Origin of the sequence: Rhodococcus sp. IEGM 1379 (genome assembly GCF_030056815.1) — a bacterium.
Classification (GTDB): Bacteria; Actinomycetota; Actinomycetes; order Mycobacteriales; family Mycobacteriaceae; genus Rhodococcus_F.
Genome location: NZ_JASHKR010000024.1, coordinates 1 through 56052, shown reverse-complemented (window position 1 = coordinate 56052; position 56052 = coordinate 1). Strand labels below are relative to the sequence as shown.

Annotated in this window: 59 protein-coding genes and 2 pseudogenes (1 of these 61 only partly in view); 35 read left to right on the top strand and 26 right to left on the bottom strand. The window is 60.3% G+C overall.

The features are described 5' to 3' along the window. The 4 genes in view from QM600_RS15365 to QM600_RS15350 are tightly spaced (at most 11 nt apart) and all read right to left on the bottom strand, a layout consistent with a single transcriptional unit that may run on beyond the window. Positions 1-642, bottom strand: partial view of an ABC transporter ATP-binding protein gene (locus QM600_RS15365; protein ID WP_283262343.1) — the 5' portion only. It extends 153 nt beyond the left edge of the window; 642 of the gene's 795 nt are visible here — the first part of the coding sequence; the start codon lies at positions 640-642; its stop codon lies beyond the left edge, outside the window. Continuing rightward, positions 639-1433 carry an ABC transporter permease gene (locus QM600_RS15360; RefSeq protein ID WP_283262342.1) on the bottom strand — a complete coding sequence of 265 codons (795 nt, stop codon included), beginning with the start codon at positions 1431-1433 and terminating at the stop codon, positions 639-641. The genes QM600_RS15365 and QM600_RS15360 overlap by 4 nt, the downstream gene beginning before the upstream one ends. Then, positions 1430-2206, bottom strand: a complete 777-nt coding sequence (locus QM600_RS15355; RefSeq protein ID WP_283262341.1) for an ABC transporter permease — start codon at positions 2204-2206, stop codon at positions 1430-1432. Before QM600_RS15355 ends, QM600_RS15360 begins: the two co-directional genes overlap by 4 nt. 11 nt (positions 2207-2217) lie before the next feature. After that, on the bottom strand, positions 2218-3219 hold the full coding sequence (locus tag QM600_RS15350; protein WP_283262340.1) for an ABC transporter substrate-binding protein: 1002 nt from the start codon (positions 3217-3219) through the stop codon (positions 2218-2220). Positions 3220-3382: 163 nt separating this feature from the next. On the opposite strand from QM600_RS15350, the gene QM600_RS15345 reads away from it, so the two are divergent. Genes QM600_RS15345 through QM600_RS15330 form a run of 4 tightly spaced genes read left to right on the top strand, consistent with a single transcriptional unit; the run spans position 3383 to position 6056 of the window. Continuing rightward, entirely contained in the window at positions 3383-4165 is a 783-nt protein-coding gene (locus QM600_RS15345; protein ID WP_283262339.1) for an IclR family transcriptional regulator, read from the top strand. Beyond that, positions 4162-4974 carry an alpha/beta fold hydrolase gene (locus tag QM600_RS15340; protein WP_283262338.1) on the top strand — a complete coding sequence of 271 codons (813 nt, stop codon included), beginning with the start codon at positions 4162-4164 and terminating at the stop codon, positions 4972-4974. The genes QM600_RS15345 and QM600_RS15340 overlap by 4 nt, the downstream gene beginning before the upstream one ends. A 35-nt stretch (positions 4975-5009) precedes the next feature. Next, positions 5010-5375 carry a RidA family protein gene (locus QM600_RS15335; protein WP_283262337.1) on the top strand — a complete coding sequence of 122 codons (366 nt, stop codon included), beginning with the start codon at positions 5010-5012 and terminating at the stop codon, positions 5373-5375. 18 nt (positions 5376-5393) lie between these two features. Continuing rightward, positions 5394-6056 carry a YoaK family protein gene (locus QM600_RS15330; RefSeq protein WP_283262336.1) on the top strand — a complete coding sequence of 221 codons (663 nt, stop codon included), beginning with the start codon at positions 5394-5396 and terminating at the stop codon, positions 6054-6056. Between the two features lie 219 nt (positions 6057-6275). Here QM600_RS15330 and QM600_RS29650 read toward each other — a convergent pair whose 3' ends face one another. Together QM600_RS29650 and QM600_RS29645 are read right to left on the bottom strand one after the other, a co-directional pair. After that, positions 6276-6785 carry an O-acetyl-ADP-ribose deacetylase gene (locus tag QM600_RS29650; protein WP_349307262.1) on the bottom strand — a complete coding sequence of 170 codons (510 nt, stop codon included), beginning with the start codon at positions 6783-6785 and terminating at the stop codon, positions 6276-6278. A gap of 510 nt (positions 6786-7295) precedes the next feature. Next, positions 7296-8183 (bottom strand): annotated as a pseudogene (locus QM600_RS29645) (ADP-ribosylglycohydrolase family protein); the annotation flags it as partial. A 60-nt stretch (positions 8184-8243) separates the two neighbouring features. Here QM600_RS29645 and QM600_RS15320 point away from each other — a divergent pair. From QM600_RS15320 to QM600_RS15310, 3 genes are read left to right on the top strand one after another with little or no spacing between them, the layout of a single operon-like run. Beyond that, the gene (locus QM600_RS15320; protein ID WP_283262334.1) at positions 8244-8915 is read left to right on the top strand and encodes an NUDIX hydrolase; all 672 of its coding nucleotides are present in this window, start codon (positions 8244-8246) and stop codon (positions 8913-8915) included. Between the two features lie 50 nt (positions 8916-8965). Further along, a complete protein-coding gene (locus QM600_RS15315; RefSeq protein ID WP_283262333.1) occupies positions 8966-10111 on the top strand; it encodes an NAD(P)H-dependent amine dehydrogenase family protein in 1146 nt (381 codons plus the stop codon). Next, positions 10092-10577: a carboxymuconolactone decarboxylase family protein gene (locus QM600_RS15310; RefSeq protein WP_283262332.1), complete on the top strand. Its 486-nt coding sequence runs from the start codon at positions 10092-10094 to the stop codon at positions 10575-10577. Before QM600_RS15315 ends, QM600_RS15310 begins: the two co-directional genes overlap by 20 nt. Here the strand turns inward: QM600_RS15310 and QM600_RS15305 are convergent. The 5 genes from QM600_RS15305 to QM600_RS15285 are packed head-to-tail and all read right to left on the bottom strand — an operon-like array spanning position 10574 to position 16700. Beyond that, positions 10574-11362 (bottom strand): SDR family NAD(P)-dependent oxidoreductase, encoded by a 789-nt coding sequence (locus QM600_RS15305; protein WP_283262331.1) that lies wholly within the window; start codon positions 11360-11362, stop codon positions 10574-10576. The two genes, QM600_RS15310 and QM600_RS15305, sit on opposite strands and share 4 nt — an antisense overlap. A 50-nt stretch (positions 11363-11412) precedes the next feature. Beyond that, positions 11413-13071, bottom strand: a complete 1659-nt coding sequence (gene casG, locus QM600_RS15300; protein ID WP_283262330.1) for a steroid-24-oyl-CoA synthetase — start codon at positions 13069-13071, stop codon at positions 11413-11415. Positions 13072-13123: 52 nt separating this feature from the next. Further along, entirely contained in the window at positions 13124-14164 is a 1041-nt protein-coding gene (locus tag QM600_RS15295; protein ID WP_283262329.1) for an NAD(P)-dependent alcohol dehydrogenase, read from the bottom strand. After that, complete coding sequence (locus tag QM600_RS15290) at positions 14161-15315, bottom strand: serine hydrolase domain-containing protein (RefSeq protein ID WP_283262328.1); 1155 nt, start codon at positions 15313-15315, stop codon at positions 14161-14163. Before QM600_RS15290 ends, QM600_RS15295 begins: the two co-directional genes overlap by 4 nt. Then, positions 15312-16700: a flavin-containing monooxygenase gene (locus QM600_RS15285; RefSeq protein ID WP_283262327.1), complete on the bottom strand. Its 1389-nt coding sequence runs from the start codon at positions 16698-16700 to the stop codon at positions 15312-15314. Before QM600_RS15285 ends, QM600_RS15290 begins: the two co-directional genes overlap by 4 nt. Positions 16701-16864: 164 nt before the next feature. Between QM600_RS15285 and QM600_RS15280 the strand changes: the two genes are divergently transcribed. After that, positions 16865-17515 carry a TetR/AcrR family transcriptional regulator gene (locus tag QM600_RS15280; RefSeq protein ID WP_283262326.1) on the top strand — a complete coding sequence of 217 codons (651 nt, stop codon included), beginning with the start codon at positions 16865-16867 and terminating at the stop codon, positions 17513-17515. Between the two features lie 40 nt (positions 17516-17555). Here the strand turns inward: QM600_RS15280 and QM600_RS15275 are convergent, their stop codons facing one another. The 5 genes from QM600_RS15275 to QM600_RS15255 all read right to left on the bottom strand — a co-directional run bounded on the left by QM600_RS15275 (position 17556) and on the right by QM600_RS15255 (position 21406). Further along, positions 17556-18602, bottom strand: a complete 1047-nt coding sequence (locus tag QM600_RS15275; protein WP_283262325.1) for a ParB/Srx family N-terminal domain-containing protein — start codon at positions 18600-18602, stop codon at positions 17556-17558. Positions 18603-18751: 149 nt separating this feature from the next. Next, positions 18752-19612 carry a 3-hydroxyacyl-CoA dehydrogenase gene (locus QM600_RS15270; RefSeq protein ID WP_283262324.1) on the bottom strand — a complete coding sequence of 287 codons (861 nt, stop codon included), beginning with the start codon at positions 19610-19612 and terminating at the stop codon, positions 18752-18754. Next, complete coding sequence (locus tag QM600_RS15265) at positions 19609-20247, bottom strand: TetR/AcrR family transcriptional regulator (RefSeq protein ID WP_283262323.1); 639 nt, start codon at positions 20245-20247, stop codon at positions 19609-19611. The genes QM600_RS15270 and QM600_RS15265 overlap by 4 nt, the downstream gene beginning before the upstream one ends. A gap of 101 nt (positions 20248-20348) precedes the next feature. Then, complete coding sequence (locus QM600_RS15260) at positions 20349-20945, bottom strand: hypothetical protein (protein WP_283262322.1); 597 nt, start codon at positions 20943-20945, stop codon at positions 20349-20351. Between the two features lie 2 nt (positions 20946-20947). Further along, positions 20948-21406, bottom strand: coding sequence for a hypothetical protein (locus tag QM600_RS15255; RefSeq protein WP_283262321.1), 459 nt, complete (start codon positions 21404-21406; stop codon positions 20948-20950). A gap of 166 nt (positions 21407-21572) precedes the next feature. Here QM600_RS15255 and QM600_RS15250 point away from each other — a divergent pair, with 166 nt between their 5' ends. After that, a complete protein-coding gene (locus QM600_RS15250) occupies positions 21573-21977 on the top strand; it encodes a DUF222 domain-containing protein (RefSeq protein WP_283262320.1) in 405 nt (134 codons plus the stop codon). A gap of 141 nt (positions 21978-22118) precedes the next feature. Then, positions 22119-22727, top strand: coding sequence for a CHAP domain-containing protein (locus QM600_RS15245; protein WP_502942988.1), 609 nt, complete (start codon positions 22119-22121; stop codon positions 22725-22727). Between the two features lie 133 nt (positions 22728-22860). Here the strand turns inward: QM600_RS15245 and QM600_RS15240 are convergent, their stop codons facing one another. Then, positions 22861-23241 carry an acyl-ACP thioesterase domain-containing protein gene (locus QM600_RS15240; RefSeq protein ID WP_283262360.1) on the bottom strand — a complete coding sequence of 127 codons (381 nt, stop codon included), beginning with the start codon at positions 23239-23241 and terminating at the stop codon, positions 22861-22863. A 401-nt stretch (positions 23242-23642) separates the two neighbouring features. On the opposite strand from QM600_RS15240, the gene QM600_RS15235 reads away from it, so the two are divergent. Continuing rightward, entirely contained in the window at positions 23643-24053 is a 411-nt protein-coding gene (locus QM600_RS15235) for a DUF7144 family membrane protein (protein ID WP_283262319.1), read from the top strand. 80 nt (positions 24054-24133) lie between these two features. Here QM600_RS15235 and QM600_RS15230 read toward each other — a convergent pair whose 3' ends face one another. Then, the gene (locus QM600_RS15230; RefSeq protein WP_283262318.1) at positions 24134-24346 is read right to left on the bottom strand and encodes a DUF8691 family protein; all 213 of its coding nucleotides are present in this window, start codon (positions 24344-24346) and stop codon (positions 24134-24136) included. 187 nt (positions 24347-24533) lie between these two features. On the opposite strand from QM600_RS15230, the gene QM600_RS15225 reads away from it, so the two are divergent. From QM600_RS15225 to QM600_RS15210, 4 genes and pseudogenes are all read left to right on the top strand, one after another. Beyond that, the gene (locus tag QM600_RS15225; RefSeq protein ID WP_283262317.1) at positions 24534-25193 is read left to right on the top strand and encodes a GAP family protein; all 660 of its coding nucleotides are present in this window, start codon (positions 24534-24536) and stop codon (positions 25191-25193) included. 16 nt (positions 25194-25209) lie between these two features. Continuing rightward, entirely contained in the window at positions 25210-25659 is a 450-nt protein-coding gene (locus tag QM600_RS29905) for a GAP family protein (RefSeq protein ID WP_502942987.1), read from the top strand. Next, a pseudogene (locus QM600_RS15215) lies at positions 25572-26900 on the top strand (SulP family inorganic anion transporter); the annotation flags it as partial. The gene QM600_RS29905 and the pseudogene QM600_RS15215, both read left to right, overlap by 88 nt. Before the next feature lie 487 nt (positions 26901-27387). After that, complete coding sequence (locus QM600_RS15210) at positions 27388-27696, top strand: hypothetical protein (RefSeq protein ID WP_283262316.1); 309 nt, start codon at positions 27388-27390, stop codon at positions 27694-27696. Between the two features lie 39 nt (positions 27697-27735). Here QM600_RS15210 and QM600_RS15205 read toward each other — a convergent pair whose 3' ends face one another. Continuing rightward, positions 27736-30366 (bottom strand): winged helix-turn-helix domain-containing protein, encoded by a 2631-nt coding sequence (locus QM600_RS15205; protein WP_283262315.1) that lies wholly within the window; start codon positions 30364-30366, stop codon positions 27736-27738. A gap of 146 nt (positions 30367-30512) precedes the next feature. Here QM600_RS15205 and QM600_RS15200 point away from each other — a divergent pair, with 146 nt between their 5' ends. Next, complete coding sequence (locus QM600_RS15200; RefSeq protein ID WP_283262314.1) at positions 30513-31334, top strand: alpha/beta fold hydrolase; 822 nt, start codon at positions 30513-30515, stop codon at positions 31332-31334. Positions 31335-31386: 52 nt separating this feature from the next. Here QM600_RS15200 and QM600_RS15195 read toward each other — a convergent pair whose 3' ends face one another. After that, on the bottom strand, positions 31387-32217 hold the full coding sequence (locus QM600_RS15195) for an alpha/beta fold hydrolase (protein ID WP_283262313.1): 831 nt from the start codon (positions 32215-32217) through the stop codon (positions 31387-31389). Positions 32218-32339: 122 nt separating this feature from the next. Here QM600_RS15195 and QM600_RS15190 point away from each other — a divergent pair, with 122 nt between their 5' ends. The 18 genes from QM600_RS15190 to QM600_RS15105 all read left to right on the top strand — a co-directional run bounded on the left by QM600_RS15190 (position 32340) and on the right by QM600_RS15105 (position 49456). Then, on the top strand, positions 32340-32786 hold the full coding sequence (locus tag QM600_RS15190; RefSeq protein WP_283262312.1) for a hypothetical protein: 447 nt from the start codon (positions 32340-32342) through the stop codon (positions 32784-32786). A 153-nt stretch (positions 32787-32939) separates the two neighbouring features. Beyond that, entirely contained in the window at positions 32940-33122 is a 183-nt protein-coding gene (locus QM600_RS29900) for an NIPSNAP family protein (protein WP_502942985.1), read from the top strand. Between the two features lie 116 nt (positions 33123-33238). Then, complete coding sequence (locus QM600_RS15180) at positions 33239-33868, top strand: TetR/AcrR family transcriptional regulator (RefSeq protein WP_283262311.1); 630 nt, start codon at positions 33239-33241, stop codon at positions 33866-33868. Positions 33869-34045: 177 nt separating this feature from the next. Then, positions 34046-34882, top strand: coding sequence for a CoA transferase (locus QM600_RS15175; RefSeq protein WP_283262310.1), 837 nt, complete (start codon positions 34046-34048; stop codon positions 34880-34882). Then, positions 34879-36054: a thiolase family protein gene (locus QM600_RS15170; RefSeq protein ID WP_283262309.1), complete on the top strand. Its 1176-nt coding sequence runs from the start codon at positions 34879-34881 to the stop codon at positions 36052-36054. Before QM600_RS15175 ends, QM600_RS15170 begins: the two co-directional genes overlap by 4 nt. Positions 36055-36063: 9 nt before the next feature. Then, positions 36064-37734, top strand: a complete 1671-nt coding sequence (locus tag QM600_RS15165; RefSeq protein WP_283262308.1) for a long-chain-fatty-acid--CoA ligase — start codon at positions 36064-36066, stop codon at positions 37732-37734. Further along, positions 37731-38510, top strand: a complete 780-nt coding sequence (locus QM600_RS15160; RefSeq protein ID WP_283262307.1) for an enoyl-CoA hydratase-related protein — start codon at positions 37731-37733, stop codon at positions 38508-38510. Before QM600_RS15165 ends, QM600_RS15160 begins: the two co-directional genes overlap by 4 nt. 8 nt (positions 38511-38518) lie before the next feature. Further along, positions 38519-39664: an acyl-CoA dehydrogenase family protein gene (locus QM600_RS15155; protein WP_283262306.1), complete on the top strand. Its 1146-nt coding sequence runs from the start codon at positions 38519-38521 to the stop codon at positions 39662-39664. Between the two features lie 42 nt (positions 39665-39706). Continuing rightward, on the top strand, positions 39707-40465 hold the full coding sequence (locus QM600_RS15150; RefSeq protein ID WP_283262304.1) for an SDR family NAD(P)-dependent oxidoreductase: 759 nt from the start codon (positions 39707-39709) through the stop codon (positions 40463-40465). Further along, the gene (locus tag QM600_RS15145) at positions 40465-40923 is read left to right on the top strand and encodes a MaoC/PaaZ C-terminal domain-containing protein (RefSeq protein ID WP_283262302.1); all 459 of its coding nucleotides are present in this window, start codon (positions 40465-40467) and stop codon (positions 40921-40923) included. Before QM600_RS15150 ends, QM600_RS15145 begins: the two co-directional genes overlap by 1 nt. 67 nt (positions 40924-40990) lie before the next feature. After that, the gene (locus QM600_RS15140) at positions 40991-41875 is read left to right on the top strand and encodes an alpha/beta fold hydrolase (protein WP_283262301.1); all 885 of its coding nucleotides are present in this window, start codon (positions 40991-40993) and stop codon (positions 41873-41875) included. A 17-nt stretch (positions 41876-41892) separates the two neighbouring features. Next, positions 41893-43131 (top strand): PucR family transcriptional regulator, encoded by a 1239-nt coding sequence (locus tag QM600_RS15135; protein WP_283262300.1) that lies wholly within the window; start codon positions 41893-41895, stop codon positions 43129-43131. A gap of 132 nt (positions 43132-43263) precedes the next feature. Then, on the top strand, positions 43264-43674 hold the full coding sequence (locus QM600_RS15130) for an SCP2 sterol-binding domain-containing protein (RefSeq protein ID WP_283262299.1): 411 nt from the start codon (positions 43264-43266) through the stop codon (positions 43672-43674). Between the two features lie 37 nt (positions 43675-43711). After that, on the top strand, positions 43712-44818 hold the full coding sequence (locus tag QM600_RS15125) for an NDMA-dependent alcohol dehydrogenase (protein ID WP_283262298.1): 1107 nt from the start codon (positions 43712-43714) through the stop codon (positions 44816-44818). Positions 44819-44944: 126 nt separating this feature from the next. Next, a complete protein-coding gene (locus tag QM600_RS15120) occupies positions 44945-45895 on the top strand; it encodes a TauD/TfdA dioxygenase family protein (protein WP_283262297.1) in 951 nt (316 codons plus the stop codon). A gap of 25 nt (positions 45896-45920) precedes the next feature. Beyond that, on the top strand, positions 45921-47291 hold the full coding sequence (locus tag QM600_RS15115; protein WP_283262296.1) for an MFS transporter: 1371 nt from the start codon (positions 45921-45923) through the stop codon (positions 47289-47291). A gap of 25 nt (positions 47292-47316) precedes the next feature. Further along, a complete protein-coding gene (locus tag QM600_RS15110) occupies positions 47317-48828 on the top strand; it encodes an aldehyde dehydrogenase family protein (RefSeq protein ID WP_283262295.1) in 1512 nt (503 codons plus the stop codon). Positions 48829-48847: 19 nt separating this feature from the next. Further along, positions 48848-49456 (top strand): TetR/AcrR family transcriptional regulator, encoded by a 609-nt coding sequence (locus QM600_RS15105; protein ID WP_283262359.1) that lies wholly within the window; start codon positions 48848-48850, stop codon positions 49454-49456. A 131-nt stretch (positions 49457-49587) separates the two neighbouring features. Here the strand turns inward: QM600_RS15105 and QM600_RS15100 are convergent, their stop codons facing one another. From QM600_RS15100 to QM600_RS15085, 4 genes are all read right to left on the bottom strand, one after another. Beyond that, a complete protein-coding gene (locus tag QM600_RS15100; protein ID WP_094270446.1) occupies positions 49588-50778 on the bottom strand; it encodes a lipid-transfer protein in 1191 nt (396 codons plus the stop codon). Continuing rightward, positions 50775-51260, bottom strand: coding sequence for a Zn-ribbon domain-containing OB-fold protein (locus QM600_RS15095; protein ID WP_283262294.1), 486 nt, complete (start codon positions 51258-51260; stop codon positions 50775-50777). Before QM600_RS15095 ends, QM600_RS15100 begins: the two co-directional genes overlap by 4 nt. Positions 51261-51373: 113 nt before the next feature. Continuing rightward, the gene (locus QM600_RS15090) at positions 51374-53071 is read right to left on the bottom strand and encodes an FAD-dependent oxidoreductase (protein WP_283262293.1); all 1698 of its coding nucleotides are present in this window, start codon (positions 53069-53071) and stop codon (positions 51374-51376) included. Positions 53072-53088: 17 nt separating this feature from the next. After that, positions 53089-54096 carry an AurF N-oxygenase family protein gene (locus QM600_RS15085; RefSeq protein WP_283262292.1) on the bottom strand — a complete coding sequence of 336 codons (1008 nt, stop codon included), beginning with the start codon at positions 54094-54096 and terminating at the stop codon, positions 53089-53091. Between the two features lie 177 nt (positions 54097-54273). On the opposite strand from QM600_RS15085, the gene QM600_RS15080 reads away from it, so the two are divergent. Further along, entirely contained in the window at positions 54274-55116 is an 843-nt protein-coding gene (locus QM600_RS15080) for an SDR family oxidoreductase (RefSeq protein WP_283262291.1), read from the top strand. Between the two features lie 49 nt (positions 55117-55165). Here QM600_RS15080 and QM600_RS29895 read toward each other — a convergent pair whose 3' ends face one another. Together QM600_RS29895 and QM600_RS29890 are read right to left on the bottom strand one after the other, a co-directional pair. After that, complete coding sequence (locus QM600_RS29895; protein ID WP_502942984.1) at positions 55166-55555, bottom strand: class III lanthionine synthetase LanKC N-terminal domain-containing protein; 390 nt, start codon at positions 55553-55555, stop codon at positions 55166-55168. Positions 55556-55960: 405 nt separating this feature from the next. Further along, positions 55961-56052: cholesterol oxidase substrate-binding domain-containing protein (locus QM600_RS29890; protein ID WP_502942990.1), on the bottom strand; the 92-nt coding region annotated here is incomplete at its 5' end.

The window sequence follows — 56052 nt, the reverse complement described above, 5'->3', positions numbered from 1 at the left end:
ACCGAGAACGACTACGCGATCGGAGAGGTACACCGACTCGTCGACGTCATGGGTTACCAGCAGAACCGTGATGCCGAGATCACGTTGGAGTGTGAGGAGTAGGTCCTCCAGCTCGGCGCGGGTTTGGGCGTCGACGGACGCAAATGGTTCGTCCATCAGAAGAACCTGAGGGCGGTAGGCGAGTGCTCGGGCAATGGCGACGCGCTGCTGCATTCCGCCGGACAGTTGCCACGGGTACGAACGCTCGGCGCCGTCGAGGCCGACGGCGGCGAGTGCTTGGGCTACATGCTTGTTCTGTGTCTTGCGAGGCAAACCGATGCCTCGCAGTGGAAGTCGAACATTTTCACCAACTTTGAGCCATGGCATGAGCGTTCGGCCGTAATCCTGGGAGACCAACGCAAGGGTGGCGGGAGGTTCGGTGATGACCTTTCCGGTGATGCGTACCTCGCCGGTGGTCGGCTTCTGCAATCCGGCGATGCAGCGGATCAATGTGCTCTTGCCGATGCCAGAATGCCCCACGATGCAGACGATCTCGTTGTCACGGACTTCGAGGTCGATTCCGCGGAGCACTTCGCGTCCGGTCGGGCCGCCGTAGGTGACTCCGAGGTTGCGCAATTCGACGGCAACTTCGTTGGTGCTCATGATTGTGCGCCTTTCGCGACGAGGGCTCCGTGGGTACGTGGTTGCCATCGCAGCAGCCACCGTTCGATGACGCCGTATCCGACATTGAGGATGTAGCCGATGATGCCGAGCAGGAGAATGCCGGACCACATGTCCGCGATCGCAAAGGTTTGCTGGGACACGATCACGAAGTGACCGATTCCTGCTGTGGAGACATACATTTCGCTGCCGACCATGATGACAACACCGATTGCCAGGCTCGTTCGGATGCCGACGGTGATCTGTGGCATCGCTCCCGGGAGTAGTACTCGACTGATCAGGAGCGGAGTATGGATGCGGTAACTGCGGGCCACAAGTCTGATGCTGGGATCGATGGAGCGGATGCCGTCCAGGGTGTTGAGAAGGATCGGCCAGACGGCGCCGAAGGCGATGGCAGCAATATTGCCCGAAGGTCCCGTGCCGAAGACGATGAACAGTGCGGGCAGTACCGCGAGCGCGGGGATCGCGCGGAAGAACTGAAGAAACGGATCGGCGATCTCCGCAGCGAGCGGAAACAGCGCCAGAGCAAGCCCGGCGGCAATTCCGATGATCAGTGCGATGATCAGGCCTGCCGCAAGATTGGTGAGACTGGGAATCGCGTCTTGCGTGAATCCTGGCCCGAACCAGTTGTCCACAAAGGCTTTCCAGATGCGCGACACCGGCGGAAAGTACGGTGACTTGCTGGAAGCGGAACCGAAGTACCACACCGTGACAAGCAGAATTGGCAGCCACAGTTCCCAGGCGAGGAGTCGGAATCCTGACAGTATCCTCACGCGTTCATTCTCCTCGGGACGTAATGCCAGGCGAGCAGCCGTGTTTCGATCGCAGTCACCGCGAAGGCGAGGAGCATTCCCAACAATCCGGCCACAACGATCAACGCAAACATTCGGCCGGGTACGGATTGGCTGAGCAGAATTTCCTTGCCCAATCCGGGAACACCGGCGATCAATTCGGCGCCGATGGCGAGAAGAAGGCTGAGAGTTGCCGAGATTCGAATTCCGGTGAACACGTACGGCATCGAGGCAGGCGCGACGACCAGAAGGAGTCGGCGCCAGAGCGGTAATCGGAAAGACCGTGCAGTGGAAAGTAGTTCAGGGTCGACGTTCTTCACCCCGTGAACGGTTTGCAGCAGGATCGGCCAGATGCTCACGGCGATGATGAGTGCAACCGCCATGCGCTGGGTCGGACCCATGATCAGCAGAAATAACGGGATGACCGCCAACGGGGGAACCGTACGGCAGAAGTCGATGACAAATCGTGAGGATACGGTCAGGAACGGATGGGCTGCCAGGATCAGTCCGGCAGGGATACCGATGAGCAGGCACAGTGCCAGACCGATGGCCGTCGTAGAGAGAGTGCGGCCGATCGCGTCCCAGAGCGCCGATGTCCCGAGTTCGTCGATGAAGGCTCCGGCTACCGCACTGAACGTTGGGATCGCCTTGACGTCAGCGGAACTCAGCATCCCGAAGATCTGCCAACCGGCTGCCAACGCGAAGAGCGTCAGCAGCCGGCCGAGCAGCACGTGCGTCCTGCGCTTAGTGGACACTGTGAGAATGCCTAGTTGGCCAGAAGGATCGAGTTGACGTCAACCGTGTCGGTCAAGACTCCGTACCTGACCAGCAGGTTGATCTCCTCGGTGAGCGACGCCGGATCGACGATGGCGCTGAACTGCGGATTCTTGCTGCTTGCCAGCATCTCGGCGGGAATCTTGGCCTGCGCGGACAGCGCTGCCTTGACCTTGTCGGGGTTCTGATTGGCAAAATCGACCGACTGTGCGAGTGCCGTACGGAATTTCGTGATCGTATCCGGGTTGGCTTCGGCAAATGCCGTCGACGCTACGAGGGAGGTGCCGGGAACGCCGGGTGCCGCCAACGGGAAGGGGTGGCCGAGGATCTTCAGACCCGCCGCGGTGGCCTTGCTCAGGAACGGGTCGATCAGGAATGCGGCGTCCGCACCACCGCTGGCGACCAGATCTCCGAGGTTGGGCATCGGGGCCTGGATGAAGGAAACCTTGCTCGGTGTGCCGCCGGACTTCTCGACAGCTGCGGAAATGACTGCCTCACTTACTGATTTGAGGCCGCTGATCGCGACTGTCTTGCCTTCGAGTTCGCGGAAACCGGTGATAGGGCTGTTGCCTGCGACTACCAGTCCGGACTGGTCAACCGCATCGGACTGGGCAAAGTCGGTGAGTCCGCCGACGATGGTGACGTCCATGTTCTGGCTACGTGCCTGGATCGCTGCTGTCGCTGTAGTGGCTGCGACATCGGCATTTCCGCTCAGTAGCAACGGAATCTGAGCGGCGGAGCTGGCTCCACCCTCGACGAGTTTGATGTCGAGGCCCTGCTCTGTGAAGTAGCCCTGATCCATTCCCAGCCAGATCGGCGCGAAGTCGGCAATGGCTTGCGGTGCAATACGGATCGTCGTGGTTTGCGCTGCATTGTCCTGCGTCGCTGCGGCGTCGTCCGAGCATCCCGTCAGTACCAGGCCGGCTGCGGCGATGGTCGCGATCGCGGCGGTTTTGAGTTGTCGCGCAGACCGGAGGGTGTGTCCAACCGTCATGTCCGAAAGCCTCTCGCGTAGGAGAATCGATTCCTTGCCGGTAGTCCGGAGGGAAGGGTGAAAATACTCGTAGAATTCCGTAGTACGGAATGATTATTGTGACTATAGTAATTTCCAAGGCGAATGCCAAGGCTTTTCAAAAACCGGCACCAGGAGGAAACGGATGACGAAGGGTTCGGCGTCCGCCGTCGACAAGGCTCTCGATCTGCTGGAGGCGATTGCCCGGTCGACGACACCGATGACGCTCAGTGAACTCGCCGAAGAGGTGGGCATGCTCAGGCCGACGGCCCATCGGGTTCTCGGTGAGTTGGCCAGTCGCGGTTGGGTGTTCCGCTACGACGGTCGGTACCTACCTGGTCCGGCAGCGCTTCAGGTCTCTCACGAGGCCGCCGCACATTCGTTGGCCGCACTGTGCAATCCGGCGTTGCAGGCGCTGTCGGAGCGAACCGACATGATGGTAAATCTGCAGGTTCTCGAGAGTTCCGGCAGTCGGATTATTGCTGCACTGCGTCCCGATCGGCTCAAGATGATCACTCGTATGCTCGGCGATCTACTTCCGCCGCACCGGTTTGCGGGCCCGCTGGCATTTCTTGCCGCACTGGACGCGAGCGCGCTTGCGCCGTACCTGAAGTTGGTGGAACAGGCCGGCTATCCGCTCGACGGACCCAACGGGTTTCTTGCCGACATCGAGGAAACCCGCGCGACGGGATTTGCGGTGGTACACAAGCGGTCCCGCGATATTATCGGATCGGTCTCGCGTGCAGCATGCTCACGCAAGGGTTCTCCGTTGTGTGCGGTGACGGTGATCGGGTTCGACAGCGATTTCGACGACGACACCGTCGCGATGGTCCAGGAGCATCTGCGCCGCACCACCGATGACATCGAACAACTGCTCACCGATCATGCGGGCGGTAAGCGCTCCACCGAATCAGGAGACGAAGGATGATCCCACGCACCGAAGGATTTCTCACCTCCACCGATGGTGAGCAGATCTGGTACGAGACTGCGGGTACCGGTCCCGATCTGATCCTCACTCACGGCTTGGGTGGAAACGCGGCGGTCTGGTACCAGCAGGTTCCGTACTTCGCGCAGAAATATCGGGTAATCACCTGGGATCAAAGAGGATTCGGCCGTTCGACCAACAATGGCGGCAATCACGGTCCGCGTGCCGCTGTCTCCGACCTTCGCGAGATCATGGATCTGCTCAGTGTGGATCGCGCGCATATCGTCGGGCAGTCGATGGGCGGTTGGGCGGCACTCGGTACGGCAATCGAGTCTCCGGATCGGGTGGAATCCGTAGTTCTCGCGTGTACGACGGGTGGAATTCCTGTCGGCTTCGGACCAGAAGTGGACCCGCCCGTCACCGCTGGACCAGTGACAGCCCGACCGCTCGGCGTGCATCCGGCGGTCGGAGATCGGCTACTCGGTCTGGATCCGGCCCGCGCATATCTCTATCAAGCGCTCGGATCCTTCGGGCACCGCCCATCCGACGCGGAGTTCTTTCGCATTCTGACCAACTACACGTACGAACCTTCCGCGCTGGCGGGCGTCGACGTGCCGGTGCTGATGATTGCCGGAGAACGCGACGCATTGATGACTCCCGAGCGGATCCGTTCGGCAGCCCAGTTTCTGCCCAAGTCGGAAGTGATCGAACTGGCAGAACGTGGACATTCGCCGTATTTCGAGGACCCACATGCGTGGAACCAATTGGTGGCCGATTTTCTGGCCGAGGTCCGTACTCGCGAAACGCTCTGACTGTGAATCTGATTGAGCACGAACGAGGAGTAGCAATGGAATTCATTCCGCCCGCCTTCGATACGCCGTTCTCCACGGGGGTTCGCGTCGGAGACATCTTGTATCTGTCCGGACAGATCGGGATGTTGCCGGACGGAACACTTGCCGAGGGATTCGAGCAGCAGGCACGCCAGACGATGGAGAATATTTCGGCGTCGTTGGTCGCTTACGGGTGGAGTATGGACGCGGTCTTCAAATGCACCGTCATGCTCGACGACATGTCGCGCTGGCAGGAGTTCAACAAGGTTTACCTGGAGTACTTCCCGGCGGGTCGGTTGCCGGCGAGAAGTGCGTTCGGCACCGATGGCTTGGCGCTGGGTGCCCACATGGAAGTGGAGTGTATGGCCTATACGCCCCAGTAATGTGTCACGCTTTGTCAGGTGACGGGATACAGCAGATCATTGATCGGGCTCGCGATTGCTCTTGCCGGTCTGGCCGGGTACGTCGATGCGCTCGGATTCATCGTCCTGAGCGGACAGTTCGTATCCTTCATGAGCGGCAACATGACTCAGATGAGCGTCTCGATTTCCGAGGGCCTATGGTCGGTGGCCCGCGTGCCGGCGGCAGTGATTGTCCTCTTCCTGGTCGGTATCGCGCTCGGAACGGTCATTACCCATGTCACCGAACGCTTTTCGATACGAGCCCGCAAGGTGGCGGTCTTGTCGGTGGTGACAACTCTGTTGGTCGTGGGTTCCGTCTTCGGTAGCTTCGGCATCACTCCCGGTGCGGTTACCGCGATGGCGTTGGCGATGGGTGCCGTCAACTCGGTGTTCCAGCGTGACGGTGAGGTGACGATCGGTGTCACCTATATGACGGGCGCGTTGGTGAAGATGGGCCAGCGACTGACCGGTGCACTTCTCGGCGGTCCGCGGTGGGCGTGGCTGCAGCACTTCGGTATGTGTGCGGGGCTGATCGTGGGAGCGATTCTCGGTGCCTTGATGCACCGCTGGATCGGTGTCCATGCGCTCTGGCCGGCAGCGGTAGTTGCCGCCGGCCTGATCGAAGTCGCGTGGCTGGTATCGCCATCACCCAGTGCCAGGTGAGCGACACCACATTGCATGTAACCATCAGTTACATATACTTGGTGTCAGCCGACAGGCGCAGAGTTCTCCATCTACATCAGAAAGAGGTGACGCATCATGGGCGTAGTCATCATCTCGTTGTTGGTCGCCGCCGGACTTACCGCACTGGTCGCCAGTGACGGCTCGGGTCTGGACTTCGGAAACCGTCAGCTGAGCGGTCGTATGCGGGCCCGCTAGCGCTCACGCAAGGATACGCCGCATCAGGGCCGCAGACTCCTGGTTGTAGGCGACAAGAATGACGGATTCCACCTGGGTGTCCGCTGCACGGATGGCGGAAACCGCCTGCCGCACTGCATCTTCTTTGGGCCAGCCGTAAACGCCGGAGGAGATCAACGGAAATGCAACCGTCCGGGCGCCCAGGGAATCGGCAACCGCCAAGCTGCGCGTGTATGCGGAACGGAGCCGGGCCGAGAGGTCTTCGGTATCCGAATAGCGCGGTCCGACCGTGTGGATCACGTTGCGGGCTTTCATCTTTCCCGCAGTGGTTGCTACGGCGGCACCCACCGGCAAACCGTCGGGCAGGCTGGTGTTTCGCAAAACCTTGCAGGCTTCGAGGATTGCCGAGCCTCCGGCGCGATGGATCGCTCCGTCGACTCCGCCGCCGCCGAGCAATCTCGAGTTTGCGGCATTGACGACGGCATCGACGTCGAGGGTGGTGATGTCGCCTTCGACGACGGTTATCGTGGGCATGGTTCCTCCTGTAGGGGTGACAGCGCTGTTCCAGAGTTCGGTCTTCGGGCGTGCCCACGGCATGGCGGTGCGCACGTCGAGGGGATTTCGCCCGAGCAGTACCGAGTATCGCGCAGCAACGGACGGCGTGCGACTGTGTGCCTGAACGCAGTGCAGCAGTACACGTTTGCCCTCTTCTCGCAGGGTCTTGACGGTCTGTGCGGCGTCGTCGATGACAAAATCGAGGTGGGCATTGGATTCGTGGCCGTCGTCGACCAGTCGGAATTCGATGTGTTCGGTACTGACCTGTTGGGTTCCCATGCGGCAGAGGCTGACTACGGCGTCGTAGTGCGCAGTCGATACCGCGTCCACTCCGCCGAGCAGCACGCCGTCGTCGTGCGGATGTGTGGTCAGATGGTGAGTGCCGCGAAACCGTGAGTAATCGAGTGTTGCCGTGGACGGCCAACCGTTTCGATCGTCGGTGCCGCCGCGGACAGTCTTGATCGCGAGACGAATCAGATCTGCGGAGGTATATCCGGGCCAGCCGTGCATGATGCGACGCCAGCGCGCCGGGACGGCCGATGCTCCCCATCGGGCGCCGAGCAGACCGCCGGCGATGGCAGCTGTGGTGTCGGTATCGCCACCGGCGCGGACGGCAGCTTCGAGGGCGCGCTGAAGGTGGCCTACGTCGCCACTGTCGGTGGAGGTGATGGCCCACCATGCGGTTTGGAGTGCGTGGACTACCCAGCCATTTTTGGAAAAGTCTCGTGGACTACCTGTTTCGGCCTGATCGAGCAGGGGGCCCCAGTAGTCGGCTGCCTCTGCGTCTGCGATGGACAGGTAGTCGCGGACGCCGTCGAAGGTGCCGTGAAGGACTGCGTGTCTGATGGCGTGAGTCCACATTTGGCATGCCTGGCCGGTGCGCAGATCGTCATGGGTGAGTGCGCCGATGCGCTGTGCGGCGTTGATTGCTCCGACCGGGTCGTCGAGGTAGGCGAGTGCTACGGGCGCGGTGCGCATGAGCGAACCGTTGCCACCCTTGAGGCCGTCGACCGCCCGGGCGCACTCTGTCATGGCGGACGCGCTGGTTGACCGTGCGGACAGTACGGCCTCGGTCTGAATGCCGATGTCCGCAGGGTCGGAGTTGTACCACCGAATAAATTGCGCTGCAATGGCATCCAGTCCTTCAGCATCTCCGATATCGACTCCGGTTGCTGCTACCTCTGCTATCGCAATGGCCATCGACGTGTCGTCGGTCCATTCGCCCGGTGCCCACCGGCACTGGCCGCCGCCGATCATATTGATGGTTGCCTTGGCATTCGGGTACGTGAATTCGTATCCCGCGCCGAGGGCGTCGCCCGCTGCGGTGCCGAGCAGTACCCCCGCTGCACGGTCGGACTGCAGTGTGGTCAGCTTCATGTTCGCCCCTTTGCTCAACTTTGAGCTAACTATAGATCATGTTTGAGCTAACATGCAAGAGTGGATGAATGGAAAGATTCGACTGGTCATGCCCTGACGGATTACCCCCGGCCGTCGATCGCCGTCGATGTGGCGGTACTGACCTACGCGGATGCTGCCCTGAAGGTCCTGGCAGTCAAGCATCGCCGCGGAAAGCTGGCGCTACCCGGAACATTTCTCCATGAACGTGAATTGCTCACTGCCGCAGCTGATCGCGCCTTGCAGACAAAAGCAGACATGGCAAACACGGAGTTCCATCAACTGGCAATCCTCGACAACCCCGACCGTGACGACCGGGGATGGGTGCTGTCGGTAGCGCACGCTGCCGCGATACCGCAATCCGCGCTACCCTCCGGTGCGATCCTGCTCAATGCGTACGGCGTCGACGATATGGCCTTCGATCACACTGAGATAGTCAGGCTTGCCGTCGCCGACTTGCGGTACCGATATGCCGTCAATATCGATCCGGCCGGGTTCCTCGGTGACACCTTCACTGTTCCGCAACTGCGACAACTGTACGAGGTCGTGTTCGACCGTGAACTGCAAAAAGACGGGTTCCGGCGCCATGTCATCGATTCACTGATCAGCACCGGAGAATATGCCCGAGCGGGCACAGGTCGTCCGGCAGAGACGTACCGCCGAAAGCCCGGTGTCGTACTTCCAGCGCAAGCTTCGGTGTTTCTGACCGGGTAGTTCAGGCATTCGGCCGTGCGATGAACTCCTGGCTGAGTAATGTCCGACTTATGGATGTCAGTGATGCCGCGGCAGGTCATGTTGGACGGATCCGAACCGTCGTCTGGGGGACCGGGAACGTCGGTCGTGCCTCGATTCGCGCTGTGGTCGCAAATCCTGCCCTCGAGTTGGCAGCGGTCATTGTCGCGAACCCGGAAAAGGTCGGCCGAGACGCGGGGGATCTTGCTCAACTCGGATACCGCCTCGGCGTAGCAGCTACGGATGACGCCGACGCTGTGCTCGCTACCGCCCCCGGTGCGGTTGTCTACGCCGCGTCCGGAGAGATCCGACCCGACGACGCGGTCGCAGACATCACGCGCGCACTGGACGTCGGCGCAGTGGTTGTCACGCCGTCGGTGTACGCGCTCTATGACTATCGCTCGGCCCCACCGGAAGTGCGCGACCCTGTCGAGTCCGCGGCCAAGGCCGGTGGCGGCGCACTGTTCGTCTCCGGCGTCGACCCCGGTTGGGGAAACGACATACTTCCCGTACTCATCAGTGGACTTGCGGGAACTATCGATCAGATCCGGTGCCAGGAAATCTTCGACTACACAACCTACGATCAACCCGATTCTGTCCGCTATCTGGTCGGTATGGGTCAACCCATGGACTACGAGCCCCCGATGGTGACCCCAGGTGTGCCGACGATGGTGTGGGGCGGCCAGATTCGGCTCATAGCCCGGGCTTTGGGTGTTGAACTCGACGCTGTGCGTGAGACGCTGCTGCGTCGTGAACTCGATCAGAGCGTCGCGACGGAGCAGATGGGTGAGTTTGCCGCCGGAACCCAGGGTGCTCTGCGCTTCGAAGTCCAGGGGATCGTCGACGGTAAGCCGCTCATCGTCATCGAACACGTCACGCGGATCCATCCGTCGTGTGCTCCGGACTGGCCGATGCCACCGGACGGCGGCGACGGAGCGCACAAGGTCATCATCGAAGGTCGCCCGCGCATCGAGGTCAATGTCGAGGCGACCGATGAGGGCGGAAACCGTGCCGCTGGCGGAAACGCCACTGCGGTTGGGCGTCTCGTCAATGCCATCCCGTGGCTACGTGCCGCGAAGCCTGGCTTGTACGATGCGCTCGACGTTCCACTCACCGCTGGTGTCGGTAAACTCGGCGCCGAAACTTGGAGGACAGAGCATGAACATCGACATTCCTGAAGGCAAAGATCCTCTGGCCTATGTGTGGGGAGAGATGGTCCCGGGCATAGGTCCGGCGGCCGCGGCTCTATCTCAAAATGTTTACAGCAAAAGCTCTTTCGGACTCCGGGAGTTCGAGGCCGCACGTCTGCGTATCGCGCAGATCAACGGGTGCATCACGTGTCAGGACTGGCGTACGAAACGGGACGGCGAAATTGTGGAGTCCACTTTCGCCGAGGCCGTCACGGATTGGCGTACTACTGACGCCTTCGACGACAGGACCCGTTTGGCCGCGGAATACGCAGAGCGATACGCCGTCGACCATCATGGACTCGACGACGAGTTCTGGGGGCGTATGAGCGCCCACTACTCTCAGGCCGAAATCGTCGAACTGAGTATGTGCCTCGGATCGTGGTTGGCCTCAGGTCGGCTCAACCACGTCCTCGGTCTCGACACAGTGTGTGTATTGCCCAGCAGCGAAACTTAACTGCCGAGGGTTGTCAGATCGGGGTAGTTGGACACTTCCCATCCGCCGTCGACAACCAATGACGTTCCGGTGACATAGGTTGCGTCATCGCTCGCAAGGTAGAGACACGGGCCGGCAATTTCTTCGGGAGTTGCCGCCCTTGCCATGGGAATACGCGCGAGGAACATGTCTCGGGCGGGTTCGTACGCCATGACCGGAGCGACGAGAGGGGTGTCGACCAGGCCGGGCAGAACGGAATTTACGCGAATGCCGGCGCCGGCGAGTTCCACCGCAGCAGCCTTGCTGAACATTTCCACACCCGCTTTGCCCGTCGAGTAGGGGCTACCGTACGGCATCGGAATGTGAGCGTTGAGCGAGGCGACATTGACTATGGCGCCGCCGCGGCCGTGCTCCTTGATGTGGCGCGCCTCGTGCTTGGTGCACAGGAATACGCCCTTCTGCACCAGATCGATCGTGAAGTCCCAATCGGCTTCGTCGAGATCGACAATGGGCCCGACCCTCGACGCACCGGCAACGTTGAATGCAATCTCGATGCCACCGAATTCAGCTGCCGCGGCTGCAATTGCCGCCGCAACCTCGGATTCCTTGGTCACGTCGGCCGGGGCGGCAAAGAATGCACCGTCATGCTGTGTCGCCATCTCCTTGAGGGCGTCCTCAGCGACATCGATACCGGCAACCCGCGCGCCTTCACTGATAAGGCGCAAGGCAATTGCTGCGCCGATCCCTGAGGCCGCGCCGGTCACGACAGCGGTCTTGCCGGCAAACCTGGAAGTATTAATGTGCACCTGCTTTCAAGAATTTTCCGATTCGACGGTTGCCGAGAATCGGTACTGCTTCAGATAACGACTTTGGCGCGAATGGCCTTTCCGGTTGCATTGCGCGGCAATGGAGTAGTGGTGATCTGCCACTTGGCCGGGACCTTGAAGTAGGCCAGGCGTTCGCTAGCGAAGTCCCGCAATTCTTCTTCGGTGATGGCGTCCTCGGAGCGAACGACCACCACGGCAGCCACTTCCTGCCCTAGATCCGGAGAATCGAAGCCGACGACGATGGACTCGAGTACCTCAGGATGCTCGTCCAGGCACTGTTCGATCTCGACGGGGTAAACGTTTTCTCCGCCGCGCAGGATCAGGTCGGATCGGCGCCCGGTCAAGCGGAGGCGGCCGTCTTCGAGTACCCCGAAGTCTCCGGTCCGTAGCCACCGATCCGGGTCGATTGCGGCCGCGGTGGCAGTTTCGTCGTTCCAGTATCCCAGCATGACATATGCACTGCGGACACAGATTTCGCCTTCCTCACCTTCGGGAAGGGGAACTCCGAAGGGATCGCGAATTTCCACGCTCACACCGATGATAGGTCGACCCAGGGTTCCCGGGAAGGCAGCGAGTTCCGGGGGTGTGGCGACGGAGACACCGGTGCACGATTCGGTGAGTCCATAGCTGTCCACCAAGGCGTACTGCGCGAAGGGAAGTGTAGTGCGCAATCGCTCCTGGAAGGCCGGCGACGACGGCGCGGATGCCAGCGCGAAGGACGTGAGCGAGGTCAGATCGTACTTGCCGAGATCGCCGTGCTCGAGGAGTCTGTTGGCCATGGTCGGGACAGCGCCCCAGTTGGTGACCTTCTCCTGCTCGACGAGGCTGAGGACTTTGTCGACGTCGAACGCGCCCTCGTGAATGATGACAGCACTGCCGGTTGCGAGCCTCGGCACGACAAGGTTGTGCAGGCTGGCGATGTGAAAGAGCGGCGACGTCAGAAGGTAGCGCAGATCGCTCGGTCCGCCGTCAGTCGGCTTTCCGGTGAAGGCTGCAGCCAGGCAGTCGCTGTATCGGTGGTAATCGATGACTGCCAACACGTTTCGGTGGGTATGGACAGCGCCCTTGGGGCGACCGCTGGTTCCGCTGGTGTAAAGAATGACGGCCGGATCGTCTTCGTCCACGGCAGTGCGGGGGAGTTCTGATCCGGCGTATTCCTCGATCAGCCGTGGGAGATCTTCTTCCATGGTGAGCACCGGCACGTCGATGTTCAGGCTCGCCAACAGCTTTGCCCGTTTGGCATCGGCAATCACGACGGTAGGTGTGGTGTGCTCGACCCCGTATTCCACTTCGCGGGCCACCCACCACGAGTTGAAGCCGACGGCGATTGCGCCGAGCGCTTGTGCTGCCCAGAACGACATCACCCATTCCGGGGTATTGGCGGCAAGGATGGCAACACGATCGTCCTTGCGCACGCTGTACTTGTCATGCAGTGCCTGAGCCAATGCCGCTGCAGCAAAGCCGTGTTCGAGGTAGCTGAGTCGACGGTCCTTCGTAACCAGATAGTCGCGAGAGCCGTAGTCGAGCGATGCTGCCAGCACATCGCCCAACGACTTGTCACGGTTCTTCATGACGGGCATCGAACTGCCCAGCACGTCTTCGGCGACCATTTCGAAACGCCCACCCGGGCCGGTCAGGCCCTCCATGACGGAGGCAATGAAGGCTTGGGTATCAACGGGAGTGGTCAATTTGCTGCACCTTTCGAGTTCGACTGAAGACGTGCTGGGCCGGACGATTGTGTCAGGGCGTCAGGACCGCGCGTCCCGTAACCTTTCCCTGTTCGAGAAGGTCGAGGGCGTTCCGGGCATCGGCGAGATCGAAGCGGGCGACTTCTACTGTAATCAAACCGGCCTGTGCGAGTGCTATGGATTCGACCAGATCATTTCTGGTGCCACCGTAGGACTTTCGGATCGATGCTCCCCACGGCCACCCTGGGCCACCGGCAGCCTCGGCGGTAATTCCGGGATTGCCGCCGCCCAGTCCGACCATGCGGTAGGCGCCGTTCGGCGCGACAGCTTCGACAGCCATCTGAGCGGTGGCGTCGATACCGACGAAGTCGAACACAGCTTCTGCGCCGCGGGCGGAAGTCAGTTCGAGGATCTGCCGTGCGGTGTCCGGTCCCGACTCGAGCACGATGTCGGCACCGCATCGTTTCGCGAGATCGAGTTGGTCCTGCCCCACATCGACAGCGATGATGCGGACCGCGCTGATCGCCCGAAGGATCTGGACCGCAACGTGTCCGAGACCGCCGATTCCGATCACCACGGCCGTGGCGCCCGGCTGCAAGTGCCCACGCGCGCCCCGAATGGCGTGGTAGCTCGTCAGCGCGGCGTCGGCGATGGGAGCGGCTTGGAGAAAGTCGAGATCTCCGATGGGTACAAAGGAGCGAGCCGGAATCTTCACGTACTCGGCCATGCCACCTTCGGGCCCCAAACCGGGGCACGGCGGCATCGCGGTTCGTCCGGCGGCAAGGCACATATTCTCGTTGCCGCTCATGCATTCTCGGCATTGTCCGCACGACCAGCACAGGTATACGACGCCACGCTCGCCGACGGAACGCCCGTCGGCCGCGCTACCGACGGCTTCGATGGTGCCGGCGATCTCGTGGCCGATGGTCAGCGGTTCTTCGCGCATCTTGTACGGGAAGTGCAGGAGGTGAAGATCGGAGTGGCAGATGCCGGCGGCGCCCACTCGCATGAGTATTTCGGACGGGCCGATTTCGGGTATCGGTACGTCGTTGATCTCGAGGAGACCCGGACCCATGAGCTGAGCGGCCTTCATGACGAAACCTCGATTGATTCAGAGTTGTAGGCAGCGCACAGGTAAGCGTTGCTGCGCTCGGACCCGATCAGACCCGGCGCCATCTTGTTCATGACGTAGGCGAAGGTCATACGTCGGTCGAGATCGTTGACGAGCATCGAACCACCGATGCCGGCCCACCAACATGAGCGTCCGGCGGGTACGAGCGGCGCCGTGTCAGGGTGGGGCAGCCCGTAGCCGATTCCGAATTTCAGCGGAGTCATGATTGCGAGGTCGATACCGTCGGCTTGAATTTCGAAAATCAGGTCGATTGTGCTCTGCGAGAGAAACTTCTGACCGTCGAGTTCGCCGCCGCATGAGATCAGCGACTGGATTCTGGCGATGGAACGGGCGTTCCCGTGACCGTTGGCCCCGCCGATTTCGGCTTCCCGCCACGCGGCGGTATTGACCTCGGGGTAGTCGAGCAAGGGGCACGTCAGCGTCTTGATGAAGATGCTGTCCTGATCGAGTGCGGACAGATCGAATTCGAGCGCGGGCGGTGGAACCAGCGTGGCGACGCGGCCGAAATGCTCGGGGGACGTGCCGATGTGGAAATCAGCGCCTAGTGGGCCGGCGAGTTCTTCCGCGAAGAACTTGCCGAGGGTCCGTCCGTCGATCCGGCGGATCACTTCGCTGATCAGGTGGCCGTAGTTGATGGCGTGATAGCCGGACGCCGTTCCGGGCGGCCACCACGGGGCCTGAGTGGCGAGTCGTGCCGTGGATGTTTCGAGGTCGTAGATGTCGACCAGTTCGATTGGCCTTTCCCAGCCGGAGACTCCCGACGTGTGTGACAGAAGGTGACGAACTTCGATGTCTTCCTTGCCGTTTGCCGCAAACTCCGGCCAGTAGTGGGAGACCTTCTGGTAGACGTCGAGTTGGCCGCGCTCGACGAGGAGCAGTGCGCATAATGCGGTCATCGTCTTGGTGAGGGAGAAGCTGTTGACGATGGTGTCGGAACCCCAAGGAGTGGTGCGAGATTCGTCAGCATAACCGCCCCAGATGTCGACTACGGGGTTTCCGTCGACGGTGATGCAGATGGATCCGCCCAGCTCCTCGCCGGATGCGAGTTGTGCCTCGAAAGATTTGTAGACGGCTTCGAACTCATTGTCGCAGTGACCATTCACCAAACTCATGCGGGGTTCGCCTCCTCGAGTGTTTGCTTTGCCGCGCGGGCCGTGACCGGTAGCTTGTTGCCCGAAGCCTCGGCGCGCTTGGTGCCCTTGACGATTTCCTTGTTCATGTTGCGGACGTAGGGATCGAACTCGAGCTGAATAGTGTGGCGTGGAGACTTGTAATAGGGGGCGAGGAAGTACTCCTCATCCGCCTTGGTGATCTCCTGCATCTCAGTGGGAGACGGCAGTTGGTATCGACCGGTCAGGTAGGCCGCGACGAGTTTGCTCTGCTGTTCGGCGAAGTTGACGAGTGTCGGCATCGGCTGAGCCAGACCCATGAAGAAGAGATTGTCGATCCCGGGCTTCATCATGCGCTTGAACAGCGGGAATTGATTGTCATTGTTCGGCAACAAGTTTGGGTCGTCGAAGAAAGGGAAGCTGATGTTGTAGCCGGTTGCGCAGATAATGACGTCCACGTCCTCGGCGGTGCCGTCGGCGAAGCGAACCTGCTTGCCTTCGAGTTTGGTGATGGCCGGCTTGAAGGAAATATCGCCGGAACCGGCGCGGCCCAAGAATTCGCCGCTGGCCGACGGATGGGCCTCGAAGGGGCGGTGGTCGGGCTTCGGCAGGCCGTAGCCCTCCATTGTTCCCAGGTTCTTGCCAAGGAATCGGCGACTCAGGAAGAGGCGCAGTCCGCGCGGCATCCAGGGCGGGGTGATCAACTTGTCGCCGGGAACTCCGCCCAGGTACTTCGGCAGTACCCACACTCCGCGGCGGGCCGAGACCGTGAGCTTCTCTGCGAGGTATCGCTGTCCCAATTCGGAAGCAATATCCAAGCCGGAGTTGCCCATTCCGACAACAACAACCTTCTTGCCGCGCATATCGATCGGATCGAAGGGGTCGTTGTATGCGTGGCTGTGCATGAGGACGCCGTCGAACTCGCCCGGGTAGTCAGGGATATTGGGATCCCAGTGGTGACCGTTGCAGACCATCAGTACGTCGTACTTCCGGACTTCTCCGTCCGATCGGGTGATGGTCCACAAGCCGCTTGCATCGCGCTCTGCCGCAACAACACTGGTGTTGAAGATGATCGACTCACGCAGGTCGAAGTGATCTACGTAGTCCTTGAAGTACTGGAAGAGTTCGGAATGGTGTGGAAAATCTGGTAGGTCGGCGGAGACGGGGAAGTCCTCGAACGCCAGTCGCCACTTCGATGTGTCGATGTGGAGGCTCTGGTAGCACGCGGACATGCCGTTGGGATTCTTGTAGTACCAGTTTCCGCCGACCTCGTCGGACGCTTCGTAGCAGTCGAAGGGGATTTCGTATTCCTTCATCCGCTTGGCGGTGGTGATTCCGGTGGGGCCGGCACCGATGATGCAGACTCTCGGCAAGTTTGTGGGGCTCATTGGCCATCGCTTTCTCTTCTGTTCCGGGCGTGCGGTCAAAAGCGGCGTCCGAAAAGTGACTTGCGTCATAGTGCATCATTGGGTGACACTGTGTCAATGAGTGACGCGATGTTGGCCGATGACATCGAGTCGGCGATTTGCCACCCTGGCCGAATTCAACAAAGGTGGGCACTGTGAGTACGGCAACTGAGGGCTCGAAAGGCAAGCGCGGAACGCTGCGCGACGAGCAGAAACGTGCGACAAGGGCAAAGCTTGTGGACGCGGCACGAACCTTGTTCGAGGAGCGTGGATACGCGGCGGTGACGGTTGATGACATCGCCTCCGTAGTGGGATGCAGTCGCGCCACGTTTTACGTGCATTTCCCCAGCCGGGTTGAAATGCTGAAGACGATCGGCGCGGCCGGAATGGCCACAAGCGCGTTGGCCTCCTACATGGATCTCGATGAGGTTCTGGACTCGGGTTCGCGCGCAGAGTTCACTGCTTGGCTCGAGAAGTCCTTTGATTGGTTCGACGAGAACAAGCGGTTGTTGCCCGCCTGGGACGAGGCTGTGGCGCTCGAACCCGAGTTCCGGATCACCGCCCGCGACGGGATCAGTGGTCTACCGGATGCAATGCCGAAATATCTGGCGCGGTGGCCGGCCGATCAGCAGGACGAGGCTCGGTTGCGTGTCGAATTGCTTGTCACTCAGCTCGAACGATTCTTCACCCGCTGGGCGGTGCAGGGAACCATCGACGTGACCCGCGCTCAAGCGGCCGAAGTGCTGACGGACATCTGGTTCCCCGCGTTGTACGGAAATCCGCCCGCCCCGCAGTAGCGGTGACGGGCGGATCGGTGAGCGTAGGTAGTTCGCGCCGTCAGAGGCCGGCCTTGTACTCCAACGCGTAGGCAATCTTGCCGGGCTTCTCGTCGGAGTAGGGCTTGGACAGTTTGGCGAATTCTCCCTTGCCTTCGACTTTTCCATCGTTCCAGGCTGTCAGTACACCCAGATCTGTTGCGGTGAAACCACTGTCGACGACGGAATCTCCGGCCAATGCTGTTTGAGCCTTGGTGACAGCCTTGACGGTGTTCAGGTAGCTGGCGGCGTCGCTGCTGTTCCAGCCGGTCAAGTCAACGGGAGCGGTGTCGCGTGCCCAGGCTCCCCAGTAGAACTCCTGGAAAGGGATTGAGCCGGAGGTGAATCCGATGTCGCGGGCGAAGTACATGAGACTCCGGTACTTGTCGTCGGTGAAGTTGGCCAGGCCCACTCCTTTGGGGAGTGACTGTACCGAAACCGGATTTCCGTCGACGTCACGCGCCCACACCCACTTGTTCTTCTCCATCGCGGCCCAGAACGCTGACGGGCTCAGATTGCTGAGGTTGCCGAGGACTCGGAGGCGAACATGCGTGTCGGGCCCACCGTCCGGGGTCTCGTAAAACGAGGTAAGAGTGTGGTGGCCGTCGGTGAGGTACAGCTCTCCGCGAGGGCCTACGACGGCGGTCTTCATCGGCGCGATGCTGTCGGTGGTTTCTTGTCCCACAGGAAGCTCACAAGTGAAGGATGTGGGATCCTTCAGCGTTGATGTTTCGGAAGCTGTTGCGGCCTGGACCTGTCCGTTGGCCTCGCACCAGTCGTCGAACTTCTTGTTGACGGCGTCTTTTCCGAGTATGTATCGCCCGAGTTTGTAGTACACCTCGTCGTATCCGAGGGATGGCTGCGTAGCGTGAACATCGCCGATGCGCACGTCGAGGAGGTCACCTTCCTTGGCACACAGGTATTCCGAGCCGCCCAGTGAACCCGAGAACGACCCGGTCGAGAGTCCACACGACGCGGGCGCGCTGGATGCGATGGCGGGAGTCCCAACCACTGTTCCGGCGCCGAGCAGAATCAGTGTTGTGAGGGCGGAGAGGGCGGTACGACGCATGACAGAAGACTCCTGGTGAGTGCGGCTCCAAGGTGAAACGGCTTGGGTCACAATCACTCAGGATGGTTTCCTGCTGGATGCCAACAAGCGTCTGCGCAGTGGCCACCAGGTGAATTCACGTGGTGACCATTGCGCAGACGCTCGGGGCGTCAGGCTTTGTAGTTGTAGAAACCTTCACCGACGCCAGCACCCAACTTGCCTTGGTCGATGTAATTCTTCTTGATGTAGTCGGCGAATTCGCGTTGCTTTTCGCCGCCCTGGGTGGAGATGTTGTACACGGTGGTGAGGCCGACGATATCCATGATTTGGAAAGGGCCGACCGGGGCTCCGGTGCCGATACGCCAAGTCTTGTCAATCATTTCGGGATCGGCGATACCGTCGGTCAGTAGGTCGGAGGCTGCGTTGAGGAGTGGTACGAGCAGCGAGTTGAGTACGTAGCCCGCCTTCTCCTTCTTCAATTCGATCGGCACCATGTTGATGCTTTCCGCAAATTTCACTACCGCGCGGTATACGGCCGGATCAGTGGAGGTTGTTCCCATAACCTCTGCAGTGTTGTTGACCCACACGTGATTTGCGAAGTGAAGTGCGAGGAACTTTTCGGGCCGTCCCGTGAATGCCTTGAGGTCGCTCGGCAACAGGGTGGAAGAGTTGGTGGCAAAAATTGTGTGTGCCGGGGCAACTTCGGAGAGCTTCTCGTAGGTGTCGCGTTTGATTCCGAGATCTTCGGGGATTGCTTCGATCACCAAGTCTGCCTTGATGACTGCCTGAGCCAGATCGGACGAGTAGGTGATGCGCTGGAGTGCCGCGTCAGCTTTGCCTTCGGCGGCGCCCGCTACATTCTCGGCCTTGTATGTTGCTGCGAGAGTGTCGAATCGAGACTTTGCAATTTCGAGTACGTCGTCGTTGATGTCGTAGGCAACAACGTCGAATCCGCAGTATGCGGTTTGGTAGGCGATCTGGGAGCCGAGTACGCCGGTGCCCAGGACGGTGATATTTTTCAATTCGGTCATTTCTGTTCCTCTTTCGTGCTCAGTGTGCGCAGCCCAAGCGCTATTAATTTAACCTGTGCTGCAACGGTATTCAATAAACTCTGGACGCTAATGGACTCGAGTGCGCCGCGCGCGATCTCGAAGTGTAGAACGTTGGAGATGGTGCGCGCCGCCGTTGTGGTGTGGAGTGCGGCGACATTGGGAAAACTCTCGGCAAGAATTCGCTCGATTCGTGCTTGGAGTCGTTTCGTCAACTCCACGCCTTCGGTTCGGTAGCAGGCGTTCGGTTCGCCGAAGAGTACTTCGCGTTGGTAGATGCCGGTGTTCTCGTTGTTTATCCGACTCGAGCCCATCAGTGGCGAAACAAGTTGAATCACTCGATCTTCCGGCGAAGTAGCACCGATTTCGGCCGCCTCACCGATCTCGATCTGTGTGCGGTACTCCGAGTTGTACACCATCAGGAGTAGTTCGGTCTTGCTGGCAGCGTAGCGGAACAGCGTGCCGCTGGCGATGTCGGCCCGATCGGAAATCTCTTGAGTTGTGACTGCGCCGTAGCCTTTTTCGTGAAATAACTCGGCCGCGGCGTCGAAGATACGAGTCTGCTTTTCGAGTTTGTTGCGTTCGCGTCGACCCAGTGCTTGGTCTGATTGAAGCATGCCGTCCACCTTCGTCAACCTTTCAGATCATGCTAAAAAATGAGTGTACTCCGAAATATTGCGAGATGCTGTCTCCCCTGTCACATCGCTGCAGGTCCGCATCACGGCCGACCGGCAATCCATCCCGCAAAAATGTCGTCGAAGACGTCGCCCTCGCACACGTGGGCAGTGTCCGGATACGCGCAGTCCGGGAAGCCCACGACAATGTCGGTCAAGTCGGCACCACAACATTGTCCGAGGAGTCCACGAAGTAGATCGGCTACTGACCATTCCTCGACAGTTGCCGCGGGCACACCCTCGTCTTCGTAGACACTCAGGAGGTCGGAATGATGCCAGGAGAGTTCCTCTGCGACTATGGCATCCGGGTTGAACTCCATGGCGCGGTCGAGGGCTTCGCGCAGCATCGCATGTGGATCTTCTTGGCCGCGAAGAAGAATGGCGATATCAGCGGGCGCTTTCTGCATGACGAACATCCACGGCTTCCCGTCGGGAAAGGCCCCGCCGAATCCGGCGACGTGGAATGGTAGGTGACTGCTCAGGAAGTCGGTCTCAACGTCGACATGTTGATCATCGCCGAGGTGGATGAAGTGACCAGAGGCGATTTCTTCCCCGGTGGCTTCGTCGGCCCAACTGTTGTTCCACAGGTCGGTCATCCGACTGCCGTCAGGAAAGTCGAGAAGCTCGAAGAGAAAACCCATGTCTACAGCTCCCCGTCGAAGTGGGTGGCTACGCCGCCACTGAGTCGCGGCACCGTCTGTGCGGCGGTCGCGAGTACGACTCTGCTTGTCTCAAAGTTGATTTCGTCTCGTTCCGAGTCTTCGGCGGCGGGATCCTCGGTGAGCGAGAATTCGAGTTCCACCCGACGATCGGTGCTGGAACGGGCCGAGATCATAAGTCCAAGGGATTCGTCTGTGAAGGTGGGCAGCGAGTTCTCGGGGTGGAAGTCGGCTGCGGCGTGGAAAAAGAATCCTGCGAGACGCTCCACAAATCCGTCGTCCGCGGGCCGTCCGAGGTACTGGTTGTACGCGTCGGGGCTCAGCAGTCCGACGTCGAAAACGAGGCACGGAGCCTCGGTCTCGAACGTCCGTGCGGGAACTGCATGGCTGCGCAGGAAAATCGCGGCGCCGCCGTACCCAGGTAACCGAAATCCGTCACGCATCTGGTGTTCTCCTATCGCCGGGATGTTCTAGGCCACGGTTCCGACATGCGTCGATGAAATGACGAAACGCCGAACTCTGTATCCAACAACACAACCCAGAGCATTTTTGAGACATCGCGTCCACAGAAACACTGGGATGGCCCGGTACGTTCGAATGGCGGATTCGATGAGCGGTACAGCGGGGGAGTTGGCGGATGCGTTGGTGGAACAGCATGCGTCTATTGCGCGTGCTCAGTTCGTCGAGATCGATGCCGTCACGACGCTGTATTTCGAGCGATGTGATGAGGACGAGAAGGCCGGCGGCAATGCTGCTGTGCAAGGTGAGTTCGCCAACATCGAGGTCGCGTTCGTTCTGAGTGTCACCGAGTATGCGGCGACGCGGATGATCGCGTTGGGGTGCGATCTTCGGCTGCGGTTGCGCCGGGTGTCTGCGGCTTTCGCGTCGGGGAAAATCGATGTCGGTCAGGCGACCGCGTTGTCGGAGGTGTTGGCCAATGTGTCCGAGGGTGCGTTGGATCTGATCGAGAAGTTGTTGGTCGAAGGTGCGGCTGGGTGTAGTAGCTGGGTGTAGTAGTAGTCGCCTCGAGTCTCGGGCGCGCGGTGTGATGGCGCGTCATGATTCGGAGGGTGTGCGGGCTAGTCGTTGCCGGGCGCAGGAGGGTCGGGATGTGCGGATCTTCTGAAATACACCCGAGCTGGCACACTCGGTGGGGTGAGCGAACCCCCTAGCCGACAAGCCCGATCCCGCAGCAGGGTGGTGTTGTGGATTTCAGCTGCACTGACGCTCGCCGTCGTCGCAGTAGGGATCGTCGTAGTGTGGATCGCACCGTCGCGCTATCTGCCGTGGGATACCGCCGATTTTCCGGCCATCGATACCAGTGCACTGTCGACCGATCAAACGACGGTGCTTCAGCTGCTGGAAACCGAGCATGAGCAGGACCGCCCGGGTGCCTACTACGCAGACGGTATCGACGAAGAATGGTGCGCCGACTTTGTCAGCTGGATCATGCGTGAAGCGGGCCGCCCGCTGTCCAACCCGAATTCCGGGAGTTGGCGTATCCCCGGGGTCTATACGCTGCAGGAGTATTACCAAGGCATCGGCGCCTACGCCGAGAATGACGGAAGGTACACCCCCGATGTGGGTGATGTCGTGATCTACGACAGTTCGCGCTGGGTCGGTCAGCACACCAATATCGTTGTAGCCGTTGATGGTGACAAAGCAACTACTGTCGGTGGCAACGAGTTCGGCAAAGTGCGGGTTCACGACCTCGATTGGGCGTCGGATTCCGCAGTCGTAGGGTTCGGAAAGCTTCAGCCCTGACAGGCCGGAGCTAATGGAAACCAACGCGCAGATGCGCGAGTTTCGCCCTCCACGTCGATGTCGAGGGTACTGCCGTCCGTACGCTCGCGCACGGTTACCTGCTCAGTTCTTGTAATGGGTTGTGAATACTCGACTATCGATCGAAATGGAGAGTCTCGTAGGGCTTTCCCATTGCGTCCTCGATAGGTTGCCAGTAGACCGCATTGTTTACATGGTCGAACGGATCAAAATCGCTGGAGCGTAAGGGAAAAGCGGTTCCCGATGAGGCACTCGGTTCCGGGTCGATCCAACGATGCCAATGCAGGTGTTGATCCACGACAGTCGAGTCGAGGTCACGAGTGAACCGTTCGCTTATCCGCGCGGGCATTCCGGTTTTCGGGTCGACGTTGATCCAGAAGCCTTCGCTCTCCACCAATCCTCCGTCGTCGGAATCGATACGCACTCGCATGGAGCACCATTTGCTGGAGATCCCGGAATAGCAGCGTCGTAAGTGGACTTGATGGGGCCACCTGATCGGCCTGACTACATCGATGACCGTGCGCCGAACGACCCACGTCGGGTGAGTCCAGCGCGTCGGAAGCTATGAGGTTGTCGAATCCCAGATCCTGTAAGTAACGGGCAATCACGTCGAGGCGGAGGCGTCGATCGGTGTGGATGTCGCCGGTGCGGACTGGCCAGGACGCTTCGAAGATGTGTCCGGTATCGGGCAGTGGGGCCAGGGGCCTGGTCCGCTGTGAGGCGTTTCATCAATGCCGGTGCTCCTCGAGATATCTGATGCACGATTGCAATACCCGATCGGGGCGCGATGAACCCTGCACACGCCGACATGCGCAGTTCATCCTCGACGGGTGATGCCTGTGCCGGACCAGCACTCGAGACTGAGATGGAAGTGCATTCTCGTCGAAAGGAACGCTGATGACTGCTCCACCGCGAGAACCCGCGCAGCACCCTGTCAAACAGGGCTTCGCGGTTGGTACGACGTTCGCTGCGGCAATCCTGCTGCTGACCGCCGGCATTGTTGCTTTGCTACAGGGCATCGCCGCAGTTGCCGACAATAATCTGTTTGTCGTCGGAATCAACTACACCTACAAGTTCGATATTTCGACGTGGGGTTGGATCCATATCGTCCTGGGCATCATCGGAATTCTGGTGGCGCTGGGACTCTTCACCGGCGCAGTGTGGGCTCGCGCTTCGGCGATCGTGATTGCATCACTCTCGATCATCGCGAACTTCCTGTGGCTGCCGTACTACCCGATGTGGTCGATCCTGGTGATTGCCCTTGACATTGTGGTCATCTGGGCCGTTGCAACGTGGGATACCGCGTAGCTCGTCGAGCGGTAGATCACTGAGCGCAAGAGCCTGGCTCCGACCGTTACGACGGTCGGAGCCAGGCTCTTGGATTTCGATCAGTCTGGCAGCCTGCGTAATTCGGCTACTGTCAGTCCGAGTGAATCGAGTCGGGCCATGATGCTCCGCATGGCACTGTGATCGGCAACGGGCCCGTACAGGCTGGTGTAGCCGCCGGCGGTAGGTGCCACGGCCAGCTCGGGGAAGGCGGCTTTCACTCGGTCGGATACTTCGCCGTCGATGAGGAATTGGTAGCGAGTGGGAGCATTCATTCTTTGCACTCCTGCCTCATCGACGTACACGCTATTTCACCCAGTTTGGCTCCATCCGAGAAGCAATGCGTCATCCACTTCGGGTGAATGTCTTCACTTTTCAAAAACTTGGAACATTCATCCCTTTTGTGTGAGGTCGGATCGGAGTCCCATCTCTATCGTCTAGCGGGAGAGAGAAGAGGCCGGTATGGGTTCTGTCATCGGAGATCTGCTGCCACTTGCCGTGGGTGTTGCCGTTTCGCCCATTCCCATCATCGCTGCGATCTTGATGCTCTTGTCCAAGCGAGCGGGAAGTAGCAGCATTGGCTTTGCGCTGGGGTGGGTGCTCGGAATTATCATCGCAACAGTGATATTCGTGCTTCTGTCCACGACATTGCAAAATTCCGACGACGAGCCATCGGTGGTCGTTTCGTGGATCAAACTTGTCTTGGGTGTGCTTCTTCTGGCTTTTGGTGCGACGCAATGGCGCGGACGCGGCGGTGAACATGCGACTCCGAAGTGGATGCAGGCCACCGACGATATGACCGCGGCCAAGGGGTTCGGCCTCGGGTTTGCTCTGGCTGCGATCAATCCCAAGAACTTGATGATGTGTATTGCAGCGGGCATTTCGATCGGTTCAGCAGCGCTGCCGACGGGTCAGGTGGTTGTTGCCATCGTAATCTTTGCCGTCATTGCGGCGTCGACGGTGTGTGTGCCCGTGATCGGCTATCTGGTTGCTGCGGATCGCCTGCGTACTCCATTGTCGCAGTTGAAAATTTGGTTGCAGAGCAACAATGCGACGGTGATGAGCGTGCTGATCCTGGTTATCGGAGTGGTGCTGATCGGCAAGGGAATCGGAGGGCTCTGACCGAGAAGAGGTAGGTATGGGATCGCTTCTATTGCAACAGATTCCGCTGGCACTCGGCATCATTATGAGCCCACTGGCTGTTGTTGCCGTTGTTGCCGTTGTTGCTGTGCTGTTTTCCGATCACGCTCGGAGCAACAGCTTTGCGTATCTGATCGGGTGGTTTCTCGGAATCATTGTTTCGCTGTCTGTTTCATTCGCAGTATTGACCGCCCTGCACGTCCATCAACGCAATCATCCACCGCTCTGGGTGCCGATACTGCATCTGATGCTCGGCGCGGTTCTACTAGCTGGAGCCTGGTTCGTGTACACCCGCAGTCGTAGGCGAGTGCAGGCGATGGCGGCAGCGTCCGGTCCCGGTGATGTGGCAGTCGTTGCACCGCAATTGCCCAGTATGCCGCGGCGGGTAGTTCGCGCCACCTCATCGTCGGTCCGATGTCTGCCACTGCGGCATTGTCCGCTGCAATGATCGCTCCTCTTGCCGGAGAAGATGATTCACGGTTCCTCTCATTGTCCGTGGCGTTGGCGATAGTCACGGGACTGGTTGGACTGTTCGCCGGATTCATACGGCTTGGGTTCATTGCGTCGTTCATCTCCGAACCGGTGCTCAAAGGTTTCATCGTCGGCCTGGCCCTGACCATCATCATCGGACAGGTATCCAAGATGCTCGGAGTGGAGAAGGGGGAAGGGAACTTCTTCATCGAGGCCTGGTCGGTGGTGCGCGCGCTGGGAAGCGTCGATGGACTCACCGTCTTTGTCGGATTATTCAGCTTGGCAGCTGTTTTGGCGGTCAAGCGTTGGTTACCTCTCGTTCCGGGTTCACTGCTGGTTGTGCTGATGGGCGTCGCTGCCGTCGCTTTGTTCGGCCTCGACGATCGGTGTGTTGCTCATCGGCTTTGCCGAAGGTCTGGGTGCAGCAAAGACTTACGCAGCCAAAGCCGGATACATCGTGGATGCCAACCGGGAGCTGGCGGGGCTGGGTGTTGCGAATCAGGGGGTGGGCCTCTGTGCTCGGGCATGGTTGTCGACGGAAGCCTCTCCAAGACAGCTGTCAACGGTGGTGCGGGTGCAAAGACTCAAGTCAGCGGCTTGGTGGTTGCGGTACTGACCGTGGTGACGCTGCTGTTTCTCGCCGGGTTGTTCGAAAAACTTCCCGAAGCGACGCTCTCAGCCGTGGTGATTGCCGCAGTGATCGAGCTTGTCGACTTTTCCTCTCTCGCCGCGCTGTACCGCGTCTGGACGAGACGATTGGGCAGCATCCACGGATTAGCGGCCCGCGCAGATTTTGCCGCCGCCATTGCGGCGATATTCGGCGTACTGCTTTTCGATACGTTGCCCGGGTTGATCATCGGGATCGCGGTATCGATGTTGCTGCTTGTCCGCCGTGTGTCCAAACCTCATGTGGTAGCACTGGCAAAGGAGGGAACGCGCTGGGTGGATATCAGCAATCATCCCGAGTTGAAACCTGGCGACGGTGTGATCGTGGTGCGGGTGGAAGCGGGCTTGTTCTTTGCCAACGCAGACCATGTTCGGGGTCAGATTGACTTGGGTACGACGATGATCATCCTCGACGCCGAGACACCGCCGTTCATCGATGTGAGCGGGGCTCAGATGTTAGCGCAGTTTCGGGATGTTCTCGCGGGAGCTGCCGGCGGCGTGAAAGTTGACGTGTATCCGAGCATCGCAGAAGCTATGGCAGATCCGTCACCCGCGCAACCAGATTCCCAACGGTCCATCGTCTTTGGCGACAGAACTCACGATTACGCTCGCCACCACGATGACGCCGGAGAAAATGAACAGCCAACTGATGAGTGTGAACATCACACCGAGAAGGCCGAATTGGTCCTGCGAGGTGTGGGTGATCCTGGGCAGGAAGAGGGTGCTGGCCACATGTAAGGCACTGAGGCCTGTGGCAGTCAAAAGCCCGGAGCCGATACACATTCGGGTAGTCATCCGGTTGGCGGTCAGGAGCAGGGGCACCGCAGTCCAGGCCAGTGCCCACACACAGTAGACGGACGTGAATTCCAGTAATCTACCCACTGCTGGAATAGTTTTCAGCTGGTGGCAGACTGCCGACGCGGCCACCGATGTGGCGATCACGAGTACCACTGCCAGCCAGCGCCGGGCCTGTCGAAGTGTGGCAATCGGTACATGCCAGATTCGTCCGTACATTCGTCCCAACGCTCGGGCGTAGGACGTGGAACTCACCAGCAACATCAGTAACCCGAGAACTCCGAAAGCTGCTGTGGTGCCGACGCTCGCCGAATCGGTCGGCGGCAGGTCGATGCCCAGATCGTCTCGGGCGATCGCTGCGAGCGGTTGTAATCGTTGGAACGTCGTTGCCGCAATCATCACCGGTAGTAGCGAAGTGAAGGCTTGCGCCGCGAGAGTCATTGCACTGTCGACCAACCCGACTTCGAGGATATCCAACGAGATTCGAGATGCCAGACGTCGCCTCGGAGTAACGGTCACCCACACCTTCATGCGGTCCCGCGTATCGCTGTAAATCCGCGGCGGTAACTGTATGCGCATCAGCTACGTCGGCTCAGATGAGCCCGCCGCGCCGCGCGGCTTTGAGGGCGTCACGGCGATTGCTGACGTCGAGTTTCCGGTAGATCCCGCGTAGATGCGTCTTGATCGTGTTGACGGAGAGGAACAGAGTTGAGGCAATCGACTCCGTCGTATCTCCGGAGGCGAGCTCGCGTAGGACGGTGTACTCACCCGGCGTCAGGATGGGAGCCCTGATCAACTCCTGCGGTTGCAGGCGCGCTCGAACGTGTTCGGCAAACGGTTCTTGATCCCCGAAATGACCACTGAAATCATCGAGGATTCGCCGCAATGAATGACCGTAGTCGAGAAAGGGACGTAGAAGGTTTCCGTGTTCGGCGACGCGCAATGCGTTGTGTAGTGAGTGAAAAGCTTTGCGGGGTTGCCGATTCGCTGAGTGAATGCAGGATTGCATCACCGAAGCGTAGACGGAGTGGCCGAGCAGCGGCCGGTGATGTTCCTCCGAGGCGGCATCCAGTTCGATCTGTGCCTCGGCATATCTGCTTCCGGCCAGGCGAAGTGACGCGCGGGCCAAATGAACCTCAGGTACCTCGCCGATCTGACGGGATACATCGTGGATCAAGCGGCTAGCCCAATCCAGTTCGCCCACTGAAAGGCAGGTGTTGACCACGGCCGGGAGGAGTGCCGAACTTGCGATCGGAAAGGTTTGCGAGTCAATGGCGCTGAGTAATGCGTCGCGCGTATCCGAAACTGTCGCTCGGCGATCATCTGCAGTGTCAAGTCTGTGCAGTCCGAAGGTGATGACGGTATGCCAACCGAATGCGGGGATGCCGATGCCGAGAATATCTGCCTGACGGTAGTTTTGGAGTGTCGGGATGCGATGCGTGAGATCGGTAGTGTCGCAGAGGTATGCCGCCAGTGCAGCTACCGAAGTTGACAGTTCGTACTCCGCGGTACCGGTGAGTTGATGCTCCACCGCATAGTCGAGGGCGTACGTCGAGTGCGCGGTCATCGCCTCGACATTGCCGTCCAGGGCTGCGACAAATCCGAGGCCCGTCAGGGATTTCAAGACCAACCGACTGCGGCCCCGGAGCGTTCCCAGTGCCGCAGCTTGGGTGTATTCGATTGCTGCTCTGCCGAAGTCGCGATTGAGGAAGTAGCCGGTCGCGACTTGCAGGTGCGCATACGCCTCGATGTCAGAATTGGCGCTGTGTTGTCGATGTGCTAGGGCGGAGAGTGTGGTGGCGCATCGTGAACCGGCGGTCGCATAAAGAGTTTCCAGAGTCAGCGCGCGGCATAGTATGTCATTGTGCAGAGGCGATGCGGTGCCGAGAAAGTTCAGATATGTACTGGCGGTGGTTACATCGCCGCTGTGGAGTGCAGACGCTGCAAGAAGCATGCGGGCGCACGGTGATTCGGTGACCGGTATGGGCGCCGACTCCAGAATTCGAACCAGATCACCGCTGTATCCGTCCAGCACGATTCCGAGTCCGCAATGGTCGAGAAAAGCGAGAATTCGTGCTGTGTCGCCGATTCCGATCTCGAGTTCCAGGGCTTCCACCTCGTGCTGATGGGTTTCGAGCCAGGTTGCCGCTTGCTCGTTCACGTGAAGCCGTCCCCCTGGATCGACACGCCGGAACTCCGCTCGGAGATGTTCCCGCAACAGCGGGTGGTAACTGAACCATGTTGTGTGATCGGGAGAATCAGTACGGGTGAGCGGTAAATTGAACTGAATCAGGGCATCGATTTCGGTTCCGGCGTCTACGCCGATGAGGGCTTCGGCCAGGTCGATGGAAAATGCGTCGACAACTGAAGTTCGGAGCATGAATGTCGTGAGATGTGGGGGCAGTGCGGCCAACACCTCGTCGACGAGGAAGTCTGCGACAGGCCGTGGTGTGTGTGTGAATTCCTCGACGGCATCGGATGTGTCGCCTCGTCCGCAGAGGTAAGCACCCGCGAGCCGAACTACCGCGCCCCAGCCTTTGGTAAACGATTCGATGATCGCTAGTTGGTCGTCGGTCAGGCTGATGGCGTACTCGCCCAATAGTGTCGTGATTTCGTTGCTGTTGAAGGCGAGATCGCTTGCTTCAAAACGAACCAGTCGGCTGTGGAGGGTCAGCCGATGCCACGTCAACGGGGGTTCGTACCGGGCTGCGATAACAATCGAGAGGTTCGGCGGTGCTTGAGCGAGAACGTGATCGAGTGTGGTGATCGAGATGGGATCGTGCAGTGCGTGAACGTCGTCGAGGATCAATGTGATCGGGCGTCCGCTTGCTTCGATCGCGTCCATGAAGCTGGATAACCAGAACTGCGGTGGCGCGCCACGGGCGACGGGTTCGACATGTTCGGACAGGGCTTCGCTCAGTGAGGTGCACAGGACGTGGGCATTGTTGTCACGCTCGGCCAGAGTCAGCCAGGAAACGGATGTGTGGGATTGCTCGCGGGCCCAGTCGGCCAGTAGGAGCGTCTTGCCTGCGCCGGCCGGCGCGCACAGCAAGCTGACCATGCGAGTGTGGGTTGTTGCGGAGAGTTGCCGATGCAGGCGCGGCCGCGAGATGACATTGGCGATCGCTGACGGTGGCCGGAACCTGCTCTGCCGTTCTTGTTCGGGCACAGACGCGCCCGGTTCGGGCGCTGTTACATCCGATACGCGAACCGAGCTGTTCATCGGACTCCTGGCGTCTGGGGAGTGAGACCACCTGGAATTACCCAAGTCAGACATCGTTCAATCAGTGGATCGCAGGACGACTCGTTTCCCTTCGTCGGTATCGGGTATCCCTGCGGGTGAATCCCACGCTTGTAAGAGGAGTCGCAATGCCATTCGTGTCGATGCCGGACGAGGCCGAGATCTTCTACAAGGACTGGGGCACCGGTCAACCGGTCGTCTTCAGTCATGGTTGGCCACTGACCGCGGATGTGTGGGATAAGCAGGCGAATATGGTTGCGTCAAAAGGATTTCGCGCAATCGCCCATGATCGTCGCGGCCATGGTCGGTCGTCCCAGACGTGGGACGGCAACACGATGGATACCTACGCCGATGACCTTGCCCGCGTGATTGAACACCTCGACCTACACGAGATTATCTTGGTCGGGCATTCGACGGGCGGCGGGGAGATCACCCGCTACGTCGGTCGGCACGGGACGTCGCGCGTCGCGAAAATGGTGCTGGTCGGCGCTGTGCCGCCTCTGATGCTGCAGACGGCGAGCAATCCGAAGGGCACACCGCGCAGCGCGTTCGACGACATCCGTGCGGGAATCGAAGCCGACCGCTCACAGTTCTACCTCGATCTCAGCCTTCCGTTCTACGGCGGCAATCGAGAGGGTTCGACGCTTTCCGACGGTGCGCGCTATGCCTTTTGGCTGATGAGCATGCAGGTCGGAATCAAAGCTGCTTACGATTGCGTCAAGGAATTTTCGGAGACGGATTTCACCGAAGACTTGGCGAAGATCGATGTTCCGACGTTTGTGGCGGTGGGTGACGACGATCAGATTGTCCCCATCGAAGCCGCGGGATTGCGTACTGCGGAACTGGTTCCGGGGGCAAAGCTCAAGGTTTATCCGGGAGGTTCGCATGGACTGGTTGGTGAATACGAAAAGGCTTTCAACGCAGACCTTCTCGATTTCATCCGGACCTGACAGCTCCGGCAATGGCGTGCACCGCCGGAGCCTTCATGACGTAAACCCGGTCTCAGGCGTCCCGGCCCGACCAGAAGTCGACGAGTACCTTCGTCAGCTCTTCGGGCTTCTCCTCGTTGGGTGTGTGGCCGGCTCCTGCGATGAGCTCGAACTTGGTGCCGAGTCGGGCTGCGGCGTCTGCCTGCGCATCTAACGGAATGACGTCGTTCTCGCCGGCGACGACGAGGATCGGTACGCCGGTCGCGCCCAGTTCGTCGACGCGGTCAGGTTCGTTGCCCATGGTGAGTGCAATTCCGGCGATGTTCGCGGTCTTGGTGGACATGATGCGCCCCAGCAGGAACTCCTTCACCGGTGCCGGGAAGATGTCCTCGAATGCGCCGAACATTGCCTTCCACAACGCCTCGTTACCGCCTGCCCACAACAGTTCCGGGACCTGGCCAATATCCATGGCTCCGCCCAGGTTCTGCCCGCTCGGCGGCGAATCGAGGATCACATAGTCCAGGAAGCGTGCCGGGTCGTTCAGCACGGCCGCTCGGGTGACGAGCCCGCCGAAGCTGTGGCCGAGGAGGTGAACCTTCTCGCCGGGTGCAACTCCGTCGATCACCTCGGCGAGGTCCAGGGCGAACTTGGTGATCGTGTACTCGCCGACCGCATCCCGGCCGTCCGGGCCATCCGAATCATATTGTCCGAGCTGCGAGTACGAGATCAGGCGATAGCCTGCGGCGGTGACGAACGGCGCCATCGGGAGGAAGTCCTCCCGGGAGCCGGTGAAGCCGGGGACCACAACTACGGTGCCCTTGACCTCGGCGCCGGCGTCGGGGGTGGCTTCGAAGTAGGAAAGCTCGCCGCGCGAGATCTTGATGCGGGACAGATTCACGGTCATGTCGCGTTCTCCTTGTTGGGGTCTACAAGATTTTCGGTCGATAGGTAGGGCGTCATCAGCCACCACAGCACGAGGGTAGTGCCGCCTCCGAGAAACAGGCCGCCGATTGTGTCCGAGAACCAGTGGGCGACGCAGAGGGCGTTCTGGTCTCCATGGGTGGTGTCGCCGGCGGGTATACGCTCTTCGTTCAGCACGGCCGGTTGATCTACGACTACAACTTCTTTCGCGAGCATTCCGTGATCACCTCCGGCGCTGTGCTCGACGCTTCGGCTCGGGTCATCGAGTTTCGCTTCAGTTCCGACACCTCGGATCTGGGGTCGGGTGGACTCGGACGACTGCTCGGATCCGGGGTCGAAGTAGGGTCCGGCCGAGTGAACCGCACCGTGCCGTTCCGCTATTCGGTAGGCGGAACATTCGATGTGGGTTGCGAAACGGTCACGCCGGTCTCTCCGATGTATCAGTCGCCTTTCGCCTTCACCGGTCGTATCCGCAACGTGACGGTTGATATCAGCGGAATCGATGTCGATGATCCTGCAACTGCGCACAATCCGGCCCAGTCCATTCAATGATCGAATCAAGAAGCATCAGTCACCGAGGGAGATACTCATGGCGATAATCGCAATTCTCGAACTACACCTGAAGCCTGAATTGGGGGGGGTCGCGCGCGGGAGGTCACCGAGCGTGCGCTGAAGGAGACCCGAGGTTTCGATGGATGTCTGGGTGTGGACGTCTTCATCGACGAAAATAACGGAGCGCATTGGTTGCTGCACGAACGGTGGGAATCAATGGCGCACGACGCCGCCTATCGCGAGTTTCGGGCAGGACCAGGAGCGCTCACCGACTTGGCTCCATTGCTCTCGAAGGAACCGGGACTGACGTGGTTCAGCGCCGATGAGTCGATCTAATTCCTAGCTCTTGGTTCTCCGCGATGCGCAGTGCATCGCGGAGAACTTCGCAGCAAGCCATGTAGTGGGGGATTGCGGCATTGACAGATTAATGCCACGGCCTTAATATTGGGTGTGTGACTCAGCCCACTGCTCGTGATGCCATGATCGACGCAGCAGAGCGACTCATTGCGGAACGTGGAATTGCTGCGATGACGCTGAAGGATGTGCAGATCGCGGCAGGGCAATCCAACAGGTCGGCGGCCAAGTATCACTTCGGTTCCCGGGAAGGTCTGCTCGACGCGATCATCGAAGTACGGATGTCTCCGGTCAACGAGCGGCGAGAACTGCTTCTCGAGGAAATGGAAGCGAATGGTTCGTCGCCGGACGTGCGGCGCGCGGTAGAGGTAATGGTCAAGCCGATCGCGGAGGAGACTCTGGGCCGCAAGGATAGCCGGTACGCGCGCTTCTTGAGTCAGGCGATGTTCGACCCGGCGCTGGCCGAGGCGATTCAGAAGCACTTGAGTGCGGATAGTTTTCGCCGCGCGGAGGAAATCGTAATCGGGCTCGTCAACGTGCCGCTCGATGTGGCGCAGTGGCGAGCCGAAAATATCGTGAACATGACGTTGGTGACGTTGTCGCGCTGGGAAGCGCTGGATCGGAGTCCGGAGTTGACGGACCGTATCGTCGCCGATCTGGTTGACACCTGTGTGGCGGTGCTCGAGGCAACGTCTACTGACGCGCTCGGTTCTGAAGTCTCCGGGTAGGTGCGCGCAATCGCGTGCTGCTCAGGCTGAATCCCTCAGCTGAATAACGTAATTCGACGATTTTGGCATGCCTTGATTGAGGTTCGAGGGGAAAGTTCTGCCCAATTTCGGAAAAACCCTATACATTTGAACGAAAGGCTATACAGTCGTATAGCAGGACCCTGAGGAAGGAACACGATGCACAGCACACTCGATGGCATGCGCGTCATCTCACTTGCAGTGAACCTGCCCGGCCCGCTGGCAGCCGCCCGGCTGGCGCAGTTCGGTGCGTCTGTTCTCAAGGTCGAGCCACCCGGTGGCGATCCCCTCGCGTTCGCAGCACCGGCCTGGTACGCAGATCTCATCCAGCGTCAGGAAGTAACAGTCCTGGACCTGAAGGATTCCGCTGATCTCGCAGTGCTGCGCAAAGACCTCGCCACGGCAGATCTCCTGATCACCGCGATGCGGCCTTCCGCGCTACGCCGGCTGGAACTCGACGACGCACCAACACGATTCCCTGGGCTTTCTCACATCGAAATCGTCGGCCACGACGGCGATTCCGAGGAACTTCCCGGACATGATCTCAATTATCAAGCTGCACATGGCACTGTGCAGCCTCCGCTGATGCCCGCCATCCCGGCTGCGGATCTCCTGGGATCCGAGCGCGCTGTGTCCGCAGCACTGCTCGCGCTGCTGAACAGAACCAACGCCGGCAATGGAAGCACACACCGCGTTGTGCTCGATGATGCAGCCGCGGCTGCCGGCGCTTCGGCGCGATACGGACTCAACGCTGCGGTTGCCGCCTTCCCCACGTACGGCATCTATGCCACGACAGACGGCTATATCGCCCTCGGCGCGCTCGAGCCACATTTTCAGATCCGCACGTGTGAAGCGTTGGGTATCAAGGGCACCCGCGAGGAACTGACCAATGTTTTCGCTACCGAAAGCACAGATCACTGGGTTGCACTCGGTGCCAATGTAGATGTTCCCATCACCGGCATCGATACACCCTCACAGGCAGGAAGAAACACATGAACATGCGCGAAGCCGTCATCGTCGGCGCAGTCCGAACACCCGTCGGCAAACGCGGTGGCGCTTTGAGTCAATGGCATCCTGCCGATCTGCTCGGGCACACCCTCAAGCACCTCGTGGAGCAGTCCGGTATTGATGCTTCTGATATCGACGACGTCATCACCGGCTGCGCCATGCAGCACGAGCATCAGTCCGGAAACATCGGAAGGCACGCAGTCCTTGCGGCTGGCTTGCCGGAATCCGTGCCGGCGGTGACAATCGACCGCCAGTGTGGGTCCGGTCAGCAGGCCGTCACGTTTGCAGCACACGGTATTGCAGCTGGAACGTACAACGTAGCGATCGCGTGCGGTGTGGAGTCGATGTCGCAGGTGCCGATCCCGGCGGCCTTCGCTCCGGGCGCACCACTCGGTCCGCAGTACGCGCCAAAGGAACTTGCTCGTTACGACGGTGCCATGGTTGCTCAGGGTGCGGCTTCCGAGTTGCTGAACGCTCATTGCAAGTTGAGCCGCGAAGAACTTGACGCGTTCAGCATCCGTAGCCACGAGCGCGCGTTTGCGGCCACGGCAGCGGGGAAGTTTCGGGAACAGTTGGTGCCGACCACATCTGACCCGATTGACGGCAACGGACTGGTCATCGAGGGTGACGAGGGAATCCGTGAGCACATGGATCCGGCAAAGATTGCTTCACTCCGGACCATTTTTTCTGCCGACGGCAGCACGACAGCGGCAAACTCGTCGCAGATCAGTGACGGCGCGGCAGCCATCCTGATTGCCGACCGCGGATATGCGGAGAAGCACGGATTGAAGCCGCGCGCAAAGTTTCTCGCGATGTCTGTCGCCGCTGCCGATCCCATCATCCAGTTCAACGCCGTTCTCGATGCCACCCACAAGGCTCTCGAGTTCGCCGGCCTGAGCGCCGAGGACATCGATCTGTTCGAGGTCAACGAGGCCTTCGCCGGAGTTCCGTTGATGGTGCAGAACGAATTCGGCATTCCCGACGAGAAGATCAACGTCAACGGTGGCTCGATCGCCATCGGGCATCCGCTCGGTTCCACCGGCGCTCGCATGCTCACCGACCTGCTGTGCGAACTCGAACGAACCGGAAAACGCTACGGACTGCAGACCATCTGCGAAGCCGGCGGCACTGCGAACGCCACCATCATCGAACGGATCTGAGGACCAAACATGGCTACGAACATCGTTCAGGGAGTGCCGTCCACACACGGCGATCACTACCAGCTCAACACCACCAACCTGATCCGTCACGCGGCACGCACCTACCCTGAGCAAGAAATCGTCTACCGCACAACGGCGGGCGACTGGGAGCGATACACCTATGCGGACTGCTACCTCCGAGTCAAGCGAGCTGCCAACGCGCTCAAGGGACTTGGAATCGGACCCGCTGACACGGTTGGTCTCATGGACTGGAACAGCAAGCGTCACTTCGAGATGAGCTGGGCCATCCCCGGTCTCGCCGCAGTGATGCTGCAGATGAATATCCGTTTGGCTATCGAGGATCTCGCCTACGTCACCGATCACGCGGACGCGTCCTGGATCCTGGTCGACGAGACCCTGCTCCCGATCGCCGAGGCTCTGGCTCCGCACGTGCCCCAGGTCAAGGGCTGGATCGTCATGTCCGACAAACCGCTTGCCGAGATCAGCACCACGCTCGAGAACGTCGTGCACCTCGAAGACCTCATGACTGAGGCGGATGCCCAGATCGACTGGCCGGTCATCGACGAAAAGTCCACGTACAGCGCGTGTTACACATCGGGGACGACGGGCCGACCCAAGGGTGTCTACTACTCGCATCGCGGCAGTTACCTGCATGCAATGGCGATGGCCGCGGCAAACGGTATGCGCCGCGACGATACCGCAATGCTCATCACCCCGATGTTTCACGGACAGTCCTGGTCGCTGCCGCACACAACGATGTGGGCTGCAGCAAAGATCATACTTCCGGGCCGCTACATGGCGGAGAACACGGAACTGTTGGTGGACATGATGATTGCAGAGAATGTGACGGTCGCCAACGGCGCTCCGGCCATCTTCCAGCCGATGCTCGACTACATCAAGACGCTGGACGTCAAGCCCGACTTCAGCAAGGTGCGCCTGCTCTCCGGTGCCACCGAGCCTGCGCTCTCGCTGATGCGCGACTTCTACGAGTTGACGGGCGCAGACTTCGTTCAAGGCTACGGCGCCACGGAGACAACGCCTTTGATCACGATGAACATGGGCATCAAGCCGTCGTTGCAGGGCAAGATCACCGACGACGAGAAGTGGAACCTCAAGCGATACCAGGGTTTACCCACCTCGGGTATCGACATCCGCATCGTCGACGCAGATGACAACGACCTGCCGCACGACGGCAAGAGCGTCGGCGAGGTCCTCATGCGTGGACCGTGGGTTATCGAGCGTTACCACAAGCTCGACGACGACGCAGATCGCTTCCTCGACGGGTACTGGCGCAGTGGCGATGTCGGCATGATCTACCCGAATGGGTACTTCAAGCTGACGGACCGCATCAAGGACGTCGTCAAAAGTGGCGGTGAATGGATTTCGTCCATCGACATGGAAAACGCCATCATCGCGCACCCCTTGATCAAGGACGCCGCCGTTGTCGGCATCTCACACCCGAAGTGGCAGGAACGCCCGCTGGCTCTCGTTGTCCCCGTCGAGGGTGCAGAGTTGACTCGCGATGATGTTGTCGGTGTCCTCGACGGACAGTTCGCCAAGTGGCAGATGCCTGACACCGTTCTTTTCGTCGACGAATTGCCCCGCACCAGCGTTGGCAAGCTGGACAAGAAGGTTCTGCGTGTTGAGCACGCCGATACGTACAAGGATGCAGCACTGTGAGCACTGATCAGATTCTGAACTCGACTCGCGACGGTGCGGTAGCTCTCCTCGAGATCAACAGGCCGAAGGCGAAGAACAGCCTCAACAATGAGCTCATGGATGCCATGGCTGCAGAGTTCACAGCATTGCGATCCGACGAGAGTGTCTTGGCCGTAGTTGTCTCCGGTGCAGAAGGCGTCTTCTGTGCCGGTGCCGATATCACGGCATTCGACGAGATCCGATCCCAGCCATTGGTGGGCGGCGGAACCGGCGAGGATTTCTGGTCTGTCCTCGCAGTCTTCCCGAAGCCTGTTATTGCCGCAGTGGAGAAGTTCGCACTCGGCGGCGGCTGCGAACTTGCGCTGGCCTGCGACATCGTGATCGCCGGCGAAGGTGCGCGGTTCGGCGTCCCCGAGGTCAAAATCGGGGCGATCCCCGGAGCCGGCGGAACCCAACGATTGATCAAGGCAGTCGGCAAGTCCAAGGCTATGGCCATGCTGTTGACGGGCGACTTCATGAAGGCCGAGCAGGCTTGCACTGCAGGCATTGTCGCCGATGTGGTCGCAGACGGTGAGGCGCTCGCCCACGCGACCGCGATGGGTCAGCGTATCGCGCAGAATTCCCCACTTGCTGTGGCATTGGTGAAAGACGCCGCATTGGCGTCCTTCGAAACCTCACTGACGCAGGGCCTCGAACACGAAAAGCGAAACTTCTACGTTGCTGTGCATTCAGCCGACAGCCTCGAGGGGCAGGCAGCGTTTCTCGGCAAGCGCGCTCCCCAGTTCACCGGAAAGTAGAAATCATCATGTCTGAACTATTCCCCGAGTACGTATCCCCTTGGGAGACTGACGATCAGCGACTCCTGCGCAAGCATGCCGCTGAGTTTTTCCGCAAGGAAGCAACGCCCAACCAAGCGAAGTGGGCCAAGCAGCAGCAGGTCGATCGTGAATTCTGGAACAAGGCGGGCGACGCCGGACTGCTGTGCCTCAATCTCCCCGAGCAGTACGGCGGCGGCGGCGGAAGTTACGGCCACGAAGTTGTAGTGATGCAGGAACGTGCGTTCGCACATGACACCGCCTTCGGCTTCGGTGTGCACTCGGTGCTGGGCTCGCAGTACTTCAGCAGCTACGCCTCCGAGGAGCAGAAGCAGCGCTGGATTCCGAAACTGGTGAGCGGTGAGATGGTGATCGCAGTGGCGATGACCGAGCCCGGTACCGGATCCGATCTGCAATCGATTCGCACCACCGCGGTCCGTGAGGGCGACGAATACGTCATCAACGGTTCGAAAACGTTCATTTCCAACGGATCTCATTGTGACCTGTTGGTTATCGTGGCGAAAACCGAAGCCGGCATCTCGTTGATCGTGGCCGAGACAAATGGACTGGCAGGGTTCGAGCGAGGCCGCGTTCTCGAGAAGATCGGCCAGCACGGTCAGGACACGTGTGAGCTCTCGTTCACCGACATGCGAGTGCCAGTGGAAAACCTTCTTGGTGGCGTAGAGGGCAAGGGCTTTGCCCAACTGATGGAGCAACTCCCGCGTGAACGTCTCACCATCGGCATCGAGGCAATCGCGATGGCAGAAGCAGCGGTGCTCGAGACTGTTAAATACGCCAAGGAACGTACCGCATTCGGGAAGCCGATTCTCGACTTCCAGAACACCAAATTCGTTCTTGCCGAGTGCAAAGCGGAAATTCTCGCCGGTAAGACCCTGATGGACTACTGCATCGGGCGTTACATGGACGGCACCCTCGACCCGGCTACGGCGTCGATGGCGAAGATGTGGGGATCGGATAAGCAGGTCGCGATCATCGACCGCTGCTTGCAGGTCTTCGGAGGGTACGGCTACATGATGGAATACCCGATCGCGCAGATGTATGCGGCAGCTCGGGTCCAGAAGATCTACGGCGGCACCAACGAGATCATGAAGGTTCTCATCGCACGCAGTCTCTGAAGAGCTGTCGTATAACACCTTTCGATACCAGGAGTAGATTTCATGGAGATTTCAGGAAGCAGCGCGCTCGTCACGGGTGGCGCATCAGGGCTCGGTTTGACAACCGTGACGGCGTTGGCGAAGGCTGGTGCGCGCGTGGTCGCGATCGACCTTCCCTCTGCCAACACCGATGGGCTCACCGCACTCGGTGACGCAGTTCAGTTCGTACCTGCTGACGTCACTGACGAAGAAGCAGTGACCAAAGCCGTCGAAATTGCGAACGGCGACAACACATTGCGCATCGTCGTCAACTGCGCCGGCATCGGCAACGGGATCAAGACGGTCAGCAAGAAGGGACCCTTCCCCCTCGATGCATTCAAGAAGGTCATCGACGTCAACCTGATCGGCACCTTCAACGTGCTCCGCCTCGCGGCGTACGCGATGTCGACAAACGAACCGGTCGACGGCGAGCGCGGCGTCATCATCAACACGTCTTCCGGTGCTGCGTTCGACGGTCAGATCGGGCAGGCTGCCTACGCAGCATCCAAGGGCGCCGTGATGGCGGCAACATTGCCGATCGCACGCGATCTGGCGTCGTTGCTGATCCGCGTCAACACGATTGCTCCCGGTCTGTTCAAAACTCCTTTGCTGGCTGGACTTCCGGAGCAGGCGCTGACCGCGCTGACGGCGCTGACGCTGCACCCGCACCGCCTGGGTGATCCTCGCGAATTCGGTCAGTTGGTGGAGGCTATCGTGGTCAACCCGATGCTCAACGGCGAGACCATCCGTCTCGACGGTGCCGTCCGGATGCCCCCGAAATAATGTCGGGTGCTGATGTATTTGCCGAAGACCTGACTGTCGGCGAGAAGTACGAGTTCGGACACCACACAGTGACCGAAGAGGAAATCGTCTCCTTCGCTTCGATGTGGGATCCGCAACCGTTCCACATCGATTCCGAGGCCGCCGCAGGTCATGGTTTCGGCGGGCTCATTGCGAGCGGTCTACATACTCTCGCGATTTATCAGCGGCTCACGGTGCTCCGCGTCGACGGACGATGGAAGGCTATCGCCGGGCGGAAGATTCAGGAAGCTGTCTTCGTCCGCCCGGTGCGACCGAACGACGTGCTCACCGGATCGATGGTCATTGCCGAGGTCTCGCTTGATGATCGTGGTCGTGGCCGAGTCACCTCGACCGCCGAACTGGTGAACGGTGCGGGTGAAGTTGTGCTCACCGCCATCGCAGTTGTTTTCCTGCACCGGCGCTCACCGGCAGTGCAGTAAGGAAGTACAGGTGGACCGCGTAAAATTGCGCGGTTCACCTGTTTCGCTACGTAAAGGGCAAATGCTGATGACTGAGTTCACTGCAGAATCGTTGAAGTTCGACGGCGGTGCCGGCCCGATCGCCGCGGATAAATGGTCGCCAGCGTCGACGGGCAACACCCGTGGAACTGTTCTGATGTTGCACGGCGGCGGCCAGACCAGGCACTCCTGGGACCGCGCCGCAAAGATTCTTGCGCACGAAGGGTGGGTTGTCTACACCCTCGATGCTCGCGGTCACGGAGACAGCGCCTGGGACGCGGAGGGCGATTACACCGTTGATGCTTTGGCGCAGGACCTGCGGTTGGTGATCGATCAGATCAGTGCAACCGAGGGCCGCACAGTGCGACCGGTGCTGTTCGGTGCGTCGATGGGCGGAATGACCGGCATGGTCGCGGAGGGTGAGTATCCGGGGCTATGCCGTGCTCTCGTTCTGGTCGATATCACCCCCAAGGTTCGGCCCGACGGCCTCGCCCGCATCCACGACTTCATGCGGGGTTCGCCGAACGGTTTCGCCAACCTGGAAGAGGCTGCCGACGCGGTGGCCGCGTATCAACCACATCGGACGCGCCCGAAGAATATCGAGGGTTTGCGGAGGAACGTGCGTGAGGGTTCGGACGGACGACTCTACTGGCATTGGGATCCGGCTTTCACCCGACTGGGCGCCAACCTCGACAAGCCGCAGGACAATCACGATCGTCTCACTGCCGCTGCGAATCACATTGCCGTTCCGACATTGCTGGTCTATGGCGCAGAGTCCGACATCGTCGGAGCTGACGGCATCGACGAATTGCTGGCGTTGATTCCACCTGCGCGGGCGGTAGCGGTTGCCGCCGCAGGGCACATGGTTGCCGGTGACGACAACGCGGTTTTCGTTCAGGCTGTGAGCGGATTCCTCGACGAACTCGGCAGCTGAAATGTAAGGATGGCGTGATGGCGGGTGAATCATCCGATGGCCCGAGCGAAGCTGTGACGGGTTGGTTGTCGCGGTGGGTTCAGCAGGTTTCTGGGCCCGTAGCTTTCGACGCCGCGGTCCATTACATCGATGACACCATTGCAGCTGAGTTACCCGAACTTGCGTCGGACGTCGAGTTGCGCCGTGACCTCGAAGCGAGCACGAGCGGGCACCTGCGGGCATTGCTGGTCAACTTGGGATCCGAGAGTATCGAGTTGCCCTCAGCGGCGTATGCGCTCGCGCGGACTTTGGCGCATCGCGGCTTCGGGATAGAGATGCTGCTGCGGTTGTATCGGGTTGGGCTTCGTGCAACGCATCGATATCTCGCGGATGCTGTCGAACGGAGTGCCGACGACCCGGAGCTGAAATCGGAAGTGTTGGTGCATCTCTGGTCGGCCTCGAGCGAGTGGTTGGACAGTGCGGTGGATGTTCTCGGTCCGGTGATTGTGGAGGAACGCCGCAAGTGGCTCGGCGGAATGTCTGCGCGACGGAGTGAGTTGGTCGCGTCGATTCTGCACGGTGATTCGGTGGATGTGGTGAACGCCAATGAAGTGCTGGGCTATTCGTTGAACCGGGTACAGACGGCGATGACGCTGTGGGTTGAGGACGTGCCGAAGGCTGCAGAGCGGTTGTCGGAGATCGCCGATGCGTTGGCGGCGATTCTCGGTGCGGGTGAACCGTTGGCGGTGTCATCGGGTGAGCGCGGGTTGTGGGTGTGGTGTGCGACGGATCGTGAGCCCGATCCGGGGTTGATCTCGACGTCGATTGCGCTGCGCGCTGCAACCGGCGTTCGTGTGGCCGTAGGCATGTCCGCGATGGGACTAGACGGTTTTCGGCGCAGTCATCGGCAGGCGGAGGCCGCGGCGCGGCTTGCCATCTTGGCGGGGCACGCGAGACAGGTGAGCAGCTACGCCGAGGTGGAGTTGGTGACCATGCTCTCCGCGGATGTCGAGGCGATGAAGGATTTTGTCTGTCGGGAGTTGGGGCCGCTGGTCGGCGACGATCCGGCTACCGAGAGGCTCCGGGAGACGGCCCTGGCCGTGCTGGTGTGGGGTATCGCGGGGGCCGCGAAAGTCATTCCGGTGCATAAGAACACGGTGCGTTACCGGCTCAATCAGATCGAAGCGCTGTTGAAGCACCCGATCGATCAGCGGCGTGCGCCGGTGGAGTTGGCATTGCGGTGTGTCGCTGAGTTCGGGGCCCGCGCCTTCCCTTAGACCCGGTGTTGTGTTCGGCGCACAACTGTCCGCCGATTCTTGGCCGTTGGCCACTAGTGGCAGGAGTGTGTGCCAGGACACACTCGAAGGCGTCGGTGAGTTATCGCGAACCGGATCCGAGGAGGGGAACACATGGGTGTCTTCAAGAACGAGGCTGACGTGTACAAGTACGTCGGCGAATTGATGAACAAGGGCGCATCTGATCCGGTGTTAGGCCCGAAGTTCGCCGCGTCAGGGGTGATACTGCGAGGGCACTATTCCGATCCCGATGCTGTTATCACCGTGGATTTCCCCAATGGCGAGGTCTTCACAGGTGTCGGCGTCGGACCTAAGCCGAATGTCGAACTCTTCATGAGCGCCGATGACGGCAACAAGTTTTGGCTCGGCAAGCTCAATCTGACTATGGCGATGGCCAAGGGTGGCGTGCGCGCCAGGGGTCCCGTCGCAAAGATCCTCAAGCTGGTGCCCGCCGCGAAGTCACTGTTCGAACCATACCGAGAGATGCTCGAGGCCGACGGTCGCACGGACCTGCTCGGTAGCTGAATCATCCACTGCCACAATAATTCTTAAGGAGAATGCGATGAAGACCAAGGCTGCCGTGTTGTGGGGCATCGGTGAGAAGTGGGAGATCGACGAGTACGAGCTCGACGATCCTAAGGCCGGCGAGGTGATGGTCAAGATGGCTGCGGCCGGGCTCTGTCACTCGGACGAGCACTTCGTCACCGGTGATCTGCCGATCCCATTCCCGGTGGTGGGCGGTCATGAGGGCGCAGGCATCGTGCACCAGATCGGGCCGGGTGTGACCGAAGTCGAGGTGGGCGATCATGTTGTGCTGTCCTTCATTCCGTCCTGCGGGCGATGCACCTACTGCGCCAAGGGGATGATGAACCTGTGTGATCTGGGAGGGGCGATCATGCTCGGCCCGCAGTTGGACGGCACGTACCGGTTCCACGGTCGTGGCGAGGATCTGGGCCAGGTGTCGATGCTCGGCACGTTCAGCGAGTACACGGTGGTCCCCGTCGCCAGTGTTGTGAAGATCGACGACGGCATTCCTTTGGACAAGGCCGCTTTGGTCGGCTGCGGTGTGACCACGGGCTACGGCTCCTCCGTCCGCACCGGAGAGCTGCGAGCCGGCGACGCCGCGGTGATCATGGGCGTAGGTGGCATCGGGATCAACGCTGTTCAGGGCGCCAAGATTGCTGGTTGCCGCTACGTCTTCGCCATTGACCCCGTGGCGTTCAAGCGCGAGAAGGCGCTCGAGCTCGGTGCGACCCACGCGTTTGCCAGCGTTGACGAGGCTTGGCCTGTCGTCTCGGAGCTCACTCGCGGACGGCTCGCGGACGCCTGCATGATCACCACCGACGTTGCGCTTCCGGATCAGGTCCTCGAGGGGCTGTCCCTGGTGGGCAGGGGCGGGCGCGTGGTCGTTACCGCCGTCGGCAAACCCGAGGAAATGACGATCTCGGCGTCGATGCAAGAGCTCACTACCTACGAGAAGTCGATCAAGGGTTCGCTGTTCGGTTCGTCCAGTCCGCAGTTGGACATTCCACAATTGCTGGAGCTGTACAACCTAGGCCAACTCAAGCTCGACGAACTCATCACCACCGAATACCGGCTCGAGGACATCAACCAGGGCTACGCGGACATGTACGCCGGCATCAACCTGCGTGGCCTGATCCGATTCTGAGTTGAAGGATTGGAATACTCAGGTACTCAAAGGTATTGACATATTAATGCCGCAGTCTTAATGTGGGGAATGTGATTCAGGCCACGATACTTCAGTGGCAACTCGACGCAATCTAGGACGTCTGACATGACAACATTCTTCCCCACTGCAGAAATTGCTCCCAAGAATACGGATCCGCTCGCGGTGGTCGGGCCGCTCGTCGCGCAGCGGACGCCAACTGCATTCGAAAGCATGGAGTACAAGTGCTTTTCGATTGATCCGGTGACCCCGACCATCGGTGCGAAGGTTTCCGGAATTCGTTTGTCGGGCAGCATTTCCGGCGATGCGATCGCAGAATTACAGCACGCACTTCTCGAGTGGAAGGTGCTGTACTTCCGGGATCAGGACATCGAACGCAGTGATCATCGCGAGTTTGCGCAACTGTGGGGGGAGCTCGAGCAGCATCCATTCTTCAAGTACGCGCAGCCCGGCCAGAGCGAGGCTGACGTCGCGACTCTTGCGAAAGACGGCATGACCGGCGGTGTCGAGAACACCTGGCACAACGACGTGACCTGGCATACCCATCCGTCTCACGCGGCGGTTCTGCGTGCGGTCGAGGTTCCGTCGCTAGGCGGGGACACGTCGTGGGCAGACATGGCTGCTGCTTATGATCTCCTGCCGCAAAATATCAGGGATCGGATCGATCCTCTTGTGGCTGAACATGATTGGATGGATTCGTTCGGACGTTTCATGCCGAAGGAAAATACCGACATGCTCCGGCCGCAGTTCCAGCCCGTTCATCACCCAGTGGTGCGGGTGATCCCGGAGACGGGCCGACGTGTTTTGTTTGTCAACAGCGGCTTCACAACTCGGATCCTGGGAGTATCGGAAGCGGAGTCAGATGAACTGCTGACGATGCTCTTCCGTCACGTTCAGCGTCCCGAGTTTCAGTTCCGACTCCGTTGGCAGCCAAACACCGTTGCGTTCTGGGACAACCGCACGTGCCAGCACTACGCGTCCAGTGATTACTTTCCGGCCAGACGCGTGATGGATCGCATTTCTATCGTCGGCGAGCGCCCCGTCGGTATCTCAGGCTGAAGTCGAAATTGCAAGGAGAATTACGTTGTCCCTAGACGAGGTGAAGGCGTACGTCCGTTCCGATTCCTTAACGCCAGTTCACTCCACACGTCGAGCGTGGCTGGTGACCGGCTTGCTGTTCGTGTTCATTGTTATCAACTTCGGTGACAAGGCGCTTCTCGGGCTGGCGTCGAAGCAGATCAGTGCGACGTTCGACCTCGACGCGTCCGAATACGGAATGGTTGCGAGTAGCTTCTTCCTGCTGTTCAGTGTGTCGGGAATTCTGGTCGGCTTCTTGGCCAACAGGTTCCCCACCCGGTGGTTGTTGTTCGGCCTTGCGGTGGTGTGGTCGCTATCGCTGGTGCCGATGCTGTGGACCACTTCGATAGTTGTCCTGGTGATTTCGCGTATTGCGCTCGGAGCCTCGGAAGGTCCTGCGTACGGCCTGTCGAACCATTCGATGTTCAAATGGTTCCCGTCCGACATGAGGCAGCTTCCGAGTAGCGTCTTGCTGTTGGGAAGCAGCGTCGGCACGCTCATCGCTGCGCCTGGGTTGACCTGGGTGATTCAGAACATCGGGTGGCGTCACGCTTTTGCTCTCATGGCAGTGCTCGGGGTTCTCTGGTGTGTTGTCTGGATGACGTTTGTTCGCACAGAAGGCCCGTACGGGGCAGGTGCGCAAGCTCCGGAAGTCGCGGATGTCAACGCTACTACCGCAGATGCTCCACCGTCGATGGAAGTACTGGAACAGCCTGTCCCTTATCGGCGGATCTTCTTCTCCGGCACTTTCGTTGGCAGCATCCTTCTCGGCTTTGCGGCGTATTTCGGTGTCGCACTCGCTGTCACCTGGGTTCCGCAGTTCTTGCAGGACGGCCACGGGCTGTCGGCGACAGCGGCTGGAAACGTGGTGGCCATCTACTGGGCCGTTGCCGGTGTGCTGGTGCTCGGTACCGGAATCGTCTCGCAGCGCCTGACGCTTCGTGGCGTGAGTACAACCTGGTCCCGGGGAATGCTCAGTGTTGCAATGGTTTTAGCAGGTGGAATCTTGACACTGCTAGGCGCATTCGCGTCGTCGTCGAATGTCAGTATCGTTCTGCTTATGATGGGACTCGCCGCGCCCGGTGGCGTTGTAGCGATCATTGTGACTCTCGCCGAAGAGATTTCGCCGGTTCGTCAACGTGGTGGAGTATTGGGTACCTGCGTTGCGCTCGCAACTATGGCCGGCCTGCTCGCACCGGCTGTGATGGGTAACTTCGTGGAAGCGTCGGAGACCGCGCTCGGCGGATACTCCAGCGGATTCAAGGTGCTGGCACTCCTGTGCATTGGTGCGGCAGCCCTCGGAGCTGTGCTGATCCGGCCGGCGCGCGATGCGGCTCGGCTTCGTAAGCCCGTGCTCGCCAACTCGTCGGCCCGATAACGTAATTCGAAACAAGGAGCAACGAGTGAGCATCGACGTCACCAACCCCGCGACCCGAGCAGTGGTCGGAACCATTTCCGTTCAAACGCCGGAAGAGGTATCCGTTGCATCGGCGAAGTTGCGCGCAGAACAGCCGGCCTGGGAAGCATTGGGGCCGAAGGGGCGCGGAGAATGGCTTCGTAAGTTTCGAGACTGGTTGCTCGACAATGAATCCCACCTGATTGATGTGCTGTGTTCCGAGACGGGAAAGCCTCGGACCGAGGCGGCTCTCGAGATCATGGTGATCTGCGACGGGATCAACTACTACGCCGAGCGGGCACCGAAGATTCTGGCAGAGGAGAGCATTCGGCCGGCTGGATTGTTGACCGCCTCGAAGAAGCTGACCAAAATCTACCGCCCACATCCGGTTGTCGGAGTGATCACGCCGTGGAACTTCCCCCTTCTGATCCCGGGGATGGACGCGGTGCCGGCGCTGCTGGCAGGGTGCGCGGTGTTGGTGAAACCGTCTGAATCAACACCACTCTCGGCACTCGAACTACTGCGTGGATGGCGCGAGATCGATGCCCCGCCAGTACTGGCCGTGGTCACCGGGCTCGGCGGCACAGGTGCGGCTGTGGTGGACAACGTAGACATCGTTCAGTTCACCGGATCCACTCGCACTGGTCGGCTGATCGCAGCCCGAGCGGGGGAACGGCTGATCCCGTGTTGCGTCGAATTGGGAGGCAAGGATCCGGCCCTCGTGCTCGCAGACGCTGATCTCGAGCGTGCGGCCAACGGAATCGCGTGGGCAGCGTTGATGAACTCTGGGCAGGCCTGCATCTCTGTGGAACGGGTATACGTCGAGGCGTCGGTGCACGATCGATTTGTGGGACTGCTGACCGAAAAGGTTGGGGCACTTCGGCAGGGTGCCGAGACGAGGCCGTCCGATATCGACGTGGGTGCCATGGCGACACCCGCGCAGGCCGAGATCGTTCGTACTCATGTGAAAGATGCAGTCGCACGCGGAGCGAAGGTCGTGGCCGGTGGCAATCTGGTCGATGGGGGAGCCTTCTTTGAACCGACCGTACTCACCGGCGTCGACCACACGATGATCTGCATGACGGAAGAGACATTCGGTCCAACCATTCCCGTCATGAAGGTCCGTGATGCTGACGAAGCAATTCGATGGGCGAATGACAGCGAATACGGCCTCTCAGCCACAGTGTGGACGCGAGATGAGGCACGCGGTGCGCGTATCGCGCGACGACTCGAAGCTGGTGCCGTCAACATCAACGACGCGTACGTCAATCTGTTCTGCTTCGGTCTGCCGCACGGTGGGTGGAAATCGTCCGGTATCGGGGCGCGACTCGGCGGTGCAGCAGGAATGCGCAAGTACTGCCGTCAGCAGGCCGTCACGACGCCGCGCATTCCCTTGGCCAAGGCCGAGGTTATGTGGTTCCCGTATTCACCTCGACGTGTCGGATTGGTTGCCCGCATACTTCGACTGCTGGTGGCGCGTGACCTATCGCGTCGAGTCGGACGGTCTGCCGGCCGTTAGAATTGGCCGGATGGAACTGATGCCCGACCCACGTGTGCGTACTGAGGATCTGACAGGCAAAGCCCGGATCCGAAATGCGGCGATGGATCTGTACTCGCAGTACGGGGAAGATCGAACGTCGATGCGTGCGATCGCCGCTGAGGCAGGCGTCAATGTGGGTCTGTTAGTGCACCATTTCAAGAACAAGGACGGGATTCGAGAAGCGGTAGAAGAGCTCGTCGTCGCCTATTTCAGGGAGGCGATCAGGGCTGTGCCGTCGGAAGGATCTCCGCGAGAGGTTACGGGTGCGCGTGACGCTGCGGTCGAGCGCATGCTCGAGTCCCACCCGGCGGTAGTGAACTATTTGAGGCGCGCGCTTCTCGACCCCGCCGAGCCTCGAGGGCACCTGCTGGAACGTCTGACGGAACTCACGAAGGACGAGGCGGCGAAAGCCCGAGAGTCCGGCACAATGCCAGGACATAGCCGTGAATCGACTCAGGTGGTCAGCATCATCGTCAGGCAGTTAGGCCGTCTTTTCCTGCAGCCGATGGTTGACACGATGTGGGATCAGCTGGCCGGACCGGACGAGACCGAAGATGACAAGCCGGTGCTCATCGTGGCCGTGCGAGATGTGCCGAGTTCTGAATAGGTGCCCTTGTCGGGCTTCGCAGTCCAGACTCCTCGCGTCGGCTGATTTCGACGACCGGGGGCCGACGTTAGCCCTGACAAACCAACTGCGCCCGGATACCACGTAGGTATCCGGGCGCAGAATAGAAGCGATCAAGCGGAAACGATCACCGATGAGCCGTGGCCGAAGAGGCCCTGGTTTGCGGTAATGCCGATGCGAGCGCCTTCGACCTGACGGCCTTCGGCTTGCCCACGCAGCTGCCAGGTGAGCTCGCAGACCTGCGCAAGTGCCTGTGCGGGAACAGCTTCGCCGAAGCAGGCGAGGCCACCGGACGGGTTGACGGGGATGCGGCCGCCGATGGTGGTGTCGCCGGCGCGGAGGAGGTGTTCGGCCTCGCCGCGCTTGCAGAGTGCGAGGTCTTCGATCCAGTCGAGTTCGACGGACGTGGCGAGGTCGTAGACCTCGGCGACGTCGACGTCCTCAGGCGAGATGCCGGCTTCTTCGTAGGCGGCGTAGCCGATGGATTCCTTGAACGTGCGCTCCGGCGCAGGCACGGCGGAGCTGGAATCGGTGGAGAAGTTCGGCATGTCCATGATCGTCTGCGGGAACGTCGGCGTGACCGTCGAAATTGCCTTGATACGAACAGGTTCCGCGATACCCATCTTGCGGGCGTATTCCATCGACGTCAGCAGGATGGCTGCTCCGCCGTCGGAGGTAGCGCAGATGTCGAGGAGGTGCAGCGGGTTGGACACCACGGGGGAAGCCAACACGTTTTCGACGGTGACCTCCTTGCGGTAACGCGCGTTCGGGTTGTTCAGACCGTGCTTGGCGTTCTTGACCTTCACGTTGGCGAAGTCCTCGGACGTTGCGCCGTAGAGATCGATGCGTCGACGCGCATTGAGTGCGAAGTACGCCGGGTTGGTCATGCCCATGAGGCGGAAACGCAGCCAGTCCGGATCGTCCCAACGCTCACCGGCGACGGGAGCGAGGAAACCCTTGGGGGTGGTGTCGGCGCCGACGACCAAGGCGACCTCACTGAGGCCGGCGAGGATGCGGGCGCGAGCTGTATCGAGTGCCTGGGCGCCCGTTGCGCACGCGGCGTACGACGTGGCGACGCGAGCGCCGTTCCAGCCGAGGGCCTGAGCGAAGGTAGCTCCGGCGACGTATCCGCCGTATCCGTTGCGGACGGTCTCGCCGCCGACGATGAAGTCGACGTCCTTCCAGTCGACACCGGAATCAGCGAGTGCGGCGCGAGCGGCGGCGACGCCGTACTTCACGAACGACTGGCCCCACTTGCCCCACGGGTGCATACCTACACCGAGTACTGCGACGTCTTTGCTCATGACTGCGACTCCTGTGCTGCTGCGGCTGTGGCTGCTGCTGCGGCTGTGGCTGCTGCTGCGACGGGCTTCCAGCGCCACGTCGTGCGGACTCCGGTTTCGTCGGTGTACAGCGGCTCGACAACCAGTTCGACGGTGTTGCCGACCTTGAGATCGTCGACGCCGTAACCGTCGGCCACCTGGCCGAGGATGACGAGACCTTCGGGCAGCTCGACGGCTGCGAGGGCGAACGGCACGTACGGGTCGGAGCTGGGGATGTACGGCGGCGGCGGCTGGTACTGCGCGTCGGTGTACGACCAGACCGTGCCGCGACGCGAGAGCTCGACGTCGGCGAACTCTTCACCCGAGCAGCTCGGGTTCTTGCAGAACGTGGTCTCGCGGGGGAAGGAAATAGTGCCGCAGGATTGGCACTTGGTGCCGATCAAGGCCGGTTCAGCGCCGGTCGTAAACCAGCCCTCAACTGCCGGCGTTGCAGTCTCGCTCATGCATACCTCATCTGTGGGCGTGCCTGATCCGAAGATCGAGGCCGCTGTAGCCGCTTACTGAAACAAGTTGCAGTATTACACGATATGCAGCGCAGATGGGTCGAATTTTTCGGTCAGTGGGACGCCTTCCAGAGCCTGCGACGCGCCGGTTTTGCCTGAGCTGCGGCGTTGATGATCGACGACGCCTCGGCCTGATCGAGGATCTTCTCGCGAATCCGTCCGTGGGCGGCGCCGCGTTCACGTTCGGCCTTGTCGATAGCGTGCCATCCTGCGCGATCGACAACGGCTGATTGCCTGGCCCGGACCAATCGATCCAGAGCGGATGCGTCGTCGACGGGGGTGGTCAGGCGGCCGTTGTTGAAGTCATCCACGAGCTTGCCGACGGTTTCCTGGGCGCAGGATTTGTTGGTGCCGATGAAACCGCTGGGGCCGCGTTTGATCCAGCCTGTTGCGTAGACGCCGGTTAGGCCTGTGACGCGGCCTCCATCGTTGGGAAGGACCGAAGCGCGCTCGTCGAACGGGACACCGGTGATCGGGACTCCGCGGTAACCGATGGACGTGAGCACCAGTCCCGCGTCGATGGTTTCGCGTTCGCCGGTGGGTTCGACGGCGACGGTACCGTCGCCGTCGACGAGTGTGTTGCGGTCGAACTCGACGCCGGTAACGTGATCGTCGCCGGTGATGGCAGTCGGTGTGAGCAGGTACCGCAAGGTGATTTTCTTGCTGCCGACGTCGACGTGATCGCGATTTTTCAAGGCTTCGAGGAGCCTGAGTTTCTGCTCGACGGCATGCGGAAGCGCGTCTGCATGTTCGGTGGCCGGATCGAGAATCATGTCGTCGGGGCCGACGGACAGCTCGATGTCCGGCAGTGCCATCAGACCTGTGAACTCGGGAACGGTGAAGGCAGACTGCGCAATTCCTCGTCGGCCGACGATGACTACCTCTTCAACGCGACTCTTGCGCAATGCTGCGAGCGCATGGGCGGAGATGTCGGTGGCGGCAAGCTTCTCGGGATCTGCCGTCAAGATGCGAGCGACGTCGAGCGCGACGTTGCCGTTTCCGATGATGACGGCGCGTCGGTGCGAGAGGTCGAAGATGTCGTCGGCATGATCGGGGTGGCCGTTGTACCAGGCCACAAAGTCTGTGGCCGAAGCTGTTCCGGACAGATCGGCGCCTGGGATGCCCAGGGCGCGATCGGACGAAGCGCCTACCGCGTACAGGACTGCATGATGGTTTTCGAGAAGTTCGTTGTGGGAGAGATGATTACCGATCTCCACGTTCAGGTAGAACTCGAAACCCTTTTGTGCGGCGATCTTGTCGAACAGGCGGGTGACCTGCTTGGTCTTCTGGTGATCGGGAGCTACGCCGGCGCGAACCAGGCCGTAGGGCACTGGAAGTCGATCGAAGACGTTAACCTGCACATCTGGTTGCGTCAGCAATTCGTCGGCCGCGTACATCGCCGATGGACCGGAACCGACGATCGCAACTCGCAGCGGCGGACGCCCCTGATCGATGGTGGCAGCCGGAATCACCTTGGCGAGCAGTGGTCGCGGCCGCTCCTCCTTGTAGAAATCCGCATTGATCTGCAGGAAAACCCGTTGCGGGTCAGTTAGTTTCGACTCGGGCACAATCGCATCGACCGGGCAGGCCGATACGCACGCTCCGCAGTCGACGCAGGCCTGTGGGTCGATGTGCAGCATCTCGGCACTGAGAAAGTCCGGCTCGTCCGGCGTCGGATGGATGCAGTTGACCGGGCAGGCGTAGACGCAGGAGGCGTCGCTGCAGCAGGACTGCGTGACTACGTGTGACATGGCGGCAAAGTTCCGATCTAGGCTGCGGCGTTATGTGTGCTGCGATGGGGTTCGCTGCGGAAACGTGATGCGCGGCCATCCATCTTGCAGGCCTTCCACACCAGGCGCGACGCGCGATTCATCAGGCCGGTTTCCGTGGCGAGCATGCGGACGTCACCGAAGTAGTTGCGCAGCGTCTGACGCGATTCGGGGAGTTCCCAGAACAGGTCCTTCTTGACGGATGCCGGGATGTCGAACTGCTTCCAGAAGGTCTTCGGCGGAATCACGATGGCGTCGCACAGGATTCGCATGACAAGGGGGAAGAGAAGCGAAAGGACGAAGCGGCTGGGACGCGACATCAGTGGGATGCGTCGGCTCAGGAGCTTGTGCGCGAAAGAGATATGGCGTGCTTCTTCGGCAACGTGAATTGCCATGACGGACTGCATAATCGGGTGGATTTCACCGTCGGCGCGCAGGATGCTCTTCTGAATGTGATCGATCGGTTCCTCGCCGGCCAGGACGCCCACGAAGAAGATTTCGGGAAACGGTCCGGCAGCGAGGGGGACGAACGGTGCCAGCATGCGCATCGGGCGACTCATGCCGGGAGCATCGACGCCGATGCGGTTCACCATCTCCTGGAACATCATGGTGTGGTTGCACTCTTCGACAGATTCGTGGGTGCAGTAGCGGGCCTCAGCCGACTGATTGGGCAGCGAGAAGACGTACTGCATCATGCCGCGGATCAGGATGTTCTCGAATTGGAGGCCGACCTTCGCGACGTTGGCCTGACGCCACATTCCGATCTCGATCCGCCTGGCCTCGCTCTGTGCCTGGTACCAGGGGTGGGCACCCAGCGGATCTGTCTCGGCCGGGAGGATCCAGCGGGGGTCGTTGGGGGTGACCGCGAACTCGGGGGAGTCCCAGTCGATGTCGAGGTAGGGGTCGAAGCGCTTGTGTACCGATCCCTCGGACAGGAGGCGGAGTGTCTCGTTGTACGAGTCGTCGGATGCTTCCGCGTTCTTGCCGAACGCCGTCGTGAGCGTCATATTCGTCTCCCTCTTCGGTGGTATCGAGGGCCGGTTCTTGTGATCGCAGGCACTCGGTCTGCGTTTAATGTAACCGCAGGTATCAGGAAAAGCTAGCCCCCTTCGGCCTGGTGGGGTCGGGCCGCATAACTTACTGTTGAGTAGCTTCATGAACCCGCAGACAGGACCGGTACTGACGTGATCAGAAGTCTTTTCAGCAATTTTGTGTTGAGTCCGCCTACGCGACTCCGTTCGCTCCTTCCGGGGCCCCGTACCGACCTCTCGAACAAGACCATCGTGCTGACCGGGGCGTCGTCCGGAATCGGTGAGGCAACCGCGCACAAGTTGGCCGCCCGGGGTGCCGCGTTGATCCTGATCGCCCGCGGAGTCGAAGAACTCGAGCGAGTGCAGGGCGCCATCCAGAGGGAGGGCGGACAGGCGCACGTCTTGCCGGCGGATCTCTCGAAAGGCGAGAGCGTCGACGCGCTTGCCGACGCCATCGCCGATCAATTCGGAACGGTAGATGTTCTGATCAACAACGCGGGTCGGTCGATCCGTCGGACTGCCGCCGACTCGGTGGAACGGTTTCATGATTACGAGCGCACGATGGCGCTCAATTACTTCGGGCCGGCGCGGTTGACGCTGCGGTTGTTGCCCTCGATGCTCGAAGCTCATTCCGGGCACATCGTCAACGTGGGGACATGGGGTGTGAGCGCTGGCGTGATGCCCAGGTTCAGCGCGTATCACGCATCGAAATCGGCGCTCAGTGCTTTCGGCCGCAGCCTCGGAGCTGAATGTCATGGCACAGGTATCGACGTCAGTACGGTGCAGTTTCCGCTTATCCGTACGCCGATGATCGCGCCTACTTCCGACTATGTCAGTCAGCCGGCTTTGAGGGCGGATCAAGCGGCGTCGTGGATTCTGCGGGCAATTGAGACTCGGCCGATCGAGTTGTATCCCCGCTACGCCGGGCTATTGCGGGCGATTGGTGCAGTATCCCCTTCTGCGACAGATGCTCTGGTACGCAGGGCTGGAATCTGAGATCTTCGACTATTGGCGAGCAAAGACATCAATCCAGCGCACAGCAGCATCAGTGCAGTGTCGATGGTTTGGAACGGCCAGTGCCGACTCTGCGGGTGGGAGAGGATTTCGTAGTGGTCGATGCCCTGCTGCCTGAGGCAAATTTGAACGAGTAGTGCCGTTCGATGCAGTACTTGGATGTTATGTCCAAGATCGACTGGGCATTCTGCATAGTTGCCGAACAGTGGATCTTCCACCCGTGATCCGGAAGTTTCACTGACGACGACGGCTGATGATGTTGCCATCCATGGGATTCCACCGAAGTCCACTCGACATTCGATTCGACGTCGGGCAGTTCGTATCGGCGGACGTTGGGGCCGGGACGCTGCGTCGGATCTTGGTGGGGTCGATCGTAGAATCGCCTGTCAGCCAAGGCATATTCGAGATACTTCGTATCCATTGACTTCACCTCCCCTGATCGGCGGCCGGAATGCATCCCAGCATCTGTGTGGTTTGTTAACGAGGAGCCAGAGGTTCCCAGATTTTGAACTCACGCTGTGGGATACCTCGTGAGGGGGAAACGGACTTGTGGATCATGCGCCCGTCATCTATCGGGTCATGTGGATCAGGATAGGGTAAATCCATTGTGCAGTGGTCGATTTGGCAAAATTTGTTGATGAATTGTGAAAGCTGCCTTGTGGGCACTTTAGTGTGTTGAATCAAGGACATTCACGTGCGAGCAGATAGTTTGCTTCCTCTCGACGTGCCGGACCGAATGCCCTGGTGGATGGCACCCCATCAGGGCATTCGGTTGTCGGTCGTACTGTCTGAAATCTGTTTCAGCCCAGCAACTCTACTCGGCTGGTCAGGGTAGGAGCTGGTTCAGGAAGGTGTTGCTGAATACCTTGTGTGGGTCGAGTTGGTTGAATGCCGCGTTGGCGGTGTCCCAGTTGTTGT

Coding starts and splice junctions, on each gene's coding strand:
- QM600_RS15350 (WP_283262340.1), bottom strand. CDS start 3,219: ATGACGGTTGGACACACCCTCCGGTCTGCGCGACAACTCAAAACCGCC.
- QM600_RS15345 (WP_283262339.1), top strand. CDS start 3,383: ATGACGAAGGGTTCGGCGTCCGCCGTCGACAAGGCTCTCGATCTGCTG.
- QM600_RS15340 (WP_283262338.1), top strand. CDS start 4,162: ATGATCCCACGCACCGAAGGATTTCTCACCTCCACCGATGGTGAGCAG.
- QM600_RS15335 (WP_283262337.1), top strand. CDS start 5,010: ATGGAATTCATTCCGCCCGCCTTCGATACGCCGTTCTCCACGGGGGTT.
- QM600_RS29650 (WP_349307262.1), bottom strand. CDS start 6,785: ATGCCCACGATAACCGTCGTCGAAGGCGACATCACCACCCTCGACGTC.
- QM600_RS15315 (WP_283262333.1), top strand. CDS start 8,966: ATGGATGTCAGTGATGCCGCGGCAGGTCATGTTGGACGGATCCGAACC.
- QM600_RS15310 (WP_283262332.1), top strand. CDS start 10,092: ATGAACATCGACATTCCTGAAGGCAAAGATCCTCTGGCCTATGTGTGG.
- QM600_RS15295 (WP_283262329.1), bottom strand. CDS start 14,164: ATGAAGGCCGCTCAGCTCATGGGTCCGGGTCTCCTCGAGATCAACGAC.
- QM600_RS15290 (WP_283262328.1), bottom strand. CDS start 15,315: ATGAGTTTGGTGAATGGTCACTGCGACAATGAGTTCGAAGCCGTCTAC.
- QM600_RS15285 (WP_283262327.1), bottom strand. CDS start 16,700: ATGAGCCCCACAAACTTGCCGAGAGTCTGCATCATCGGTGCCGGCCCC.
- QM600_RS15275 (WP_283262325.1), bottom strand. CDS start 18,602: ATGCGTCGTACCGCCCTCTCCGCCCTCACAACACTGATTCTGCTCGGC.
- QM600_RS15270 (WP_283262324.1), bottom strand. CDS start 19,612: ATGACCGAATTGAAAAATATCACCGTCCTGGGCACCGGCGTACTCGGC.
- QM600_RS15265 (WP_283262323.1), bottom strand. CDS start 20,247: ATGCTTCAATCAGACCAAGCACTGGGTCGACGCGAACGCAACAAACTC.
- QM600_RS15260 (WP_283262322.1), bottom strand. CDS start 20,945: ATGGGTTTTCTCTTCGAGCTTCTCGACTTTCCTGACGGCAGTCGGATG.
- QM600_RS15255 (WP_283262321.1), bottom strand. CDS start 21,406: ATGCGTGACGGATTTCGGTTACCTGGGTACGGCGGCGCCGCGATTTTC.
- QM600_RS15250 (WP_283262320.1), top strand. CDS start 21,573: ATGAGCGGTACAGCGGGGGAGTTGGCGGATGCGTTGGTGGAACAGCAT.
- QM600_RS15235 (WP_283262319.1), top strand. CDS start 23,643: ATGACTGCTCCACCGCGAGAACCCGCGCAGCACCCTGTCAAACAGGGC.
- QM600_RS15230 (WP_283262318.1), bottom strand. CDS start 24,346: ATGAATGCTCCCACTCGCTACCAATTCCTCATCGACGGCGAAGTATCC.
- QM600_RS15225 (WP_283262317.1), top strand. CDS start 24,534: ATGGGTTCTGTCATCGGAGATCTGCTGCCACTTGCCGTGGGTGTTGCC.
- QM600_RS29905 (WP_502942987.1), top strand. CDS start 25,210: ATGGGATCGCTTCTATTGCAACAGATTCCGCTGGCACTCGGCATCATT.
- QM600_RS15205 (WP_283262315.1), bottom strand. CDS start 30,366: ATGAACAGCTCGGTTCGCGTATCGGATGTAACAGCGCCCGAACCGGGC.
- QM600_RS15200 (WP_283262314.1), top strand. CDS start 30,513: ATGCCATTCGTGTCGATGCCGGACGAGGCCGAGATCTTCTACAAGGAC.
- QM600_RS15195 (WP_283262313.1), bottom strand. CDS start 32,217: ATGACCGTGAATCTGTCCCGCATCAAGATCTCGCGCGGCGAGCTTTCC.
- QM600_RS15175 (WP_283262310.1), top strand. CDS start 34,046: ATGCACAGCACACTCGATGGCATGCGCGTCATCTCACTTGCAGTGAAC.
- QM600_RS15170 (WP_283262309.1), top strand. CDS start 34,879: ATGAACATGCGCGAAGCCGTCATCGTCGGCGCAGTCCGAACACCCGTC.
- QM600_RS15165 (WP_283262308.1), top strand. CDS start 36,064: ATGGCTACGAACATCGTTCAGGGAGTGCCGTCCACACACGGCGATCAC.
- QM600_RS15155 (WP_283262306.1), top strand. CDS start 38,519: ATGTCTGAACTATTCCCCGAGTACGTATCCCCTTGGGAGACTGACGAT.
- QM600_RS15150 (WP_283262304.1), top strand. CDS start 39,707: ATGGAGATTTCAGGAAGCAGCGCGCTCGTCACGGGTGGCGCATCAGGG.
- QM600_RS15145 (WP_283262302.1), top strand. CDS start 40,465: ATGTCGGGTGCTGATGTATTTGCCGAAGACCTGACTGTCGGCGAGAAG.
- QM600_RS15140 (WP_283262301.1), top strand. CDS start 40,991: ATGACTGAGTTCACTGCAGAATCGTTGAAGTTCGACGGCGGTGCCGGC.
- QM600_RS15135 (WP_283262300.1), top strand. CDS start 41,893: ATGGCGGGTGAATCATCCGATGGCCCGAGCGAAGCTGTGACGGGTTGG.
- QM600_RS15130 (WP_283262299.1), top strand. CDS start 43,264: ATGGGTGTCTTCAAGAACGAGGCTGACGTGTACAAGTACGTCGGCGAA.
- QM600_RS15125 (WP_283262298.1), top strand. CDS start 43,712: ATGAAGACCAAGGCTGCCGTGTTGTGGGGCATCGGTGAGAAGTGGGAG.
- QM600_RS15120 (WP_283262297.1), top strand. CDS start 44,945: ATGACAACATTCTTCCCCACTGCAGAAATTGCTCCCAAGAATACGGAT.
- QM600_RS15105 (WP_283262359.1), top strand. CDS start 48,848: ATGCCCGACCCACGTGTGCGTACTGAGGATCTGACAGGCAAAGCCCGG.
- QM600_RS15100 (WP_094270446.1), bottom strand. CDS start 50,778: ATGAGCAAAGACGTCGCAGTACTCGGTGTAGGTATGCACCCGTGGGGC.
- QM600_RS15095 (WP_283262294.1), bottom strand. CDS start 51,260: ATGAGCGAGACTGCAACGCCGGCAGTTGAGGGCTGGTTTACGACCGGC.
- QM600_RS15090 (WP_283262293.1), bottom strand. CDS start 53,071: ATGTCACACGTAGTCACGCAGTCCTGCTGCAGCGACGCCTCCTGCGTC.
- QM600_RS15085 (WP_283262292.1), bottom strand. CDS start 54,096: ATGACGCTCACGACGGCGTTCGGCAAGAACGCGGAAGCATCCGACGAC.
- QM600_RS29895 (WP_502942984.1), bottom strand. CDS start 55,555: ATGGATACGAAGTATCTCGAATATGCCTTGGCTGACAGGCGATTCTAC.